Source organism: Corynebacterium sp. KPL4072, from assembly GCF_037908395.1.
Lineage (GTDB): Bacteria > Actinomycetota > Actinomycetes > Mycobacteriales > Mycobacteriaceae > Corynebacterium > Corynebacterium kefirresidentii.
Genome location: NZ_JBBMGE010000001.1, coordinates 287,873 through 344,744, shown reverse-complemented (window position 1 = coordinate 344,744; position 56,872 = coordinate 287,873). Strand labels below are relative to the sequence as shown.

At 58.7% G+C, this 56,872-nt stretch carries 56 protein-coding genes (2 of these 56 cut by a window edge); 18 read left to right on the top strand and 38 right to left on the bottom strand.

Going from position 1 to position 56,872, the window contains the following annotated elements:
- Together lexA and WMP97_RS01610 are read left to right on the top strand one after the other, a co-directional pair.
- Positions 1–239, top strand: the final stretch of a protein-coding gene (gene lexA / locus WMP97_RS01615) for a transcriptional repressor LexA (RefSeq protein WP_023021380.1). The gene continues 466 nt to the left of window position 1, outside the view; only the last 239 of its 705 coding nucleotides appear in the window; its start codon lies beyond the left edge, outside the window; the stop codon is at positions 237–239.
- 355 nt (positions 240–594) lie between these two features.
- The gene (locus WMP97_RS01610) at positions 595–1,377 is read left to right on the top strand and encodes a DeoR/GlpR family DNA-binding transcription regulator (RefSeq protein ID WP_023021379.1); all 783 of its coding nucleotides are present in this window, start codon (positions 595–597) and stop codon (positions 1,375–1,377) included.
- Positions 1,378–1,398: 21 nt separating this feature from the next.
- Here WMP97_RS01610 and ptsP read toward each other — a convergent pair whose 3' ends face one another.
- Positions 1,399–3,087 (bottom strand): phosphoenolpyruvate--protein phosphotransferase, encoded by a 1,689-nt coding sequence (gene ptsP / locus WMP97_RS01605; RefSeq protein ID WP_023021378.1) that lies wholly within the window; start codon positions 3,085–3,087, stop codon positions 1,399–1,401.
- A 194-nt stretch (positions 3,088–3,281) separates the two neighbouring features.
- Between ptsP and WMP97_RS01600 the strand changes: the two genes are divergently transcribed.
- From WMP97_RS01600 to WMP97_RS01590, 3 genes are read left to right on the top strand one after another with little or no spacing between them, the layout of a single operon-like run.
- A complete protein-coding gene (locus WMP97_RS01600; RefSeq protein WP_239207613.1) occupies positions 3,282–4,247 on the top strand; it encodes a 1-phosphofructokinase family hexose kinase in 966 nt (321 codons plus the stop codon).
- A gap of 13 nt (positions 4,248–4,260) precedes the next feature.
- Positions 4,261–6,366 carry a PTS fructose transporter subunit IIABC gene (locus WMP97_RS01595; RefSeq protein ID WP_239207612.1) on the top strand — a complete coding sequence of 702 codons (2,106 nt, stop codon included), beginning with the start codon at positions 4,261–4,263 and terminating at the stop codon, positions 6,364–6,366.
- Between the two features lie 54 nt (positions 6,367–6,420).
- On the top strand, positions 6,421–6,690 hold the full coding sequence (locus WMP97_RS01590) for an HPr family phosphocarrier protein (protein ID WP_023021375.1): 270 nt from the start codon (positions 6,421–6,423) through the stop codon (positions 6,688–6,690).
- 68 nt (positions 6,691–6,758) lie between these two features.
- Here the strand turns inward: WMP97_RS01590 and WMP97_RS01585 are convergent, their stop codons facing one another.
- The 3 genes from WMP97_RS01585 to hflX form a co-directional block, all read right to left on the bottom strand.
- Positions 6,759–7,748 carry an HNH endonuclease signature motif containing protein gene (locus WMP97_RS01585; RefSeq protein WP_316330682.1) on the bottom strand — a complete coding sequence of 330 codons (990 nt, stop codon included), beginning with the start codon at positions 7,746–7,748 and terminating at the stop codon, positions 6,759–6,761.
- 131 nt (positions 7,749–7,879) lie between these two features.
- On the bottom strand, positions 7,880–9,160 hold the full coding sequence (locus WMP97_RS01580) for a uracil-xanthine permease family protein (RefSeq protein WP_301715680.1): 1,281 nt from the start codon (positions 9,158–9,160) through the stop codon (positions 7,880–7,882).
- Between the two features lie 30 nt (positions 9,161–9,190).
- On the bottom strand, positions 9,191–10,684 hold the full coding sequence (gene hflX, locus WMP97_RS01575; protein ID WP_340439656.1) for a GTPase HflX: 1,494 nt from the start codon (positions 10,682–10,684) through the stop codon (positions 9,191–9,193).
- A 75-nt stretch (positions 10,685–10,759) separates the two neighbouring features.
- On the opposite strand from hflX, the gene WMP97_RS01570 reads away from it, so the two are divergent.
- Complete coding sequence (locus tag WMP97_RS01570) at positions 10,760–11,557, top strand: hypothetical protein (protein ID WP_340439655.1); 798 nt, start codon at positions 10,760–10,762, stop codon at positions 11,555–11,557.
- A 35-nt stretch (positions 11,558–11,592) separates the two neighbouring features.
- Positions 11,593–12,198: a hypothetical protein gene (locus WMP97_RS01565; protein WP_340439654.1), complete on the top strand. Its 606-nt coding sequence runs from the start codon at positions 11,593–11,595 to the stop codon at positions 12,196–12,198.
- Between the two features lie 23 nt (positions 12,199–12,221).
- Here the strand turns inward: WMP97_RS01565 and dapF are convergent, their stop codons facing one another.
- The 3 genes from dapF to WMP97_RS01550 are packed head-to-tail and all read right to left on the bottom strand — an operon-like array spanning position 12,222 to position 14,583.
- Positions 12,222–13,082, bottom strand: a complete 861-nt coding sequence (gene dapF / locus WMP97_RS01560) for a diaminopimelate epimerase (protein ID WP_239204174.1) — start codon at positions 13,080–13,082, stop codon at positions 12,222–12,224.
- 5 nt (positions 13,083–13,087) lie between these two features.
- Positions 13,088–13,996, bottom strand: a complete 909-nt coding sequence (gene miaA, locus WMP97_RS01555; protein WP_259824649.1) for a tRNA (adenosine(37)-N6)-dimethylallyltransferase MiaA — start codon at positions 13,994–13,996, stop codon at positions 13,088–13,090.
- A complete protein-coding gene (locus WMP97_RS01550) occupies positions 13,984–14,583 on the bottom strand; it encodes a hypothetical protein (RefSeq protein WP_340439652.1) in 600 nt (199 codons plus the stop codon). The genes miaA and WMP97_RS01550 overlap by 13 nt, the downstream gene beginning before the upstream one ends.
- Positions 14,584–14,719: 136 nt before the next feature.
- On the opposite strand from WMP97_RS01550, the gene WMP97_RS01545 reads away from it, so the two are divergent.
- Together WMP97_RS01545 and WMP97_RS01540 are read left to right on the top strand one after the other, a co-directional pair.
- Positions 14,720–16,024: a DUF349 domain-containing protein gene (locus WMP97_RS01545; protein WP_340439651.1), complete on the top strand. Its 1,305-nt coding sequence runs from the start codon at positions 14,720–14,722 to the stop codon at positions 16,022–16,024.
- Entirely contained in the window at positions 16,024–17,154 is a 1,131-nt protein-coding gene (locus tag WMP97_RS01540; RefSeq protein ID WP_301731978.1) for a GNAT family N-acetyltransferase, read from the top strand. Before WMP97_RS01545 ends, WMP97_RS01540 begins: the two co-directional genes overlap by 1 nt.
- A gap of 40 nt (positions 17,155–17,194) precedes the next feature.
- Here the strand turns inward: WMP97_RS01540 and WMP97_RS01535 are convergent, their stop codons facing one another.
- The 5 genes from WMP97_RS01535 to WMP97_RS01515 form a co-directional block, all read right to left on the bottom strand.
- On the bottom strand, positions 17,195–17,821 hold the full coding sequence (locus WMP97_RS01535) for an Rv2732c family membrane protein (protein ID WP_023021364.1): 627 nt from the start codon (positions 17,819–17,821) through the stop codon (positions 17,195–17,197).
- Between the two features lie 22 nt (positions 17,822–17,843).
- The gene (miaB, locus tag WMP97_RS01530) at positions 17,844–19,406 is read right to left on the bottom strand and encodes a tRNA (N6-isopentenyl adenosine(37)-C2)-methylthiotransferase MiaB (protein ID WP_200288945.1); all 1,563 of its coding nucleotides are present in this window, start codon (positions 19,404–19,406) and stop codon (positions 17,844–17,846) included.
- A 45-nt stretch (positions 19,407–19,451) separates the two neighbouring features.
- A complete protein-coding gene (recX, locus tag WMP97_RS01525; protein ID WP_023021362.1) occupies positions 19,452–20,054 on the bottom strand; it encodes a recombination regulator RecX in 603 nt (200 codons plus the stop codon).
- A 48-nt stretch (positions 20,055–20,102) separates the two neighbouring features.
- Positions 20,103–21,239 carry a recombinase RecA gene (gene recA / locus WMP97_RS01520; RefSeq protein WP_200288944.1) on the bottom strand — a complete coding sequence of 379 codons (1,137 nt, stop codon included), beginning with the start codon at positions 21,237–21,239 and terminating at the stop codon, positions 20,103–20,105.
- A gap of 182 nt (positions 21,240–21,421) precedes the next feature.
- A complete protein-coding gene (locus WMP97_RS01515; RefSeq protein WP_005325117.1) occupies positions 21,422–21,637 on the bottom strand; it encodes a DUF3046 domain-containing protein in 216 nt (71 codons plus the stop codon).
- A gap of 163 nt (positions 21,638–21,800) precedes the next feature.
- Here WMP97_RS01515 and WMP97_RS01510 point away from each other — a divergent pair, with 163 nt between their 5' ends.
- Genes WMP97_RS01510 through WMP97_RS01500 form a run of 3 tightly spaced genes read left to right on the top strand, consistent with a single transcriptional unit; the run spans position 21,801 to position 23,688 of the window.
- Positions 21,801–22,364, top strand: coding sequence for a biotin transporter BioY (locus WMP97_RS01510; RefSeq protein WP_023021360.1), 564 nt, complete (start codon positions 21,801–21,803; stop codon positions 22,362–22,364).
- A complete protein-coding gene (locus tag WMP97_RS01505) occupies positions 22,364–23,056 on the top strand; it encodes an energy-coupling factor ABC transporter ATP-binding protein (protein ID WP_023021359.1) in 693 nt (230 codons plus the stop codon). The genes WMP97_RS01510 and WMP97_RS01505 overlap by 1 nt, the downstream gene beginning before the upstream one ends.
- An 11-nt stretch (positions 23,057–23,067) precedes the next feature.
- Positions 23,068–23,688, top strand: coding sequence for an energy-coupling factor transporter transmembrane component T family protein (locus tag WMP97_RS01500; RefSeq protein ID WP_023021358.1), 621 nt, complete (start codon positions 23,068–23,070; stop codon positions 23,686–23,688).
- Between the two features lie 80 nt (positions 23,689–23,768).
- On the opposite strand, the gene WMP97_RS01495 is transcribed toward WMP97_RS01500, so the two are convergent.
- From WMP97_RS01495 to pgsA, 4 genes are all read right to left on the bottom strand, one after another.
- On the bottom strand, positions 23,769–24,629 hold the full coding sequence (locus tag WMP97_RS01495) for a PspA/IM30 family protein (protein WP_200288943.1): 861 nt from the start codon (positions 24,627–24,629) through the stop codon (positions 23,769–23,771).
- Positions 24,630–24,811: 182 nt separating this feature from the next.
- Complete coding sequence (locus WMP97_RS01490; protein ID WP_086587516.1) at positions 24,812–25,174, bottom strand: helix-turn-helix domain-containing protein; 363 nt, start codon at positions 25,172–25,174, stop codon at positions 24,812–24,814.
- Positions 25,175–25,200: 26 nt separating this feature from the next.
- Positions 25,201–25,698 carry a CinA family protein gene (locus WMP97_RS01485; protein ID WP_340439670.1) on the bottom strand — a complete coding sequence of 166 codons (498 nt, stop codon included), beginning with the start codon at positions 25,696–25,698 and terminating at the stop codon, positions 25,201–25,203.
- Between the two features lie 10 nt (positions 25,699–25,708).
- Positions 25,709–26,293 carry a CDP-diacylglycerol--glycerol-3-phosphate 3-phosphatidyltransferase gene (pgsA, locus tag WMP97_RS01480; RefSeq protein WP_023021354.1) on the bottom strand — a complete coding sequence of 195 codons (585 nt, stop codon included), beginning with the start codon at positions 26,291–26,293 and terminating at the stop codon, positions 25,709–25,711.
- A gap of 59 nt (positions 26,294–26,352) precedes the next feature.
- Between pgsA and WMP97_RS01475 the strand changes: the two genes are divergently transcribed.
- Positions 26,353–26,640 carry a YciI family protein gene (locus WMP97_RS01475; protein WP_204608652.1) on the top strand — a complete coding sequence of 96 codons (288 nt, stop codon included), beginning with the start codon at positions 26,353–26,355 and terminating at the stop codon, positions 26,638–26,640.
- Here the strand turns inward: WMP97_RS01475 and WMP97_RS01470 are convergent.
- From WMP97_RS01470 to dapB, 7 genes are all read right to left on the bottom strand, one after another.
- The gene (locus tag WMP97_RS01470; RefSeq protein WP_150851270.1) at positions 26,637–27,758 is read right to left on the bottom strand and encodes a TerC family protein; all 1,122 of its coding nucleotides are present in this window, start codon (positions 27,756–27,758) and stop codon (positions 26,637–26,639) included. The two genes, WMP97_RS01475 and WMP97_RS01470, sit on opposite strands and share 4 nt — an antisense overlap.
- A gap of 169 nt (positions 27,759–27,927) precedes the next feature.
- Positions 27,928–31,260, bottom strand: a complete 3,333-nt coding sequence (locus WMP97_RS01465; RefSeq protein ID WP_445293075.1) for a DNA translocase FtsK 4TM domain-containing protein — start codon at positions 31,258–31,260, stop codon at positions 27,928–27,930.
- 217 nt (positions 31,261–31,477) lie between these two features.
- Positions 31,478–32,113 (bottom strand): TIGR03085 family metal-binding protein, encoded by a 636-nt coding sequence (locus WMP97_RS01460; RefSeq protein WP_340439649.1) that lies wholly within the window; start codon positions 32,111–32,113, stop codon positions 31,478–31,480.
- A 57-nt stretch (positions 32,114–32,170) separates the two neighbouring features.
- A complete protein-coding gene (locus WMP97_RS01455) occupies positions 32,171–34,300 on the bottom strand; it encodes a ribonuclease J (protein WP_340439648.1) in 2,130 nt (709 codons plus the stop codon).
- Positions 34,301–34,302: 2 nt separating this feature from the next.
- On the bottom strand, positions 34,303–35,211 hold the full coding sequence (gene dapA / locus WMP97_RS01450; RefSeq protein WP_284835403.1) for a 4-hydroxy-tetrahydrodipicolinate synthase: 909 nt from the start codon (positions 35,209–35,211) through the stop codon (positions 34,303–34,305).
- Between the two features lie 56 nt (positions 35,212–35,267).
- Positions 35,268–36,014: an FAD-dependent thymidylate synthase gene (gene thyX, locus WMP97_RS01445; RefSeq protein WP_049361193.1), complete on the bottom strand. Its 747-nt coding sequence runs from the start codon at positions 36,012–36,014 to the stop codon at positions 35,268–35,270.
- A gap of 3 nt (positions 36,015–36,017) precedes the next feature.
- Positions 36,018–36,764 carry a 4-hydroxy-tetrahydrodipicolinate reductase gene (dapB, locus tag WMP97_RS01440; protein ID WP_049361192.1) on the bottom strand — a complete coding sequence of 249 codons (747 nt, stop codon included), beginning with the start codon at positions 36,762–36,764 and terminating at the stop codon, positions 36,018–36,020.
- A gap of 141 nt (positions 36,765–36,905) precedes the next feature.
- Between dapB and WMP97_RS01435 the strand changes: the two genes are divergently transcribed.
- A complete protein-coding gene (locus tag WMP97_RS01435; RefSeq protein ID WP_301731972.1) occupies positions 36,906–37,295 on the top strand; it encodes a VOC family protein in 390 nt (129 codons plus the stop codon).
- 126 nt (positions 37,296–37,421) lie between these two features.
- Positions 37,422–38,117 (top strand): AMIN-like domain-containing (lipo)protein, encoded by a 696-nt coding sequence (locus tag WMP97_RS01430; RefSeq protein ID WP_445293074.1) that lies wholly within the window; start codon positions 37,422–37,424, stop codon positions 38,115–38,117.
- A 94-nt stretch (positions 38,118–38,211) separates the two neighbouring features.
- Here the strand turns inward: WMP97_RS01430 and WMP97_RS01425 are convergent, their stop codons facing one another.
- The 4 genes from WMP97_RS01425 to WMP97_RS01410 form a co-directional block, all read right to left on the bottom strand.
- Positions 38,212–40,458: a polyribonucleotide nucleotidyltransferase gene (locus WMP97_RS01425; protein WP_023021343.1), complete on the bottom strand. Its 2,247-nt coding sequence runs from the start codon at positions 40,456–40,458 to the stop codon at positions 38,212–38,214.
- A 144-nt stretch (positions 40,459–40,602) separates the two neighbouring features.
- Entirely contained in the window at positions 40,603–40,872 is a 270-nt protein-coding gene (gene rpsO / locus WMP97_RS01420) for a 30S ribosomal protein S15 (RefSeq protein WP_005278802.1), read from the bottom strand.
- A 170-nt stretch (positions 40,873–41,042) separates the two neighbouring features.
- Positions 41,043–41,975 carry a nucleoside hydrolase gene (locus WMP97_RS01415; RefSeq protein ID WP_023021342.1) on the bottom strand — a complete coding sequence of 311 codons (933 nt, stop codon included), beginning with the start codon at positions 41,973–41,975 and terminating at the stop codon, positions 41,043–41,045.
- A complete protein-coding gene (locus tag WMP97_RS01410) occupies positions 41,976–42,998 on the bottom strand; it encodes a bifunctional riboflavin kinase/FAD synthetase (protein ID WP_023021341.1) in 1,023 nt (340 codons plus the stop codon).
- 23 nt (positions 42,999–43,021) lie between these two features.
- On the opposite strand from WMP97_RS01410, the gene truB reads away from it, so the two are divergent.
- Complete coding sequence (truB, locus tag WMP97_RS01405; protein ID WP_023021340.1) at positions 43,022–43,915, top strand: tRNA pseudouridine(55) synthase TruB; 894 nt, start codon at positions 43,022–43,024, stop codon at positions 43,913–43,915.
- Here truB and WMP97_RS01400 read toward each other — a convergent pair.
- The 9 genes from WMP97_RS01400 to rimP all read right to left on the bottom strand — a co-directional run bounded on the left by WMP97_RS01400 (position 43,912) and on the right by rimP (position 53,343).
- A complete protein-coding gene (locus WMP97_RS01400) occupies positions 43,912–44,586 on the bottom strand; it encodes a 4'-phosphopantetheinyl transferase family protein (RefSeq protein WP_023021339.1) in 675 nt (224 codons plus the stop codon). The two genes, truB and WMP97_RS01400, sit on opposite strands and share 4 nt — an antisense overlap.
- Positions 44,583–45,395, bottom strand: a complete 813-nt coding sequence (locus WMP97_RS01395; RefSeq protein ID WP_023021338.1) for a metallophosphoesterase family protein — start codon at positions 45,393–45,395, stop codon at positions 44,583–44,585. The genes WMP97_RS01400 and WMP97_RS01395 overlap by 4 nt, the downstream gene beginning before the upstream one ends.
- Positions 45,396–45,479: 84 nt before the next feature.
- Positions 45,480–46,820 carry an MATE family efflux transporter gene (locus WMP97_RS01390; RefSeq protein WP_340439645.1) on the bottom strand — a complete coding sequence of 447 codons (1,341 nt, stop codon included), beginning with the start codon at positions 46,818–46,820 and terminating at the stop codon, positions 45,480–45,482.
- Positions 46,817–47,779 carry a DHH family phosphoesterase gene (locus tag WMP97_RS01385; protein WP_023021336.1) on the bottom strand — a complete coding sequence of 321 codons (963 nt, stop codon included), beginning with the start codon at positions 47,777–47,779 and terminating at the stop codon, positions 46,817–46,819. Before WMP97_RS01385 ends, WMP97_RS01390 begins: the two co-directional genes overlap by 4 nt.
- Positions 47,780–48,223: a 30S ribosome-binding factor RbfA gene (gene rbfA / locus WMP97_RS01380; RefSeq protein ID WP_023021335.1), complete on the bottom strand. Its 444-nt coding sequence runs from the start codon at positions 48,221–48,223 to the stop codon at positions 47,780–47,782. It abuts the gene before it with no gap.
- A 263-nt stretch (positions 48,224–48,486) separates the two neighbouring features.
- Positions 48,487–51,225: a translation initiation factor IF-2 gene (infB, locus tag WMP97_RS01375; protein WP_301733154.1), complete on the bottom strand. Its 2,739-nt coding sequence runs from the start codon at positions 51,223–51,225 to the stop codon at positions 48,487–48,489.
- A gap of 106 nt (positions 51,226–51,331) precedes the next feature.
- Entirely contained in the window at positions 51,332–51,679 is a 348-nt protein-coding gene (locus tag WMP97_RS01370; protein WP_200288938.1) for a YlxR family protein, read from the bottom strand.
- Between the two features lie 84 nt (positions 51,680–51,763).
- Positions 51,764–52,780 carry a transcription termination factor NusA gene (nusA, locus tag WMP97_RS01365; protein WP_023021332.1) on the bottom strand — a complete coding sequence of 339 codons (1,017 nt, stop codon included), beginning with the start codon at positions 52,778–52,780 and terminating at the stop codon, positions 51,764–51,766.
- Positions 52,781–52,803: 23 nt separating this feature from the next.
- A complete protein-coding gene (gene rimP / locus WMP97_RS01360; protein ID WP_023021331.1) occupies positions 52,804–53,343 on the bottom strand; it encodes a ribosome maturation factor RimP in 540 nt (179 codons plus the stop codon).
- Between the two features lie 38 nt (positions 53,344–53,381).
- Between rimP and WMP97_RS01355 the strand changes: the two genes are divergently transcribed.
- Positions 53,382–54,233, top strand: a complete 852-nt coding sequence (locus WMP97_RS01355) for a DUF4439 domain-containing protein (RefSeq protein ID WP_200288937.1) — start codon at positions 53,382–53,384, stop codon at positions 54,231–54,233.
- A 169-nt stretch (positions 54,234–54,402) separates the two neighbouring features.
- Positions 54,403–54,732 (top strand): transglycosylase family protein, encoded by a 330-nt coding sequence (locus WMP97_RS01350; protein WP_023021329.1) that lies wholly within the window; start codon positions 54,403–54,405, stop codon positions 54,730–54,732.
- A gap of 130 nt (positions 54,733–54,862) precedes the next feature.
- Here the strand turns inward: WMP97_RS01350 and WMP97_RS01345 are convergent, their stop codons facing one another.
- Both WMP97_RS01345 and WMP97_RS01340 read right to left on the bottom strand, forming a co-directional pair.
- Positions 54,863–55,225 carry a DoxX family protein gene (locus WMP97_RS01345; protein ID WP_034655866.1) on the bottom strand — a complete coding sequence of 121 codons (363 nt, stop codon included), beginning with the start codon at positions 55,223–55,225 and terminating at the stop codon, positions 54,863–54,865.
- 40 nt (positions 55,226–55,265) lie between these two features.
- Positions 55,266–56,872, bottom strand: partial view of a proline--tRNA ligase gene (locus WMP97_RS01340; protein WP_023027868.1) — the 3' portion only. It continues 163 nt past the right edge of the window; 1,607 of the gene's 1,770 nt are visible here — the last part of the coding sequence; its start codon lies off the right edge, out of view — the gene reads right to left on this strand; the stop codon is at positions 55,266–55,268.

The following is a 56,872-nucleotide window of genomic DNA, read 5'->3' as shown; positions in this document are numbered from 1 at the left end:
ATTCAATGAAGGATGCAGGGATTCTCGACGGTGACTGGGTGATTATTCGCTCCCAGTCCGTTGCTGAGGAAGGCGAGTTTGTCGCAGCGCTGCTGGACGGTTCTGAGGCCACGGTTAAGGAATTCCACCGCGACTCGTCGGGCGTATGGCTACTTCCCCACAACGATGCTTACTCGCCCATTAATGGCGATGATGCAGAAATTATGGGCAAGGTTGTATCCGTGTTCCGCAAACTTTAAACACTCACCCAGCATCACTCCGCCCCGCAACGGCCGCCCCAGGCCGTGCGGGGCTTATTTGTGCGCATTTCTCATTAATATAGCTTCTCCGCCAGCCACCCCCATTTTGGCGCCATTTTGGACCCAGACAGCAAAGGAGAAGAAAATCCCACTTTCCCAATTTTTGCCCTGACCAGTTATTTTCGCACTTCGTAGCGCGGTGATAGCTGTGCAAATTTTTGCTTTAGTCCGGTTATTCCCGATTTTTGAGACAATGGACTAAGAAAAACAACATCGCGGGACTTTCCTATCCACAAAATCCGGGCATTTTTACCCCCGCTACTCCCCGCGGTGTGCTTAAGTCCAAGGAGGAATAATGTACGCAGAAGAGCGGCGCCGCCAGATAGCGTCTCTCACCGCCGTTGAAGGTCGCGTCAACGTCACTGAGCTATCCGAGCGCTTCGAAGTCACGGCCGAAACCATTCGACGCGATCTAGCGGTGTTGGATCGAGAGGGCGTCGTCCATCGCGTGCATGGCGGCGCAGTAGCATCCCAGTCCTTTCAAACTGCGGAACTTACCCTAGACACTCGGCAGCGTTCCGCTTCCGGCGCGAAAGCCGCCATCGCCCGAGCTGCGCTGGATTTTCTACCCCACGGCGGCGGCAGCATTTTCCTCGACGCGGGCACTACGATTAATGCATTTGCTGAGCTGATAGGACAGCAATACCCCCAAGGCCAGTTCAACATCGTCTCCAATAGTCTGCCCATCGCCTTGTCCTTAGCAGGCAGCGGAGTACCGGACGTCCAGCTGCTTGGCGGCACGGTTCGCGCGATCACCCAAGCTGTCGTCGGCGACACCGCCCTGCGCACGCTAGCGCTCATGCGCGCCGACGTCGCCTTCATCGGAACCAATGCCCTGACCCTGGATCACGGGCTTTCCACGGCCGATCCCCAAGAAGCAGCCATCAAGTCTGCCTTTGTCACCAACGCCCACAAGGTCGTAGTGATGTGCGATTCCAGCAAACTGGGCAATGACTACTTGGTAAGCTTCGCCCCCGCCGCTGATATCGATGTCGTCATCACTGACGCCGCAGCCCCCGATTCCTTCGTGGAGGCGCTGCGCGAGCACGAAATTGAAGTCGTGCTCGCCAGCGAATAATCCCCGCTCCTTTGCCCCAAGCTAGGCGAAGGACGCCATGGTTTCTACCACTGCAGTACGGGCAGCGTCAGGGCTTTCCGCATCCAATGCCACCTCAGCGAGCTGTTGACACTGTTCCAAGGTAATTTCTGCCAACTGTGCGCCTACGCCCGCTACTGCAGTAGACGCTGCGGACAGCGAATTCACGCCCAAGCCCGTAAGCACGCAGGCCAGCATGGGGTCAGCCGCTGCTTCTCCGCATACGCCTACCGCAACGTTATTGGCCTGGCCCACAATGCAGGTGTGCTGGATAAGTCGCAGCACGGCCGGCTGCCACGGGTCGGTCAGGTAGGCCAACTGCGGAGACAGACGGTCTGCAGCCATCGTGTACTGAGTCAGGTCATTGGTGCCGATGGATACGAAGTCGAGGTGCGGCATGATTTTATCCGCCATAAGCGCTGCGGCGGGAACCTCAATCATAGCGCCAGCAGTCAGGCCGCGTTCACGACACAAGTTGGCAAACCACTGCGCTTCGGTAGAAGTGGCAACCATGGGAGCCATCACCCACGTAGAGGCTTTATCATCACGGGCTTCGGCAGCCTGCGCAATTGCATCAAGCTGGCGGGTCAGCAAAGCTTCATTATCGCGGGCGATACGCAGACCGCGAACGCCCAATGCCGGGTTTTCCTCAGAGCTTAGCGTGGCATAAGAAATTGGCTTATCGGAGCCTGCGTCCAATGTGCGCACAACAACCTTGGATTCGGGGAAGGCCTTGAAAACCTTTCCGTAGATCTTTGCTTGTTCCTCCACGCTGGGCTCTTCGCTGGCCGAAAGGAAGGACAACTCCGTGCGATACAGGCCGATGCCTTCTGCCTGAGACTCCGAAGCGATGCGGGCGGCATTGCCATCAGCAACATTTGCCAGCAGCTGCACGCTGTGACCGTCCTTGGTCTTAGCTGGTCCGCGCCACTGAGCAACGCGTGCTGCACGCTCACGGTATTCAGCAACGGCCTTGGTGGAGGTCTCCGCATCAGCACCACAAGTCACGGTTCCTACTGCGCCATCGACAAATACCAGCGTGCCGCTTTCAATGTCGCCAAGCGAAGCGCCCACCGCCACGATGCACGGAATGTCCAATTGGCGCGCGATGATGGCCGTATGGCTAGTGGGGCCACCGAGCTCCGTAACAAGGGCTTTAATGTGTTTGGTATCTAGCGTTGCGGTATCGGCCGGGGCCAAATCATCTGCAAACAAGACGGCCTCGCCATCTACCAAAGGGAGGCCTGGCTCATCCTCACCACGTAGCTCAGCGATGACGCGGTCGCGTACGTCCTTCAAGTCGGTCGTGCGCTCGGCCATCACGCCACCAGCGGCTTCGAACATGGTGACAAACTTGTCAGTCGCGCCAACAGTGGCAAATTCCGCATTCCTACCGGTGCGGATATTCTTGCGCACTGTTTTGTGCCAGCCACGGTCCTTGACCATACCGGCGGTTGCAGTGAGAACCTCGGCCGCTTGGCCCTCTGCGGCTGCCGCGCGCTTCTCCAATCGATTAGCAACCGTATCTACGGCCGCAAGAAAGCGGTTGTACTCGGATTCACTCGCTTGCTCTGGGTCAATGCTTCCCTCGGTAGGCAGGGCCGGGCGAGGGCGGACCCACACGGCTTCGGCGTAGGCGACTCCGGCAACGACACCGGTGCCTTTGATTGTGGACTGAGACGCGTTTTCCATGAGCATACTTCCTTCGAAGATAGCGGTTATTGACTTCCAGAACACCACAAAACGGATAGAAAAGCAATGTATACCACAGTTTTCTGTTGACTTTCGGACACATTCGGACAAGAATCAACATTAAGGGCGGGCCATTCCCAAAGGTTCTCTCCAGCGGCGTTCGGCCCCAATATATAACCTGCGAAAGGGACAACTTGATTCTCACGCTGACCCCCAATCCCAGTATCGACGCCACCCTCGTACTCAGCGGGCCTTTAACTTCCGGTGGTGTCCACCGTGCCAGCGAGGTCACACAGGTTGCAGGCGGCAAGGGCGTAAACGTCACCCATGCCGTGCACCTAGCCGGCGAGCAAACCCTGGCACTTTTTCCGTCCCACGACTCCGATTCCTTCCTGAATCTCATCCACGCGGCCGGATTGCCTTCTTCGGCTACTGCTATGGATGGCTCCATTCGCGTCAACACCACCATCACCGAGCCCGACGGCACCACCACCAAGGTCAACGGCCCAGGCCCCGTGCTTTCCGACGCCGATGCCCAAGCCATTACCTCCACCCTCACCGCCCGCGCCCTCGCGGCCGACTGGGTGGTGCTGGCAGGTTCCTTACCGCGCGGCGTGGACACCGATTGGTATTGCGAGCTCATCTCCGCTGTCCGTGCGGCCGCACCACAGGCCCGCATCGCGGTAGATACCTCCGATGCTCCGATGCTGGCCATCGGGAAAAATCTCGAGTCTTCGGCACCCGATCTTATAAAGCCCAATGGTCTAGAGCTCGGCCAACTCACCGGCACCGACGGCCGCGAGCTGGAAACACAAGCCGCCCGCGGTGACTATTCGGGAGTGGTTAGCGCGGCACGCGACGTCGTCAAGCGAGGCATCGCAGAAGTGCTCGTCACCCTCGGTGGCGCCGGTGCCGTACTGGTTACGGCTGAAGGAGCATGGGCTGCCACTCCCCCTCCAGCCACCGTGAAATCCACCGTAGGTGCTGGAGACGCAGCGCTCGCCGGATACCTTCTCGGCCGCACCGCTGGTAAATCTCCGGCCGCAAGCCTTGCCCGATCCGTGGCCTACGGGACCGCGGCTGCATCCAAGCAAGGCACGCAATTTCCTCGTCCTGAAGAAATAGATATCGCTAATACCACCGTTAACTCGCTGGCCTAAGGAGCGCCCCAAAATGGCTTCCGAACTCATTACTACGGAACTTGTCGCCCTTGACGCCGACTTTGGCGACAGTGTTGACTCCGTCATTACCAACCTAGCCACGCTAGTCCACGACACCGGCCGAGCCACCGACGTCGCCGGATTGGCCCAACCCGCCATCGACCGCGAGACTAAAGCCGGCACCGGCGTACCCGGCGGTGTTGCCATCCCGCACTGCCGTTCCGAGGCTGTCACCGAACCAACCCTCGCATTCGCCCGCCTAGGCCGCGGTGTAGATTTCTCCGGCCCTGATGGAGACGCCCAGTTGGTCTTCCTCATCGCCGCTCCGGCCGGTGGCGGCAAGGCTCACCTAAAGATTTTGTCCAAGCTAGCCCGCGCCCTTGTCCGAAAAGACTTCCTCGAGGCACTGCGCAGCGCCCCCACCAAGGAAGAAATCGTTCGCCTTGTCTTGGATGTAGTCAACGCAGAAAAGCCAAAGAAGAAACCGGCCACCGAGTCGGCTGCCCCCGCCGCTGGTGCCGCCGGTACAGGCTCCTCCGCCGCCTCCAACGGCTCGTCCTCGGCCGCGACCCCAACTACCGCGGATTCTTCGGACAACGTCACCCGCATCGTGGCCATCACCGCCTGCCCTACCGGCATCGCCCACACCTACATGGCGGCCGACGCCCTCACACAGACCGCGGCCGAACGCGATGACGTAGCGCTGACCGTAGAAACGCAAGGTTCGTCGAATAATGAGTCCGTCTCCCAAGCCGCCATCGATGCGGCCGATGCGGTCATCTTCGCCACGGACGTTGGCGTACGCGACCGGGAGCGATTCGCTGGCAAGCCGGTAATTGAGTCTGGTGTCAAGCGCGCTATCAACGAGCCTGGCACCATGCTCGACGAGGCCGTCGCCGCCGCCCGAAACCCCCACGCGCACAAGGTATCCGGCACCGCTACCCGGGCCGATGCAGAAGAAGAGGGAAAGTCTCTCGGTTGGGGCAAGCGCATCCAGCAGGCCATCATGACCGGCGTATCCTATATGGTTCCATTCGTCGCGGCCGGTGGTCTTCTGCTTGCCCTTGGCTTCCTTTTTGGCGGCGCCGATATGGCAAACGGTTGGCAGGCATTGTCAACGGACTTTTCACTAGGCAATCTTCCTGGTCATGACGTAACCGTGGACGGCGAACTTATGCATTTCGAGCGCTCCGGGTTCTTGCTGTATCTCGGTGCTGTTCTTTTCGCCATTGGCCAAGCAGCGATGGGCTTTATCGTTGCTGCTCTTTCCGGTTATATCGCTTACGCGCTCGCCGGCCGTCCAGGCATCGCCCCAGGCTTCGCGGGCGGCGCGATCGCGGTTACCCTAGGTGCTGGTTTTATCGGTGGCCTGGTAACTGGTCTTCTGGCGGGCTTCGTCGCTTTGTGGATTGGCAATTGGAAGGTACCACGCTGGCTGGGCTCGCTTATGCCAGTTGTCATCATCCCACTACTGACCTCGCTCGTCGTCGGCCTTGCGATGTACCTACTGCTGGGCGCACCGCTGGCAGCCATCATGGATGGCCTGCAGAATTGGCTTTCGTCGATGTCCGGTTCCTCGGCCGTGCTCCTAGGAATCATCCTCGGCTTGATGATGTGCTTTGATTTGGGCGGCCCTGTCAATAAGGCGGCTTATCTCTTCGCTACGGCCGGACTTTCTACCGGCGACGAGTCCTCCATGCAGATCATGGCCGCGGTTATGGCCTCCGGCATGGTTGCACCGATTGCGCTCTCCCTGGCCACGTTCATCCGCAAGTCGCTGTTTACTCCGGCCGAGCAGGAAAACGGCAAGTCCGCTTGGTTGCTGGGCCTGTCCTTCGTCTCGGAGGGTGCCATCCCGTTCGCCGCGGCCGACCCCTTCCGCGTTATCCCTTCGATGATGGCCGGCGGCGCGGTGACAGGCGCGGTTTCGATGGCCTTGTCGGTCGGCTCCCGAGCTCCACACGGCGGTGTGTTCGTCCTCTTCGCCATCGACCCGTTCTGGGGCTATCTCGTCGCTATCGCGGCCGGTGTGGTTGTCTCGACCGCAGCGGTACTGGCAATGAAGCAGTTCTGGCCTAATAAAGCCGTCGAAGAAGCTGCTCAGAACGTGGCGGCATAAACCAAACACTCGTACACTGGATTGCAACAATCCCCATAAGAAAGGATCTTTTCCATGGCTTCCAAGACTGTAAAGGTAGGTTCCTCTGTAGGCCTACACGCACGTCCCGCCTCCATTATCGCGGACGCAGCTGGCGAGTTCGACGAAGACATCTTCCTCAACCTCGTTGGCGATGACGATGAAGATGAGACCGATGCGGCCTCTTCTTTGATGATTATGGCTCTTGGCGCAGAACAGGGCGATGAGGTTACTGTTACTTCCGACAACGAAGAAGCGGTAGAAAAGATTGCTGCCCTCATCGAAAAGGACCTAGACGCTTCCTAAGCCCTAAAACGGTTCGCTTTAAAGCTCCCCGCCTGTGTGGTGGGGAGCTTTTCGCTTGCCGACGCCACCTATCCCCACGGTGGCACCCAGCTCACCTGCCCGTTCACCCGGGCCAGCCGTCCTCGGCGAGGCGGGGCATTGGGGTCATCGTCATTGACTCCATTATGGTAGGGACAACAAGTCGCGAGGTTCGCAGCGTTAGTCTCTCCGCCGTGCTTCCACGCCTTCAGGTGGTGGACCTGGCATTCATCCGCGGGAAAATTACAGCTCTCCCACGGGCACACCGGGTTTAGCGCAGCCGCCATCAGCCGCTGCTTGTCGTTGGCTAGCCGCGAGGTTCGATAAAGGTTTACCGGCCCCTCGTGCGGGTGGACGAGTGTGACATAGCCGTGATCGCTTAGTGTCCGCGCCACGAGCTCCGCTCCCGTCATTTGAGCGCCATTGGTCAACTGCAGGGTAATTTCTTCGCCCCCACCGTCGACTATTCGGTCGAGCTCATCGAGGGTGAGCACTACCTGTGTCGTTACCGTCGTGCGTGCTGCATTCGCTTTCCCGAAAAAGAGGTCTTTGGCAGATTCCAGCGGCTTATTGGCATCCAATGCGGCGTGCATATCTGCTACATCGGCTGAATCCCCAGTAATGGTCAGCGACCACGGGCCGCCGGAACGACGGGTAATGCGCACGCCTTTTTCCGGTGTGCGGCGCGGGCGCAGCTCGCGGACCAAGGCCCGAGCACGCTTTTCTAGTGCTGTAGCGCTGCCGCGAAAGGCACACAGTTCGCAGCGTAGGGTCCAGGCATCTCGCTGCGTCGGCAAGCGCAGAGCGTATTTTTCAATGAGCAGCAGCACGTCGAGGGAATGAGTAGTCTGCCGCGCTGCTCGCTGTTTGGCAGAAAAGCCGCACTTGCCAAAGTAAGTATCGCACAGTCGTAGCAGGTCACGCGCGGCAATGTCGGAAGCACCCTGCGCGATGAGCTCGCGATCACTGAGCCCTTGAGCGGCGGCGACGATGTCCATTCCGGCGCTCATGGCGTCTAAGTATGCGTCCAATGCGGTCATGCCGCTGAGTTAAACAGCCTGCGCAAGCCCACGCGAGCCAGGCACAAGAGCGGTGTGGATAACCCGCGTTGCCCCGTCAACAAAATAGCCCGCCGCGGGCGCGCGGCGGGCAATTATCCACAGCAGAAAAATTAGTACTTGGCGGCGTAGCCTTCGCCGACGGAAGCGTATAGCTTCTTCATGATCGGATAGGCGACGATAATGCCCACTGAACCCCACGCGATGCCTTCCAGGGAAACCCCACCAACGCTGAGAGTCAGGTTGCCGATGCCCGCGATGAGCGCCACTGCGGCCGCGGTCAGGTTAACCGGGTTATTGAAATTGACCTTATTGTCCATCCAAATGCGCACACCCAACATGCCGATGAGCCCGTAAAGGACGATGCAGGCCCCACCGAGAACGCCGGTAGGAATGGTGAAAATCAGCGCGCCAAACTTCGGCACGAAAGCCAGAAGGATGGCGGTAAAGGCTGCTACCCAGTACGCGGCGGTGGAATAGACGCGGGTAGCGGCCATCACGCCAATATTTTCAGCATAGGTCGTGGTGCCAGAGCCGCCGAAGCCGCCAGCGAGGGTGGATGCGAGGCCATCGGCGATAAGGGCGTCACCGGCCAAGTCATCCAAGTCGCGCTTGGTCATCTCGGAAACGGCCTTGACATGGCCGACGTTTTCCGCGATGAGGACCACCAGCACGGGAAGCGCGACGGCAATGGCGGAGACGTTGAAGGAAGGTGCGTGGAATTGCGGCAGGCCCACCCACGGGGCGGCATCAATGGCCGCGACGGCGTCATCGCCGAGGTTGCCGGTGAGAGCGGCGAAAATCCAGCCCACGACCACGCCGAGGAGAATGGACAGGCGCGAAACCATGCCGCGGCCGGCGACGGTGGCCAGCAGGATTACCATCAGCGTCACCGCCGCCACGAGCGGCTGAGAGGCGAAGTTCTCGGCCGCATTCGGCGCCAAATTCAGGCCGATAAGTGCCACAATCGCACCGGTCACGGCCGGCGGCATGACGGCGTCCAACACGCGGCGGCCGGCGAACTTTACGGCGACGCCCACCGCGGCAAGGACAAGGCCAGTAACCAAAATGGAGCCGGCCTGCGCGGCGATGCCGTACTGCTGCGACGCCGAAAGAGGTGCGATGAACGCGAAGGAGGAACCGAGATAAGACGGCAATCGGTTGCGGGTAATAAGTAGGAACAAAATGGTTCCCAGGCCGGAGAAAAGTAGCGTCGTGTTGACTGGGAATCCGGTCAGGGTGGGAACTAGCAGCGTGGCGCCGAACATGGCCACCACGTGCTGCATACCGATGCCGATGGTGCGGCCCCAGCTGAGTCGTTCTTCCGGCGCCACCACCGCGCCTGGGGCAATCTTTTTACCGTCTCCGTGGACGGTCCAACCTTTTAAGCTCACGAGCCTTAATTATGGATCACCGGAGCTGGTTTAGGAAACTTCCTCCACGATGAATTCAGCGAGCTCACGGGCGGTGGGTGAGGGAAGGCGGACGTCGACAAGCGTGCCATCGGCCGTATACTCCTCGTGGCGCACCGTGCCCTCGGCATGCACGCGTGCCACCACATCCCCGCGCGTGAAGGGAACCTGCAGCTTAACGTGACTATCGCGGGAGTTGAGGAAGAGTTCCACACGCGCGGTAAGCTCGTCGATTCCCTCACCGGTACGGGCAGATACGTAGACGACGTCCTCATGGTCAAGAACGTGGCGCAGCTCAGCAAGCACCAGCGGATCGGCCTGGTCGATCTTATTGATCACGATAATTTCGGGCGGGGCCTGCTCCTCTGTCTCAGAGACGATGTCATAGATGACCTGATTGACCGCCTCAATCTGTTTTAGTGGGAACGGGTCTGAGCCATCGACCACGTGCAGCATAATATCGGCGGCTAGTACTTCTTCCAGGGTGGATTTAAAGGCCTCGACCAGCTGCGTGGGCAGGTGGCGGACGAAGCCGACGGTATCGGTGAAGACGACCTGGCGGCCGTCGGCAAGCGTGGCACGGCGAGTGGTGGGGTCCAATGTGGCAAAGAGCGCGTCTTCCACCAATACCCCGGCGCCGGTCATGGCGTTAATGAGGGAGGACTTTCCGGCATTGGTGTAGCCCGCAATAGCTATCTGTGCAATGGTTGAGCGTTGGCGCTTGGAACGCTTGACCTCACGTGCGGTCTTCATGGCGCGCAGTTCCTTGCGCAGGCGGGACATCTCCGTGCGGATGCGGCGACGGTCTGTCTCAATTTTGGTCTCACCGGGACCACGCAGGCCCACGCCGCCATTGGAACCGGCGCGGCCGCCTGCCTGGCGCGAGAGGTTGCCACCCCAACCACGGGTATGCGTATACAGGTATTCCAACTGCGCCAATGAGACTTGGGCCTTACCCTCTTTTGATTTCGCATGCTGGGCAAAGATGTCAAGGATGAGCATGGTGCGGTCAATGACCTTGGTGTTAAGCGCACGCTCGAGTGCGGTGAGCTGGCCGGGGTTAAGCTCACCATCGCAGACCACGGTATCGGCGCCGGTGGCCTCGACGATATCGCGCAATTCCTTCACCTTGCCGGAGCCGATGTAGGTGCCGGAGTCCGGCTTATCGCGCTTTTGGTAAATCATCTCCACTACTTCGGCGCCGGCGGTTTCGGTAAGCGCGGCCAGCTCGTCCATGGTGGCTTCCACTTCGGCCACGGTGCCTTCGGTCCACACGCCGACCAAAATGACTCGCTCGAGGCGCAGCTTTCGGTACTCCACCTCGTAGCCATCGGTAGTGTCCTCGGCGCGGATGGTGGTCTCACGGGTAACGCGGCGGAAGGCATTGCGCTCTGCCAGATCGAGGTCACCGGTGGTGGGCGTCGCCTCCGGCGTGGCCGGGGCGTCGTTATCGCGAAAGGCGCGGGCGAGGAGATCGTCGTTATTATGCTGGGAAAATTCGGTCATACTACCTTTCATTTTTGCATGTTGCGGCCGAAAGCGGGAATTTCGGATTCTTAGCTGGGTGGACAAGGCGATACAATGGCGGGCATGAACGTTAAGGACACTGGGGTGAAGCAGAATACCGAGATGCAGGCCATTGGCCTCAATTTCGAGCGCTGGCAGGATGCGGTCGAGGCGGCCATCGCCAGCGACCGCTTAGCCGTTACCGGTGAGGTGCGCGGTGGCCAGCTCATTCAGTTCACCGATCCGTCGGGCGCGCAGCTTAATATCCTCGCGGTAGAGCCTTTTGCCACCTTCATCGGCTTCGATGCCGTCACGCAAGGGTTTGCCCACGTGGAGATGGTCAACGATGTCCTGGCCCTGCTGGAAATCATCGATCCTTTCGGCACCACCATCGCCCAGGCCACCGCAAACCTGGCGCAGGGGCCTATGCTTGTCGACGAACCCTTGCAGCAGTGGCAGCAAATTTCCCTAACCGCCATGGGGCTGGATGTGCGCACCTACGATTCCGCCGCTGCCTATGAGGCGGCCGAGGGCGAGTTCCCCGCGCTCTTCGAATCCGCGGGGGCCAAGGTTATTTCCTCCGGCTCCGGTGCCAAGGTCCCGACCCCTGCCGCCTCCTTTGCCGCACGCGTCATGGAATCTGAGTGGCGCACCAACGAGCTGACCGGGGAGAAATTCGCTCACCTCGTCATGGATGGCCTATTCCCCTTCGACCTCTGCCTGCCAGTGGGAGCCGGCGAGCTGCCGGCGAAGGACTCTATCGTGGCCGGTACCGCGATGCTTACGGCGTCTATTGAGCTGCCCAGCGGCGGTTGCGGCGATGGCGCTGGCTGCGGTTGTGGCTCCGGTGGCTGCGGCTGCGGCAGCCATTAGAACGGATATAAAGGCCTGGTGAAATAGCTGTGTGGATGCCCTTCCCTGAAAATGCGAGGAACCGGCGGGTAATGGTTCTCGTGCTGATCCTGGTGGGATCAGTGGCGGTTGTGGCAACCCTGAAAGTCTCCGGGGTTTTCATTGCAGCGCTGCTCATCGCGGCGGCACTGCTTATGCTGCATACCCGGCCGGATGCCTCGGAGCAGGCAGCACTGCGCAGTTCTATTCGCCTTTCGGCGGAAGACATCGAAGACGTCCTGGCGGAATACGAGGACTTCCGCTCCTCCGCGGCCGCCGAAAAAATGGCGGACCGCACGCTCTACCGGCCGGCGCTTTTAGATTTGGATTGTTCCGACCCCACCATCCAAGCCTTCCATTACGAGCTTTCCGGCGCCCGGCGGTTCCTGCGTCGGTTGAACTTGCGCGTTAATGCGGAAGAAATTAGCACCAACGAGTTGGAATCTTTGCTCAGGGTCACCGATGAGCGCGCCCGCGAACTGAAAGAAACGTGGTTGTCTGCCCGCCGTGCTGCCTTCGCGCTCGGGCCGAAGTATGAAAAGAACGAAGTAGAAAATCGCGCGCTGCGCCGCCAAGAACTCGAAGAGCAAGCCTTCGAGGAAGGCGAAGGGCGCAGCGCCTAAACACTAGCCAGACACGAGGCGGTCTACAGCGAGGTCTCGCCGGTAGCGACGATCGCGGAAGGTCCGGTCAAGCGCGAGCCGCCCTCGTAAATATCGACGATAACTTCCCCGCCCGGTACGTGTACGTGCACGGTGCCGTGGGGGGTGCTGGTGTGGTCAACGGCGGCGTCGGCAAGCGCGGCGGTCGCTGCCGCCACAGTGCCGGTGCCGCAGGAGCGAGTCTCTCCTACTCCGCGCTCGAAGACACGCATGTGCACGTGGCCGTCGCACAGTGGAGTCACCAGCTCGACGTTTACGCCATCCGGGAAGAAAGCCGCATCGACAACGGGTTGCTCCAGCGTCTTTGCCGCGAGCTCCTTAGCCTCCAGCCCCGGCAACACGGCCGCCAGGTGGGGATTTCCCATGTCTACGCCCAAACCGGCATATTTTTCCCCCGCCATGGATGCGGTGGACACGCCAATTACTTCGGCCGGGCCCATCTCCACCGTGACCTCGGCCGCGTGTGCATCACACGAATGGACAGTAACGAGCTTGGCGCCCGCCCGAGTGCCGATGGTGAACTTATCTTCGTCCACTAGGCCTCGCGAGCGCAGCCAGTGGGCGAATACGCGGGTGCCGTTGCCGCACATTTCGGCCACGGAGCCATCGGCATTGCGGTAATCCATGAACCAATCATAGGGCGCAATGCCCTCGGCCAGTTCGGCGATTTCACCTGCTGCGAGCAAAGCATCGGCGCGCACGACGCGCAGCAAACCATCGCCTCCGATACCGGCGCGACGATCGCACAGCGCCGCTACGCGCTCGGGACTAAGCGGCGTGGCAGCCGCGTGGTCTTCCACGATGACGAAGTCATTTTCAGTTCCATGACCCTTGGCAAATTTCATGTTCCCTACCCTAGCGCGCGCAACGCCTGGGCGGCCGTATCGCCTGCAGCATCCAGCCATGTAATGCGCTTATCGCGGTTGAACCAGGAGCGCTGACGGCGCACATACCGCCGCGTCCCGGTAATGGTGCGCTCTACCGCCTCATCCCACGTGAGTTCGCCGCGCTGGGCTTGAAATACCTGGGCATAGCCGATGGCGCGGCCAGCGGTGGAATCAGCCACCAAGCCTTGTCCTTGGAGATTCTCCACTTCCTCGATAAGCCCACGCTCAAACATTTGGCGGGTGCGCAGCTCAATGCGCGGATTCAACCAGTCCGCGGTGGTGCGCAGCCCCAAGAGGCTGGTTCCCCACCGCGGCGGGGCGTCCTTCGGCGGCTGGCTGGCCTTATAAGGCTTGCCGGTTAGTTCAATGACCTCGAGCGCGCGGACAGTACGGCGTGGGTCCTTATCTTCAATAATGGCGGCCGCGGCCGGATCCACCTGCGCCAGCTCCTCATGCAACGCGTCCGTGCCGATTTCTACGCGCCGCGCCTCGTACTTGGCGCGCACGGCAGGGTCGGTGGGTGGGAACTGCCAGTCGTCGACAAGCGCTTGGGCATAGAGCATGGAGCCACCGACCAGAATAGGCGTTTTGCCGCGGTCCATGATACCTTCCACGTCCGCGATAGCATCGCGCTGGTAGCGCGCCACGGAAGCGGTCTCGGTCACCTCCCACACATCGAGCTGATGGTGCGGGATCCCCTCGCGCTCGGCCGGGGTGAGCTTGGCGGTGCCAATATCCATGCCGCGATATAACTGCATGGAATCGACGTTGACCACCTCTCCGTCTAGTTCATGCGCAAGCGCCAGACCTAAGGCAGATTTTCCGGAGGCGGTGGGACCAAAGACTGCAATCGGGTGCATTAGACCTCCCATCCTGCGACATAGCGGCCAACGCCCAAGGTGGCATCGGTGGCCAAAAGCTGTGCTTTCTTTGGCCGCAAGCCCGCCAATTCCTCCCACAGTGCGGGTTCTATGACGCCGCGCTGGGAAAGCCACTTACCTGCCCTGCTTGCCGACGCCCCCATCAGCACCTCCTCGCACCACTCGTGCGCCGCCTGGGCGTCTGGAACAAGCGACAAGGGGGCGCGATCGGTTAGGCCTGCACTGCCATCTGCCACGACGATGGTCAGCGCCGCTGGATCCGGCTGGCCGATAGCCTCCCGACTACCGCGGACGCTAAGCTGCGGCACGCTGTGTAGTACGTAGCGCGCCATTATCTCGGGCAAAAAATTGCCGCCGCCCAGGTCCGTGGCTGCTCCCCAGGCCTGTAAACTGCCGGTATGGGCGGTATACCAGCGCTGGTCTTGGCTGCCAACGATATCCACGGCTGTGATACCGGCCGCGGCAGCCTCCACCGCAAGGGAGCGAGCAGCGGCGAGCAGTGCGCGAGAGGTAGCGTCATGAGCGGAAAGCTCCACGGCCAGCGCTGGTGAGGCTGGCATTACCATGAGATTGAACATTATTTCTCCATACTATCTACCCAAGTGGAGGTAATTAAATAGAATCTGGGCGCGCGCGAGATATTCGCGGTAATGTATCCAATGATTTTATCCGGCAGCCGTGACGCGCGGCGATCTATGCATAGGAGGGCTTGTCATGTCTCCCATCCCTACCCCAGGTTCCATGCCCAAGAAGGGCCCTCGCCCCACTGCAAAGCCTGTTCCCGTGCAGGCACCAAGCAAGAATGACCCGGCCAAATGGGGCCGCGTCGACGCGGATGGTTCCGTCTTCGTTTCCGCTCCGGAGGGCGAACGCAAGATTGGCGAATGGCAGGCCGGCACTCCCGAGGCGGGTCTGCAGCACTATGGCGCGCGCTACGACGATCTCTCCACCGAAATTGAACTGCTCGAGGCTCGCCTGCGCGCCAACCCCAGTGAGGCCGCTGGCATCAAGAAGACCGCAGCGCAATTACGCGAAACCCTGCCTACCGCTGCGGTTATCGGTGATATCGCAGCACTTGACCGCCGCCTTGTTGCCGTCATTGAGCACTCGGTAGAAGCCGGCGAGCAGGCGCAGGCCGATAAGGAGCGTCGCCGCGAGGAAGCTATTGCTGCCAAGGAGAAGCTGGCGGCGGAAGCAGAAGAGATTGCCGAAAACTCCACCGAATGGAAGGCCGCCGGTGACCGCATCCGCGCCATCTTGGAAGAGTGGAAGCAGATTAAGGGCATTGATCGCAAGACCGACGATGCCCTGTGGAAGCGCTACTCCCGCGCCCGCGACTCCTTCAACCGTCGTCGGGGCTCCCACTTTGCCGAGCTGGACCGCGCCCGTGCGGTTGCCCGCAAGAAGAAGGAAGAACTCGTCGAGCGTGCCGAGGCCATCCAGGATTCCACCGAGTGGGGCCCCACCGCCCGCGCCTACCGCGATTTGATGACCGAGTGGAAGGCCGCCGGCCGCGCCCCGCGCGACGTGGACGATAAGCTTTGGGCCCGCTTCCGCGCCGCCCAGGACAAGTTCTTCAATGCCCGCAATGCCGTCAATGACGAGCGCGACCGCGAGTTTGCAGAAAATGCCAAGGCCAAGGACGCCTTGATTGCGGAATACGACGGCCAGATCGACCCGTCCAAGAGCATCGAGGGTGCGAAAGCCAAGCTGCGCGAGCTGCAGGAAAAGTGGGAAGAGGTAGGGTTCGTTCCCCGCAAGCAAGTACGCGAGTACGAGTCCAAGATTGAGGCGTTGGAGCAGCGCGTCACCGAGGCTGAAAAGTCCGAGTGGCGCCGCACCGACCCTGAGGCGCAAGCACGCGTGGCGCAGTTCCAGGCTAAGGTCGATGAGTTTAACTCTCAGGCCGAGGCAGCTGAGGCCAAGGGCAATGCGAAAAAGGCCGCTGATCTGCGCGCACAGGCCGAGCAGTGGCAGGCTTTTGCCGACGCCGCCGCTAACGCCGTCAACGATAAGTAGTGCACCTCGTCCACATTGCGCGTCCACCGCGGCCGCCGCACGCATCTCCCGTTGACGCACGGCCCAGCGAACCAGCGGATTGCATTCGCAGCTTCGTCTTTTGGGCCAATTTGGCGGCCCAAGAAGCAAGCGGCGATGCCGCGGCATCGACGTCACCGGGCCGCGTGGTCCAGCGCCTGCAGGGTTCTAGCGAATCACAGACCCATCTCTTTGCCGTAGTGGACGGCGACTCCACCCTGGGCGAGGTCTCTGAGCTTGGGCTGCCGCTAATACCTGCGGTGGAGCCCAGCCCAGAGCTGGACTACCTCGGATTCATCCACCTCAGCCTGCCGCTTTTAGAAGAGCGCGAAACCGCCGAGATCGAATGCGTGCTGTGCGATCTGCCTCTCCCTGGGCAAGAACTCGAGGAGGAAGGGCAGAAAGTAGCCGAGTGGATGGGCATAAAGGCGCTGGAGCTTGCCCGGAAGCTCGGCCGCACCATTGCGCACGTCGGTCTTCTGCATCCACCGGGGACGGACCCAGACTACGATGTCATGGGAAGCGTCTACCGCCAGCTGGGGTTTAAGCACCGGCATGCAGAACACCAACTCGTGATGGACATCCCCGAAAGCCCCGTGGCGGCACTCCTTCCAGCGGGAATCACCTCGCAAGCGTGGGCTGATTACGACATCCCAGAAAGCCACCTCGACGAGGTCATGCGGCTGCTTACCCTAGCCTCCCAAGACGCGGAGACCGGGGATTTGACGGTGGAGCCCATCGTCTGGACTCGCACGCGGTTGCGCGAAGCCCACAGCCGGCTGCGTTCTCGCCGCGGACATACGTTACTTATCGCACTCACCAGCGAAGAGGGGAAAATCCTCGCGCTGGCAGAAGTAGCCAGGCACGAGGATGCGAATCCTGAGGTAGCCGAGTGGACTTTGACCGTCACCGATCGTCCGCACCGGCGCCGCGGACTCGCGCAATTAGCCAAGCTCACAGCGCTTCACGCCGTTGCACGCCATTGGCCACAAGTACGTCGTTGCTACGGCTCCGTGGCGGACAAAGACGAAGCGATGAATGCCATCTACCGTAGATTGGGTGCCCGAGAGCTTTCCCGCTCTTGTGCATGGGAGTTGCGATTGCGAGACTAGAGCCGCAGGCGTCACAGATAAAGGCGCGGCGGCGCGCTTTTTACTCGCCGCGTTGGGCGCGGTGACGCTCAGCAGCTTGCTTGCGGCGATTATCCACAATTGGCACCTGCCGCGGCGCCGCGTTAATAGCAGGTTGGAATTCGCCCACCTCATCGAGCTGTCCCGCGGTGGCACGCACTTGAGCCTCGGCAGCCTTTTGCTCTGGGCTGCGGCGCAACGCCACTAAGCAATAGGCCAAAAATGCTAGGAAGGTAGCCAGCATTCCTACCCACATTCCCAGCGATGCCCCGTCAGCGGTAGACCCGCGGAACCAGAAACCCCACAGGTTGGCAAAGAAGGACACAGTCACCAGCATCCAAGCGACAAGTCCAGGCGTAGCTCGGCGGGTAAACAGTGTCACCGGGGTGAGAACGCCCAATCCAAGGAGAGCGAGCCACGCGGAGACGGTTTCCATGAGGGATATTCTGACTCCGCTGGACGTGGTACCGAAGGTCAACGCTTCCCAACCGTGTGAGGGGCCGGCGTAGGGCAAAACCAGGTAGAGGATATAAGCCACCACCGCGATGCACAGTGTGACTTTGTGGCCGCCGAGGTCCATTGTTTGTGCTGCGCGGCGCTCCGCGGTAGCTGCTTTCTGGGCGGCGGTGGTGGGCTTTTCCTCAGTCATGGGTCCCTAGCCTACTCCCCTCTTAGCAACCGCAAGAATCGCCGGATTCAGCGGCCGCTGGCTTTCCAATAGACGGCAATCCCAGACCCACGCCGATGGGCGCCGTCGTCGGGGTCTCACCGGCGGCCGACATGTCGCCGGCCTTGGTGCGGGTGTGGGAGGTAACGGCGGCGTCGGCAAGCAAGAAGAAAGAACCCGCACCGGTGACCTGAGTATGGACCACATCGCCCGGGCGAATCGCGGTGGAGATGTCCGCGCCGTCAGAATCAACCGGGGTGAAGTGCACCAAGCGCCCATCACGAGCGCGACCAGTCATGCGGTGGGTCTCATCGTTCTTGCGGCCGCCCTCTGCCTGGACCAAAAGTTCAACGTCTGTGCCGATGAGCTTCTTGTTCTCCTCGGCCTGGATGCTATCTTGCAAAGCAACGAGGCGCTCGAAGCGATCTTGGACGACGTCCTTGGGAATCTGGTCCTCCATTTCCGCGGCCGGGGTGCCTGGGCGCGGCGAATACTGGAAGGTAAAGGCAGAGGCAAAGCGGGCGCGGCGCACCAATTCCATCGTGTCTTGGAAGTCTTCCTCGGTCTCGCCTGGGAAGCCCACGATGATATCCGTGGTAATCGCGGCGTGCGGAATCTTCTCCCGTACCTCATCCAAAATCCGCAGGAATTTCTTCGTGCGGTAGGAACGGCGCATGTCCTTGAGAACCTTGTCGGAGCCGGACTGCAGCGGCATGTGCAACTGCGGGCACACGGACGGGGTCTCCGCCATGGCGTCGATAACGTCAGAAGTAAACTCCGCCGGGTGCGGGGAGGTAAACCGCAGGCGCTCAAGGCCTTCGATCTTGCCTACCTCGCGCAGCAGCTTAGAGAAAGCGAAGCGGTCGCGCGGCATCTCCGGATCGGCGAAATTAACGCCATAGGCATTAACGTTTTGTCCCAGCAAGGTGACCTCAGATACGCCCTGATCCACCAGCGCTTGGACTTCGGCCAAAATGTCGCCCGGCCGACGGTCCTCTTCTTTACCGCGCAGGGAAGGAACGATGCAGAAGGTACAGGTGTTATTGCAGCCTACTGAAACAGAAACCCAGCCGGCATAGGCAGACTCACGCTTGGCCGGCAAGACGGACGGAAACGCCTCGAGGGAATCGACAATCTCCACTTGGGCTTCATCGTTGTGGCGAGCGCGCTCTAGCAGGGTCGGAAGAGCCGCCATGTTGTGGGTGCCAAAGACGGCATCGACCCACGGTGCATTATCAAGGACAGTGTCCTTGTCCTTTTGCGCCAGGCAACCGCCCACGGCAATCTGCATGCCTGGGTGGTTTTCCTTGGTTTTCTTCAAAGCGCCCAAGGTGCCATAGAGCCGCTTATCGGCATTCTCACGCACGGCGCAGGTATTAAAGACGATAAGGTCTGGCTCTACACCTTCGCCGGCGGCCGAGTAGCCTGCCTCCTCCAAAAGGCCAGAGATGCGCTCGGAATCATGCACATTCATCTGGCATCCGAAGGTTCGGACTTCATAAGTACGGGTATCTGCGATTGTCTGCTCCACGTCGGCATAGTTTAGCCATGTAGTTAGGCATCTCATAACTGCCGGACTTGGCCATTCCGGCGCTACCCTTCCTTGGCCGTATCAGTCCTCTGCGCGCAGTTCCGCGCACCGCGCGTCAAGCGCTGCGATTGCGATCTGCAATGACATTCCTTCATTGAAGCCGCGGCGTGCCAGCACACCCACGATGCGGCGTAGGGCCTTGTCGCGCTCCTTGCGATCCGGCGGGACAGTCTTAATGGAGCGAGCCTTCTTTTCCGCAAGGGCCTGCGCCATGGCTTGTTCATCGGCAGGGTCAATTTGCTCGAGGGCCTCAGCACGGTCGGCCTCGCTCACGCCCTTTTCCCGCAATTCCCTGTTGAGAACCGAGCTGGACTTGCCGCGCCGCTTATGCCGTTGGCGCACCCACTCGTGTGCAAAGGCTGCGTCATTCACCAGCCCCGCGTGGGCTAAATCATCTAGCACGTCCTCAACGACATCTGGCTCAAACTCGGCCTTTACCAGACGATCATAGAGCTCTTTCCGGGACCTAGAACGCTGATCCAAAAGGCCCAGCGCCCGAGAGCGGACCTTGGCCTTGGCTTCCTCTGCCTCTCGATCAAAAAGCCCGCCCCCAGCTGCTCCATTCTCATAGGCCTCGAGGGCCTGACGGAGTTGGGCGAGCTTTTCGGGGGCGGGCTGATTCATGATGCAGATTCAAATGGTACGCGGTGTGCGGGTGCGGGTTAGACGATTCTAGTCGTCGTCAAAATCGACGTTTGGAACGAGATCAACGGACTCATCGGTCAATGGGTCATCGGCGCCAGGAACATCCATCGCGGCAGCCTCTTCACCCTCGGCCGCAGCCTCGCCGATGCCAAGCTTCTGGAAAATCTTCTGCTCGATTTCATTGGCAAGGTCCGGATTATCCTTCAGGAAATTACGCGCCTTCTCCTTACCCTGGCCCAGCTGGTCGCCTTCGTAGGTAAACCAGGACCCGGACTTGCGGATGAAGCCGTTTTCGACGCCAAGGTCGATGATGGACGACTCGCGAGAGATGCCTTCGCCATACATGATGTCGAACTCGGCAATCTTAAATGGTGGCGAGACCTTGTTTTTTACTACCTTGAGCTTGGTGCGGTTACCGATGGCATCCTGGCCATCTTTTAAGGTCTGGATGCGGCGGATATCGCAGCGCACGGAAGAGTAGAACTTGAGCGCCTTACCACCGGTGGTGGTCTCTGGCGAGCCGAACATCACGCCAATCTTTTCGCGCAGCTGGTTAATGAAGATAGCGGTGGTACCGGAGTTGTACAGGGCACCGGTCATCTTGCGCAGCGCCTGCGACATCAGGCGGGCCTGGAGGCCGACGTGGCTATCGCCCATTTCACCTTCAATTTCCGCCTTCGGGGTAAGTGCAGCAACGGAGTCAACGACAATGATGTCAATTGCGCCAGAGCGTACCAGCATATCGGCGATCTCCAAGGCCTGTTCGCCGGTATCTGGCTGGGAAACCAAAAGGTTATCGGTATCCACGCCAAGCAGGCGAGCATACTGCGGGTCGAGCGCGTGCTCGGCGTCAATAAACGCGGCAATGCCGCCGTCCTTTTGTGCAGATGCAATGGCGTGCAGCGCAACAGTGGTCTTACCAGAAGACTCCGGGCCATAAATTTCTACGATGCGCCCGCGCGGGAAACCACCAATACCCAGAGCAACATCGATTGCGGTATTACCGGAAGAAATGGCCTTAATCGGTGGGCGGTTGTCATCACCCAGGCGCATCACAGCGCCTTTGCCGTAATCCTTCTCAATCATGGCCATTGCGGCATCGAGGGCCTTTTGGCGGTCATCTCCCTTAGAGGCGGCAGAAGAAGACTTCTTTTTGGTTGCCATTAACTTTCATCCTTATCTTTAACGACGATGTACTAACGCATTATTAGACTGCCGTGGAACTCAAACGGTTCCCTCCGTCAACGCCATCCCACTGTAGACGACTGCATCGACACCTCCGCCATATTACATACATCTGTTCGAATTTTGAAAGTGAACACGCCAGTCCGCCAAATTCGACGGCGCTATAAAGTAGGGTAATCGACCCCCAACCTGCGCTCCTTCGGTACATCAAAGTCATCGCACAGGCTCAGCCAGACGCGACGCGGATCGACGCCGCGTTCGATAAGCTCATCGGGCGTTGCCCCGAGGTCGGGCAAGACATGGGAGTGACTAATCCACTTTCCCTTAGACTCGCCAAATTCGTCCACAATGAGCTGGTGATACTCAGTCAATCGCATGCGCGCCATCCTACTCAGCACTAAAGCACGGGCGCCAGCGGTCCAGAAAGTGTCGATTGGGAGCCCGCCGCAATGGCCCCACCTCACAATTATCAGCCTCAGATGAACACCGTTCAAAACCCTCAATTGTCTGCAGTTTTCATGCAGTGCTAACCTCTTGAACATGAAAAAGAACTCTCTGGCAACGACCATTGCCTATGTTGCCGTGTTTACCGCTCTCGTCATCGTCCTTGCCTTCGTGTCCATTCCCATCGGTTCGGCCGGCGTGCCCATCGTGTTGCAAAACGCAGCGCTGATCCTCGCCGGCCTTATTTTGGGTAGCAAGCGCGGCGGTTACGTGGGACTCCTCTTTTTGTTCCTGGGCCTTGCCCTCCCAGTTTTAGCAGGTGGCGGTACCACGCTGCGTGCCTTGGCAGGCCCAACCGCGGGCTACATCATCGGCTATGTTCTCTCGCCAGCGGTTGCAGGTGCAATTGCCTACCGCTCCCCTAAGAACAAGGGTGGCATGGCGGTCATACTTGCCATCGCTGCCATTGTCGGCCTTGCCGTCCAATACATCTGCGGCGCCTTTGGTCTCATGATCCGCTCTGGCTTGGAAATTGGGCCAGCCTTCGCAGCCCAATTGCCCTTCATCCCTGTCGATGCCGGAAAGCTTGTCGTTGCCGTCATCATCGCTCTCGGTGTTCACTCGGCCTTCCCCGATCTGATGGGACGAAAGGCCGCCTAGTGCCCACGATCGAATTTTCCTCGGTTTCGGTAGCTTTTGATGACACCGTGGTGCTCGAGGACATTAACCTCACCCTCACCGAACAACGCATTGGCATCATCGGCCAGAATGGTGGCGGAAAATCCACCTTGACCAGGCTCATTAATGGGTTGGGCGAGCCTAGTGCCGGTACGGTGACGGTGGACCAGATGGACGTCGCCAAGCAGGGCAAAAAGGTGCGCGAAAAGGTGGGCTTTGTCTTTTCGGATGCCGAAAACCAGATTGTCATGCCCAATGTGCGCGATGACGTCGCCTTTTCGCTCCGCCGTTTTAAGCTGCCCAAACACGAGCGCCTCGCCCGCGTGGATGCTGCCCTCGAGCGCTTCGGACTCGCCGAATTTGCTGAGCGCTCACCGCATACGCTCTCCGGCGGACAAAAGCAGCTCCTCGCGCTGGCAGCGGTCATGGTCATCGACCCGATTCTCATCATCGCTGATGAGCCCACTACCCTGCTGGATCTGCGTAACCGCGATCGAATCAAAAGAGAATTCGCGCGATTGGAACAGCAACTAATTGTGGTGACGCACGATCTGGAATTTCTGCGCGATTTTAATCGGGTCATTTGCATCGATGACCACCGCATCGCCGCGGATGGCCGACCGGCGGAGGTCATAGATTTTTACCAAGACCTCATGGCCCAGCGGCCGCTGTAGGGAGAATTGTCATGCAACGACGCACGAATCTCCCACTTTCCGTCTATGTTGATGGCACCAGTTTTGTTCATCGCATCAAACCCAGTTGGAAGATCGCATTCCTCTTAGTCTTTATCCTTGTTACCAGCATCTTTTTCAAGTCCATTCCGTGGGCAGCAGGCGGGGTCATCTTCGTTGTCATCCTTTATGCTTGCGCTCGGATCCCACTGGGCATTGCGTGGAGTCAAATCTGGCCGCCTCTCTTTTTCCTAGTCCCGTTGGCAGGCTTTCAATGGTGGGCAAAGGACTTCGACTATGCGGCGGTGATGTTCCTCAATGTCTTCGCCGCTATGATGGCTGCCTTCTTGCTCACGCTGACCTCCACGGTAGATGAAATCATGGAGTCGCTGGAAGAGTCGCTGCAGCCCCTAAAGCGACTAGGAATACCGGTAGAAAACATCAGCTTGGCTATGTCACTGACTATTCGGCTCATCCCGCTGATGTTTGAAACCGTCTATGAAGTCCTAGATGCCCGCAAAGCGCGCGGTGCCGGGATGTCCCCGCTGGCGTTTGGCACCCCCGTTATTATTCGCTCCATCCGGCGAGCGCGCGCGATGGGGGAAGCGTTGCAGGCCCGCGGCGTCGGTGACTAGCAGCGTAAGTTATCGCCTCCCTTGCACCACCAAATGATGGCCAAGGGAGGCGATAACTTTTTAAAAGACAGTCGAGGGTTTTACTCCCCACGCAACTCACGCAGACGGGCCTGTACAGCATCGTTGTTGGCACTGCCTGGCTGGGCAGCGCTGTCGGCAGCAGAGCCAGAAGCTTTATTGCCCTCAATGGCCTGAGCCTTATTGGCTTCCACGGACTTAGAGGAGTTCATTTCACTGCGAATCTGCTCCAAGCGGGAATGACCGGCCATCTGTATGCCCGCCTGCTGAACCTCGGCCATGCGGTTTTCCACGGAGTTCTCAGCAAGCTCGGCCTGGCCTAGCGCCTTGGAGTAACGGCGCTCAATCTTATCGCGCACAGCATCCAGAGACGGCGTATTGCCATTGGCAGTTAGCTCGTTCATGGAGTTCAAAGACTCAGAGACCTTTTCCTGCATTTTTGCCTGCTCCAGCTGGGAAAGCAGCTTGGAGCGCTCATTGACCTTTTCGCGCAGCGCGGCGTTATTACGCTGAACCGCATTCTTGGCCTTTTCTGCCTGCTGTAGTGCCTGGTCGTGCAGCTTCTTGGTATCCTCCACGGACTCCTCAGCCGTAACCAGCTGGGCGGCGAAGGCCTCTGCCGCGTTCTCGTATTCCACGGCCTTATTTTCATCGCCCTTAGCACGGGCCTGATCAGCCAATTCCAGAGCCTGGCGAGCATTGCCCTGCAGCTTTTCTACCTCTGCCAAGCGGCGGTTAAGCTGCATTTCCAGCTGACGCTGGTTACCAATCACGGCGGCCGCCTGCTGAGACAGCTCCTGGTGCTGGCGCTGAGCATCCTCAATAGCCTGCTCGATCTGCACCTTCGGATCGGCGTTTTCCTCGATCTTATTATCGAAGAGTGCCATCAGGTACTTCCAGCCCTTAACAAATGGGTTCGCCATGGTGTGCTTCAACCTTTCTAGGTTAAAAATGTGCGTAATGTTCTGCTGTTTATACTAGCGAAGCGCTGTTTCCACCGCTTGCACTCCCCGCGGTCGCGGGCGCTTGCCGACGCCCCCTTAACCACCACAGCCAACCCTCCTCGCGAGAGAATAGGCCGGCTGTTGACATAGACCGCTGTGTGCTAGAGCTCTGATGCGGCAGGTGCCGTATGGGCTAGCTCCTCATCCATAGAGGGCAGGGCCATGTAACCGGCTGCTTCAATCAATACGTCAGAGACCGAGCAATCTAGCGCGTGGCACACAGACGCAAGGAGCTCAGAGGAGACCTCCTTGCGACCGCGTTCGAGCTCTGAAAGGTAACCCGGCGACACGCGGGCCACCCCGGCCAATTCGCGCAGGGTCACTCCCTTGTCCGCGCGGAAGGCTCGCAGAGTCAATCCAAGTGCTTCACGCAAGAGCGGCTCGGGAGTACGCGCAGTGGTGGGCGCTGCTGATGCGGAGGCGCCAGTTACCGAGTGTTCGAGGACTGCAGTTGAAGTGTTCATCACTATGGTCAACGCCCCTTATCTCATTATTGTTCCCGCGGTAGCGGGTTTTCTTCCAAAATTGTGTCGAGGAGCCGCAAAGAGGCTGCAACCGTGGCTTCCCTGATTCCATTTCGCCCTGTACCCAACCCGGATAGTAATTGGGAGAAAGCAACCCTACCGGGCGAGTAGATTCCGATATAGACCGTGCCCGCCGGTTTGCCTTCCTGTAGGTCTGGTCCGGCCACTCCAGTAAGGCCTATCCCCCAGTCCGCTGCAGTTTCTGCCACCGCAGCGCGCGCCATAGCAATGGCAGTCTCCTCAGAAACGACACCGGCAGCCTCAATTTCGGCCACAGGTTGGTGCAAGAAGTGGGATTTAACCTCGGTGGCATAGGTAACCAACCCGCCACGCAACACAGCCGATGCCCCAGGAACTGACGCCACCGTAGCACTGGCCAACCCAGCCGTTAAAGACTCACAGAAGGACAAGGTTTCACCGCGCTCGGTGAGACCGGATACAAGCCTGGCCGCAGTAGTATTAATGGAAGACCACCTAGCTATTCTGCTTCTTGCCGTCAATGAGGTACTGGACGCCGGTAACTAAGGTCACCACTGCAGCCAACAGCATCACTAGGAAGGTAGGAACGTTCATCCACTCCGGCAACGGCCACAGATACAGCCCGACTGCCAAGGATTGCAATACAGTCTTCAGTTTGCCGCCCTTCGAAGCAGGTACCACCTTGCCGCGGCGCAACAACACCATACGCCAGATGGTGATACCGAACTCACGGATGAGAATGACCACGGTAATCCACACTGGCAGCACCCCGATGATGTTGAGGCATACCAGTGCGGTAGTCATAAGCGCTTTGTCCGCGATGGGATCAGCAATCTTGCCAAAATTGGTGATAAGGCCACGGGCACGTGCGATGTCCCCGTCGAGCTTATCTGTGAGCATTAAGGCCGTGAATAGGCCAAAAGCCCACCATTCATGGCCGGCAATGACCAGCCATGCGAAAACCGGAATGAAAAGAATGCGCAGGCTGGTGAGAATATTTGGCAGGTTCCAATTGGACACCTGCGGATTCACATCCGAGGATTGCGCTGACTGTGTTCCGGGTTGATTCACGTTATACATACTACCTGTTAGCACCAAGCACCTGCGCTTGGATGCCCCTGCATTTTAAAATGCGAAGCATGAAGTATTTTGCTGTTAGCTACGACTACAACCCCAATAATCCTGAGATTGCTAAGGCTCGCCCCGCGCACCGCGAGTTTACCGCGCAACTTTTTGAGGAGGGCACCATCATTGCCACCGGCCCCTTGACGGACTCCAAGGGCGGCGCACTCATCATTGTGGGGCTGGCCGACGACGCCGTGGTCGCCGACGCCATCGCCCTCATGGACAAAGACCCCTTCTACCAAGCCGGCTGCATCACCGGCCGCAGCTTCCGCGAATGGAATCCCGTAAACGCCCGCTTCTAGTGTGGTAGCTCTTCCTTGGGCAGGTCTTCGGCCTTGCCCAAGAATTCGCCCTTCTTGTTCCGGACGATCTTATTGCCCTCCTCGTCCCAGTCGAAGTGATTGTGCGATACCGGTACTCCGCCTTGGTTCTCATCGCGTTTGTTTTTAATAATCGAGGCGATAACCGTAATAACCAGGACGCCCACGATCACGATAAGTGAGGTGATGGTGGAAAATTCTGGGATCGACTCCACGTTCTCGCCGCCGTTGACAAACGGCAAGTTATTCTCATGCAGCGCATGGAACATGAGCTTTACACCGATGAAGCCCAAAATGATGCCCAAACCATAGGGCAGGTACACCAAGCGGTCCAGTAGGCCATCCAGCAGGAAATACATCTGGCGCAATCCCATGAGGGAGAAAGCATTCGTGGTAAAGACCAAGAACGCTTCCGAGGTAATACCGTAAATGGCCGGAATGGAGTCGAAGGCAAACATCACGTCGATAAGGCCGATGGACACCAACGCAATAAAAAGCGGGGTGAACGCGAATTTACGCTTGCCCGAAGAATCTTCCACGCGGTGCGTAAGCTTATCGCCGTGGTAGCGCGGGGTGACGTGGACTACCTTGCGGATCAGCTTGATGATGCCCATGTCATTGGGATCGGTTTCGGGGGCGTCCCGAATCTCGTCGACGATGAGCTTGATCGCTGTGTAGATGAGAAATATCGCGAATAGGTAGAAGATATCGGACCATGCCGCGATGACCGCAGCACCCAAAAGGATAAACACCAGGCGGCATGCCAAGGCAATAACGATACCGATGAGCAATACCTTTTGCTGGTACTTACGCGGGATCTTGAAGGCGCCCATGATAAGCGCGAAAACAAAGAGGTTATCTACGGATAGCGCCTTCTCTGTCACGTAACCCGTGAGGTATTGGATGCCGTGCTCGTGGTCCCATACGGCCCACACACCGGCACCAAAAAGTAAAGCGATACCGACATAGAATAGGGTCCAGAACCCGGATTCCTTCAGCGTCGGCTCGTGCGGGGTGCGCACGTGGGAGTAGAAATCAAAAACAAAGAATCCAAGAATGACGACGATGGAAATCGCCCAGATCCACAATGGCACATGCATTGGTACATCCCTCCGGTCGAAGATACAACAAAGTGACCGGAGGTCTCCCCCGCCCGGCTAGATAGCTGCAGCCGGGCCGGCACGACCGGGAGCATAACGCTTCCGTGCTGACGATCGGTGCCGAAGGATGGGGTACTCCCCTCCAAGACCCGTCCAACTTTACACGATCTTAGAAGGCACCTGTCGAAGGGTTATACGTTGCCTGGACGGTACGAGTGTCGCCAGCATCGCCCTGCGGGGAGGAATCGGAGCCTGCGGAGGAGGCGTCGGAAGTAGCGGCAGCTTCGTCCTCCTCTTGCTGTTGCATCTCCTCCTGAATTTCCTTTGGCGCCTCGGCAGGGTCGGCGCCCTTGATCATCCAAATGATGGTATCGAGCTCTTCCGGCTTCACTAGGACCTCGCGGGCCTTGGAGCCCTCGGACGGTCCGACGACGCCACGAGATTCCATCAGGTCCATCAGACGACCGGCCTTGGCAAAACCGATGCGCAGCTTGCGCTGCAGCATCGAGGTCGAGCCCAACTGGGCGGTGACCACCAGCTCGACGGCTTCGAGGAGGTCGTCCATGTCCTTGCCAATTTCCTCATCGATTTCCTGCTTGGCCTCGGATTGCTTCTCTTCAGTCACGCCCTCGGTGTAGTTCGGCGCGGCCTGCGACTTGGCGGCATCGACAACCGCCATAACCTCATCATCTGAGACGAATGCGCCCTGCATACGCACAGGACGCTTGCCCTGCGGGATAAAGAGGCCATCGCCCATACCAATAAGCTTTTCAGCGCCACCTTGGTCCAAGATGACGCGCGAGTCCGTCAGCGAGGACGTTGCGAAGGCCAAGCGCGATGGAACGTTGGTCTTAATCAGACCGGTGACCACATCCACGGACGGGCGCTGGGTTGCCAGTACTAAGTGAATACCAGCGGCACGCGCCTTCTGGGTGATGCGGACAATGGAGTCTTCAATCTCCTTCGGTGCGGTCATCATCAGGTCTGCCAGCTCATCGACGACGCAGACGATGTACGGGTACGGGCGAACCTCGCGTTCGGACCCTGCGGGAGCTTGGTATTCACCGGCGACAACCTTGCGGTTGTAGTCCTCGATCTTGCGCACGCGAGCGGACTTCATATCCATGTAGCGCTGTTCCATCTCTTCCACCAACCACTGCAGAGCGGCGGCCGCCTTCTTTGGTTGAGTAATGATGGGCGTAATCAGGTGCGGAATGCCCTCGTAAGGGGTAAGTTCCACCATCTTCGGGTCCACCAGAATTAGGCGTACCTGCTCTGGAGTAGCGCGGGTAAGCAACGAGACCAACATGGAGTTCACGAAGGCGGACTTACCGGAACCGGTAGCGCCGGCAACTAGCAAGTGCGGCATCTTCTGTACCGAGAAGGAGGTGTATTCGCCTTCGATATCCTTACCCAATCCAATAAGCATCGGGTCAGGAGAGCTGGTCATGCTAGGCGCATCAAGCACCTCACGCAGGTGTACCATCTCGCGGTCTGGGTTGGGAACCTCAATGCCAACAGCTGACTTGCCGGGGATAGGCGTCAGCAAGCGCAGGTTATCCGTGGCTACGGCGTAAGCGAGGTTGGACTGCAAATTCGTAATCTTGGATACCTTGACGCCTGGCCCCAGCTCGATTTCATAACGGGTCACTGTTGGACCACGGCTGAAACCGGTGACTTGCGCATCCACCTTGAACTCTTCAAAGACATCGGTAATGGCCTCGATAATGCGGTCATTAATCTCGGTGCGCTCCTTGGCTGGGGTGCCTGGAGTCAACAAATCCGTAGAAGGAACCGCGTAATTCTCGTTGCCAAACTGTGCGGCGGGCGCGGCAGCGGGCGCCCCAGCTGGCGCGGGCGCACCGGCAGTACCCGTTCCCGCTCCTGATTCGGCCGCCGGTTCAGAGCTATCCACCTGCGCGCCGGTCGTTGCATCGCGTCCAGAACGTTCACGGAAGAGCTGGCGGGCCTTCTCGTGCGCGGACGATACTGCATCCGCGCCTCCTTGTGTAGCGGCCCCAGCGGCCCCAGCGGCAGCACCTGCCACCGCGGCTCCAGCGGCTCCGGCAGCACCGGCACCTGCAGCCTTAGCTGCGCCACGTGCCGCCCCTGCAGCTCCCGCAGCGCCAGCGGCTGCCCCCGCAGCCGATCCCACAGCGGAACCGGCGGCGGTACCCGCTGCTGAAGCAGAGCGAGCAGAGTCAAATGCGGAGCGCTGGCCAGCGGTGCCCAGAACGCGGGTCGGCTCCGAGTCTACGGAGTCTGGCTGGGCCGGCGAAGACGCAGCAGGACCTTCTACGACTGGAATCTCATCGGTATCCTCAATATCGCGCGAAACTGGCTTCTCCGCCGGAGTGGACACGGACTGAAAGCCGCCACGCGTTGGCGCGCTAAAGGTACGGGTTGCTTCGTCCCCCTCCGCCGCAGCGGGGGACTCTATGGGATAAGAGGAACCACGCGGAGCGGAGCCTTCAGTGCGGTCTCGGAAAGCGCGCAGGCTTCCACCGCGTTCAGAGGTTCGGCGCTTGGCAGCAGGTCGAGCTGGGCGGGTGCTGCGCTCACACCCTTCCGCAATATCATCGATATCGCCGGTGACGTGTCCATAGAGGTCATCGCCTTCGTCTTCGTAATAATCTTCATCCGCACCGCCAAAGCGAGAGAAAGCTGCAGCGATGGCATCAGCCACCAACTCATAAGCCTCGCGGATGGTGATTCCGGTGACCAAAAGGGCGCCGTAGATAATGACGAGGAAAAGCAACGGCACTGCAACGAAGGAGGTAAAAGCAGTCTCCAACAGGCCACCAATGGCATAGCCGATTACTCCGCCCGCGCCACCGGCACTTTCCGGGGTAAAGCCAAGTTCAGGGGTGCCAGCAAAGATATGGATCAAGCTGAGCATGGCCAATACAATGACGCTAATTCCGCCCACAATGCGCGGCTTAAAATGCCCCGCCGGGCCGGAGATATCCATCATCAAGGCAATGGCCAAAGCCACTAAGGCCACTGGCAGCACCCATGCGCCCGCACCAATGACATAGCGCACGATATTGCCCACCCAGGCACCTACTTGGCCAGCGACGCCGAACCAGACCGTAGCCGCGAGCACGATGGAAATACCTATGAGTACGAGTGCCACCGCATCGGGATTTTTCACCTGAATGCCGCGCGACTCCGACTCACCCAATTCCATGGTCGAAGGGTGTTCTTCCGCTGCTTCATTGGCACGAGTAACCTTGCTTTTCTTTTTATTCTCCCCGCGTGCAGAAATTTCTTCCGGCTCCCTTGTCGTCTCGTACTCCTCGGTGTCATATACGTCTTCGCTCGGCTTCAGCCCGGCCATTCCATGGCTTACACCTCGCGCCATGTTTCCCATGCCGCGCGCCGTGGCACCAAACACTGCGCCCAAGCCCTTGCCGACGGCCCGGAACGCACTACCAGTGCGCTCCTGTGAGGTCGCTGCAGCACGCCGATGCGAGGACGTCATAGCCAAGGTTTCCGGCATGCCAGCACCGGACCGGCTGCGGCCAGATGGCCGTGAACGATTCGTCTTTCGGCGCGTCCCGCGCGAAGAGGCATTTTTGACAGACATGCCTATACCTTAACCGTGACACCCCATAAATCACATTAGCCACACGCGTTTCCCCCGAGGCCTAGGGTCATAATCTAAAGTCACACCCCCAACGGCGCACGACGATTGCGATAATAGTACTAATTCAAGGCTAGAGAGTTGACCGTACGGCGGCTTTGGCATCTCCCTCGAGCGTGACTTCGGCAGCGTCACGACCGAAGGACCACAGAATCAGTTCGCCTACCTCCCCCGATACTCGGACTACGGCATCTCCCTTATCTGCTACGCCGTGCTTATCTGCGGCGACAATGCGCGGTAATCCTTCGGGCTGCATAATGACCGGGCGAGTCGAGTTTCGCAGGGCCACCTTAGCTAAGAGCTTCAGGTAGCTATGCATCTGCTGTTTGATTCGTGCCGAGAAATCTCGCGGACCCATGCCATTAGCCCGGCGAATGTCCTCGTGGTGAACAAAATGCTCTACAAAGTTTTGCTGTGCATCCACGAAACGAACGGGGTTATAGGTAGCCGGTCCCCTCCCCCAGTCATCAACGAGCTCATCAAAGTCGCGTTCGGCAACCTTCCGCGATTCCTTTTCAAGGTGGCCGGACAATGCCTTGACAAAAATTCCAGCGGCTGCATCGGGGCGATTTTCCCGCACCCACAGATGTACGGCTAGGTCACGGGTAGTCCAACCCTCGCACAAAGTAGGGGCATCAGGACCAAGCTTATGAAATAGCGCGACCATTTTGGCGCGCTCAGCAGAACAAAACGACATAGGCCCCAGCATACCGAGCTAGCTGGCATGCTGGGGCTGCGTCTGCCTTTATACGAAGAACCCTGCTATTTACAGGGACTCACGAGAAGCATCTACGTCTTCATCATCGGTAACCAATGGGCCGGAGTTGGTCGGCACGATGGTCGGCAGAATGACCGGCTCGCGCTTGTACTTCGAATCCATAAGTTTAGATACCTTGCGGCGCAGTTTCTGCACCATGCGGTAGGTATCGTTCTCGCCCTCGGCGGCGAGATCATTCATGGTGTTTTCTACCATTTCTGCGACCTCCGGCACGATGCCGCGGTCATCATCGGAAAAGCCTGTGGTAGATACCGTTGGGTGCTCCAATAGGCGCGAGGTGCGGTTATCAATCACGCACGTGATAGATACCACGCCACCAGTTCCCAGGTTGGTGCGGTCGGCCAAGGTATCGGCATCCACATCGCCCATGGACACACCATCGACGTAGAGGTTGCCCACCTGCATCTGGCCTACGACCTCGGCGCGGCCCTTGCGCAAATCCACGACGACGCCGTTTTGCGCCAGCACCGTACGATCGCGGTCCACACCGGTGGAAATGGCCAGCTCCTTATTGGCACGAAGGTGGCGCCACTCGCCGTGCACCGGCATAGCGTTGCGCGGGCGCGCTGCGTTGTACAGGAATAGCAGCTCACCGGCATAACCGTGGCCCGAGGCGTGCACCTTGACGTCTTGGTTAGTAATGACGTTGGCGCCAATCTGAGACAGCATATTAATCACGCCGTAGACCGCTTCCTCATTGCCCGGGATAAGCGAGGAGGAGAAGATGATGGCATCGCCATCACGTACGGTAATTTGGCGGTGCTCGCGACGAGCCATGCGCGATAGAGCGGCCATTGGCTCACCCTGCGTACCGGTGGTAATGAGCATGGTCTTGTGCGGAGCCATCTTGGCAGCCTCATCAATGGGGATAATGGTGCCGCGAGGGACCTTCAAAAAGCCCATCTTTTCCGCGATTTCCATGTTGCGCATCATCGAACGGCCGTTGAAAGCCACCTTGCGGCCATTTGCCACGGCAGCGTCGATGGCAGCCTGCACGCGGTAGACGTTGGATGCAAAGGAAGCCAAGATAACGCGCTGCTTCGCGCCGGCAACGAGACGCTTAAAGTTGGCGGGGATATCTCCCTCAGATGCAGATACACCAGGCACGGTGGCATTGGTGGAATCACACAGCATGAGGTCGACGCCCTCATCACCGTAACGAGACAGGGCTGGCAGATCGGTTGGACGATTATCCAGTGGGGTCTGATCCAGCTTGATATCACCGGTATGGATGATATTGCCCGCTGGGGTTCCCAACATGATGCCCAAGGCGTCCGGTACGGAGTGGTTAACTGCCCAGAAGCGAACCCGGAATGGTCCATAAGTCACGTCGGATTTTTCATTAACCTCGACGAACTTCGGCTTCTGACGATGTTCCTTACACTTCGCGGCAATGAGCGCGATGGTAAAGCGGGAAGCAACAATAGGGATATCTGGGCGCAGCTTCAGCAGCCACGGAATAGCTCCGATGTGATCCTCGTGCGCGTGAGTAACGACGAGGGCCTTGACCTTGTGGATCTTCTTCTCGATGGGGCCAAAGTCAGGCAGGATAAGGTCCACGCCCGGCTCACCGGAAGACGGGAAGAGCACACCACAGTCAATGATGAGGAGGTCATCACCGTACTCGAAGACGGTCATATTGCGACCGATCTCCGAGATTCCGCCCAAAGCATAAATGCGGAGTGCATCCTTCGGCTGCTTTGGCGGCTCTGGCAAACGCTTGGTTAGATCCGCACCTTGCATCGACTTGGGCACGTTGCGGCGACCACGGTTATTGCGGCCGCGGCCCTTACCGTTGCCATTTTTGTTGTTGCCGCCATGGTTATTATTTCCACCATGGTTATTGCCGTTGCCGTTGCCACCACGGCCACGGCCGCGACTACCACGGGAACGGGAGCGGCGGTTGTTACCGCCGCCATCATGGTGGTTATCGGAAGAATTCTTTTTGCCAGAGTTGTCCTTATCGCCCTTAGCCGGCTTATCCTGTGCGGAATTGCCAGCATCAGTAGCTGGGGCTTGGAAAACTGGCGAAGCCGCCTCGTTGGAGGCGGTTTCGTTTTCCGCCGGTGGGCCCGCCTTGCGGGTCACCTTGCGGGAACGGTTACGGGGTTCATTCATTCTTAAAGGGCTCCAGATTGTTCCAGATCACGGCGAAGTACCTCGCGTTCCTCCTCGCTCGCAGCGGTAACAGGAAGACGGGTATCGCCAACTTCGATGCCCTGCAGGCGCAGGGCTTCCTTTGCAAACGTCGCTCCGCCCAACCGTGCTTGTGCCCGGGTAAGCGGAAGGAGCGTTGTGGTATTGATTTCTCGGGCGCGGGCCATATCGCCCGCGTCGAAAGCTTCATAAAGCTCTGCCAAGGCACGCGGCACAACATGGCCGATGACGGAGATGAATCCAGAAGCGCCGAGGGAAAGCCACGGCAGGTTAATCGGATCATCACCGGAATACCAGGCCAGACCGGTTTCTTGGATCAGTTCTGCGGCCGCAGGAAGGTCGCCCTTGGCGTCCTTCACGGCTTGGATATTCGGCAAATCCGCAAGGCGGCGGAGGGTATCCGGCGCCACTGGGATGCCCGAGCGGCCAGGAATGTCATAGACACAGATTGGTAGATCCGTGGCTTGCGCGACTGCGGCGAAGTGCTCATAAACACCCTTTTGGGAGGGCTTCGAGTAGTACGGAGTCACCACCAATAGGCTATCTGCCCCCGCATCCGCGGTGGCTTTGGCCAACTTGATGGAAGCTGCGGTGTCATTCGTTCCGGCACCGGCGCATAGCTTTGCGCGATCTCCGACTTCTTCCTTTACGGCTTTGAGCAGCTCCAGCTTCTCTTCAACCGACGTGGTCGGTGATTCGCCCGTGGTTCCACCTAGGATGAGCGAATCAACGCCATTGTCTACGAGATGAGCCGCTAGGCGACGACCTGCTGCAACGTCCAGCGCACCGTCACGGTCAAACGGGGTAACCATGGCGACGCCGATGCGTCCAAAGGTGTCGACGCCAGTCTTTGCTGTCATACCTGTGCTCATAGGCGTCAAGATTACCCTTTTGGCTAACAATTAGCCGCATCGGGGTCTCGCGCGTGTTAGGCGTAGGGGCTTGCTGCCATCTGGGTGCCATCAGCCAACGTGGTGATATTGAAGTCATTAAAGAGCACCGGCGCCTTGCTCTGCAGCAACTTCAAGCACTCTACCGCGACGTGGCGCAGCTCTTCATCGGCCTGTTCCGCGGCACGTGCACCGATAAAATGCCGCCACGCGCGATAATTGCCGGTGACGACGATGCGGGTTTCTGTTGCGTTGGGAAGCACGGCACGGGCCGCCTGGCGAGCCTGCTTTTTACGCAGGAGTGCATTAGGCTCATCCAGTTTCTCTTCGAGCGCGCTGAGCAGCTCGTCATAGACAAAGCGAGTTTCATCTACAGCCTGCATGACCAACCGGCTAAGCTGCTCGTCTTCGGCCACCAATTTAGGCAAAACCACTTCAGTTTCATCTGGGTGGACAAAGCGCTGGGAAAGCTGCGAGAAGGAAAAGTGCCGGTGGCGTACAAGCTCATGGCTCGCCGAACGCGACAGCCCCGTGATGTACATCGTTGCTGTGGCATGCTCAAGCAATGCGGTATGACCTACCTCCATGATGTGGTGCAGATAGGCTTCATTCGTTGCCGTGCGGGGATTTGGTTTGTCAAAAGACTCGTAGCACGCTCTTCCAGCAAACTCGACTAGTGCTTCCCCATCTGAGGCCGAATCATCCGCGGTCCAGTCCACAGTACGCGGGGCGTGAAATTGCGTTGCGGCAATGAGCTGAATGTCTAGCTCACTTGCTTTAGCCATAGCTTAAAGCCCCAAGTACTTATCTAGGCCGACGACCAAACCTGGGTGTTGCGCAATCTGGCGCACGCCCACCAGTACGCCTGGGGTAAATGACGCACGGTCATAAGAATCTTGGCGAATAGTCAGAGACTGACCTTGGGCACCGAAAATAACCTCTTCGTGTGCGACCATGCCGCGAGTGCGTACCGCGTGTACCGGGATGCCGTCGACATTGGCTCCGCGTGCACCGTCCAGTTGCTTTTCCGTGGCATCCGGCATCTCGCCTAGGCCTGCCTCCTTGCGAGCGGCTGCAATCCCTTCAGCGGTATGGATGGCGGTACCGGACGGCGCATCCAGCTTTGTCGGGTGGTGGAATTCAATGACCTCTGCAGTTTCAAAGAACTTAGCGGCCTGCTTTGCCAACACCATGGTGAGCACAGCGGAGATGGCAAAATTCGGCGCAATCAGGACATTGCCAGCACCGTCTTGCTTAGTCCACTCCTCTACCTGCGCCAAGCGTTCCTTATCAAAGCCAGTGGTCCCCACCACACAGTGAATGCCTTGGGCAATGCAGAATTCCAGATTTCCCATGACGGAGTCCGGCTGAGTAAAGTCCACGATAACCTCCGCGTGGGCGTCGACAAGCTGCTGCAAATCATCACCGCGGTCGATTTCTGCCACCAGCTCTAGATCATCTTCTGCGTTTACACCTTCGACGATTGCTTGACCCACGCGCCCGTGAGCACCTAGTACGCCAACCTTGATAGCCATGGTGTGTTCTCCTTATTTCAGCCACATCGTTAATACTTTTCTCCCCATCCTAACGCGCATGATAGCTGCGCAATTCCTCGCCTGCTTCAAAGCATATGTTCTCCTAAACGGTGCCCGAGCTTCATCACTAGGATGGCCTGCATGCAGATATATATCGCTTCCGTTCCCGTAGATGACGTTGCACGCGCTCACGATTTCTATGTCAACACGCTAGGATTCCGCGTTAAGGATGACGTTACCCACGGCGATTTCCGCTGGCTTACCGTCACCAATGCTGATGGCGAGGGAGACACCGAGCTACTTCTCGAGCCGAAAGGCCACCCCGCAGCAAAAGACTATGCCGCGGCGCTAAAGGCCGATGGAATTCCGGTAACCCAATTTCTCTCCACGGACATTGAAAGCGAATACAAGGAGCTCAGCAACAAGGGCGTGCACTTTACCATGGAGCCCACCGATGTTGGCCCCTCCATCATTGCCGCTTTTGATGACACCGTGGGAAACCTTATTCAGCTCGTACAGTTAAAGAAGTAGGCCTACTTCCCGCTTCCGCAACGTGCCTCTTAGGACGTTTAACAATTGCATCACTTTCTAACCCCTGCCCCATCAGCCTCAGTAGGATGGGCTTATAGCACGGTAAGCACCAAGGAAGTGATGAACTTGTCTCGTTCAATTTTCTCTCGCACTCTCGCCCTAGCCACCAGCGCAGGATGCGCATTAGCGCTTGCCGCTTGTTCCGCAGAGGACTCCACGCAGCAAAGCTCACCGGCACTTAGCGAGGTTCAGTCAACTGTCGACACGGCTGAGGCCGCAGCCAGCACCACCCCACCTACTACTTCCGCCCCGCAAAGCACCTCAGCGGCGGATGCTGGCCAGCAATCAATCCCACAAGTCGCGTCCCCAGTTGCGTTTGCGGGCATGGGCACAGCCTCGCTCGAGGACCAACAACATATGCCGGAAGGACTTGGAAACCTCATCCCCACGGGTGTGCGAGTGGGAGCTCATGATGGGTTTACGCGCGTTGTTATCGACTTGGAGGGCGAAGGTGAACCGGGGTGGTTTACCTCCTATACCGATGCCCCCGCCCAACAGGCATCCGGCAAGCCAGTTGAGGTTCAGGGCACTACCTTTCTAAACCTAGGCATTGAGGGAACGCCATGGCCTTCAACCCCTGGGCTCAAGGAAAAATACATGTCCCCAGGCACTACTCTGGGTGCCGGGGTGGTGAGCGAAATCAACTACACCACCACATTTGAGGCACAAACCCAGCTCATTATCGGCCTTAAGAAAAAGACTCCCTACTCGGTGACTTTTCTGCAAGAACCATCGCGCGTGGTGATTGATTTCCAGAATTAAAGTTCTGACATCACCGCTCGGGGTACGCAAACATCAAGAAAGGCCCTGACTTCCAGTGGGTGAACTGGAGCTCAGGGCCTTTTAGGCTTGAGGATTAATCCTCAACCGGAACCAGGGAAATCTTGCCGCGGTTATCGATGTCAGCGATTTCTACCTGAACCTTATCGCCAACGTTGATGACATCTTCTACCTTTTCGATGCGCTCATCGCCACCCAGGTTGGAAATGTGAATCAGGCCGTCGCGACCCGGGGTCAGGGAAACGAATGCGCCGAACGGAACGGTCTTTACCACGGTGCCTAGGAAGCGCTCTCCTACCTTCGGCAGCTGCGGGTTAGCAATGGAATTGACCTTTTCGATGGCAGCATCTGCAGCTTCACCGGTAGCAGCGGAAACATAGACGGTTCCGTCATCTTCGATGGAGACATCTGCGCCGGTCTCCTCGGTGATCTGGTTGATGGTCTTGCCCTTTGGCCCAATGAGCTCACCAATCTTATTGACCGGGATCTTCACAGAGGTGATCTTCGGGGCGAGGCCAGACATCTCATCCGGCGTATCGATGACCTCAGCCATGGTTTCCAGGATGGTAGAGCGGGCATCACGAGCTTGCTCCAATGCCTGAGCCAAGACCTTAGACGGGATACCATCCAGTTTGGTGTCTAGCTGCAGGGCGGTGATGTACTCGGAAGTACCTGCGACCTTGAAGTCCATATCGCCAAAGGCGTCCTCGGCACCGAGGATATCGGTCAGGGCGACGAACTTCTCCTTACCGTTGACCTCACCGGAAACCAAGCCCATTGCGATGCCGGCTACGGGTGCCTTCAGCGGAACACCGGCGTTGTAGAGGGACAAGGTAGAGGCGCATACGGAACCCATGGAGGTAGAGCCGTTGGAGCCCAAGGCCTCAGAGACCTGACGGATGGCGTATGGGAAGTCCTCGCGGGAGGGGATGACCGGAAGCAGGGCGCGCTCGGCTAGTGCACCGTGACCAATCTCGCGGCGCTTCGGGGAACCTACACGGCCGGTTTCACCTGTGGAGTATGGCGGGAAATTGTAGTGGTGCATATAACGCTTGGATTCCACTGGGGTCAGGGAATCGATCTGCTGCTCCATCTTGAGCATGTCTAGCGTGGTAACGCCCAAAATCTGAGTTTCTCCGCGCTCAAACAAGGACGAACCGTGAGCGCGTGGCACCAAATCCACCTCAACGGAAAGGTCACGGATATCGGTAACGCCGCGGCCATCAATGCGGAAGCCCTCAGAGAGGATCTTCTGGCGCACGATCTGCTTCATCAGGGCGTTATACGCGCCACGGATCTGCTTCGAGGCGTTGTCCTCATCCAAATCTTCGAACTGGTCCAAGAGCTTTTCTTCGACCTGCTCCATGTATTCATTGGTAGCATCGTCGCGTTCCTGCTTGCCCGGAATAGTCAGCAGCTTCTCTAGCTTCTTGGTAGCAGCGCTTTCCACAGCTTCGAAGACGTCATCACTATAGGCTGGGAAGAGGGGGAATTCCTGAGTTTCCTTGGCGGTACGCTCCGCCAGACCGTTCTGGGCCTCACACAGGGTCTTAATGAATGGCTTGGCTGCTTCCAGGCCTGCAGCGACGGTTGCTTCCTGCGGCGCAGGGGCGCCTTCAGCAATGCGCTCTGCAACGTTGGTGCCGGCACCGGCCTCGACCATCATGATGGCCACGTCGTCCTTGCGGCCCTTCTTTACCATGCGGCCGGCAACAACCATCTCAAAGAGCGCGCGCTCGTGCTGCTCGTGGTTCGGGAAAGCCACCCACTGGCCTTCCGGGTGCTTATCGTCGGCGATAAGAGCCATGCGGACGCCGCCTACAGCACCAGAGACGGGCAAGCCAGACAGCTGGGTAGCGGCGGAAGCGCCGTTGATGGCAACGACGTCGTAGTACTCTTCCGGATCCTGGGACATGACGGTGACGACAACCTGGACCTCATTGCGCAGGCCCTTGACAAAGGTCGGGCGCAGCGGGCGGTCGATGAGGCGGCAGGCCAGGATAGCCTCAGAGGAAGGGCGTCCCTCTCGGCGGAAGAAGGAGCCCGGAATCTTGCCAGCGGCGTACATTCGTTCTTCTACGTCAACGGTCAAGGGGAAGAAGTCGAATCCCTCGCGCGGCTGGTTAGAAGCGGTGGTGGTGGCCAACAACATGGTGTCATCGTCCAAGTAGGTGGTCACGGAGCCGTCTGCCTGGCGGGCTAGCTGGCCGGTTTCAAAGCGCAACGTGCGGGTACCAAAGTCACCATTGTCTAGCGTGGCAATGGCTTCGGTAATGCCAAAGTCCTCGTCAATGTTGAACTCGACGGAGTTCTGAACGCTCATTAAAAAATGTCTCCTTGAGTGGTTTAGGCGATCGTCGGTGCCGCCTGGTCAATTTTGTCTACGACAACGCTGTCAAATTCTAACAGAAAAACCACAAAAAGCCCCGCCTAAGGGCGGGGCGAGAGGGCCAAAGCTGAGCCGAAATTAACGACGCAGGCCCAGGCGAGAGATCAGATCACGGTAGCGATCGACATTGTTCTCAGCCAGGTACTTCAGCAGGCCACGACGGCGACCAACCATCAGCAACAGACCACGACGGGAGTGGTGATCGTGCTTGTGGAACTTCAGGTGCTCGGTCAAGGTATTGATGCGGGAGGTCAGCAGGGCAACCTGTGCCTCGGGGGAACCGGTATCGGTTTCGTGCAGGCCGTACTCCTTGAGGATTTCAGCCTTCTTCTCAGTGGTCAAAGCCATGAGTATTTCTCCTTTATTTCAGTCCACATTATCGTGACGCATAAGCCTGCGCGGTGCGCGGGACTTGTACGTGCCGCAACTGCTGTGAACCGCAGTCGCTAAGCCAAAGAAACACCTTACAGCGTTCGGACACAGAAAATCAAAACCACCTGCCCCTTAAGTCTGGCTTGCTAGAGCTCGCTAAAGAGGGTTTCCAGTAGTTCTACAAACTCCCGCACAAAGCGCTCGCTATCTACACCCACAGCTACTTTCGCGGTTGCCGGTGTCGAAAGCCGGGTTTCGTCTGCGATTGTCCGACCGCGGGTAGGGCCGGTGGTATCGGTCTTGAGGTTTATCGAAAGGACGTCGACAAGCGAGGCATCTGCCGCCACCGCCACGGCCAGTGGATCGTGCAGGCCGCAACCGCCCAAATACGGCGACGTAGTGGCATAGGCACCAATATAATAATCGACCATATCCGCGAAGATGCGGCCGGCACGGGTACCCGAAGCGCGCCAACGAGCGGATTCCTCCGCAGTCAACAACGTGCGCAAAGTGACATCCAGGCCCACCATGGTGATATCGCCGGCATGGCGGAATAGGTAATCGGTAGCCTCCGGATCCTGGGAAATATTAGCCTCAGACCACGGGGTGACATTTCCAGGTACTGTGAGCGCCCCGCCCATCATCACCAGGTGCGCGTTCGCGGCAAAACTGGGGTCTTGGCGCATTGCGGCCGCAATCGTGGTGGAAGGACCGGTAGGAATAATGACCAAATCAGCGCCATGCTCATGGACGGCTTGGATGAGGAATTCTGCCGCGGGTTGAGACTGGACCTGCCCGGTTGCCGGCGGCAGGAGGACCTCGCCTACGCCGTTGCGGCCATGGATAAAAGAAGAAATCTCGCTCGGCCGAAAGCCATCCGGGCTGGGGCCGGCAAAAACCGGAATATCGCCTTTACCCAGCAGCTCCAGGAGGGCAAGTGTATTGCGCACGGCCAAGGGCACAGTCACGTTGCCGTACGTACAGGTCACACCGATTAGCTCCAAGTCTGGATGGGCTATGGCATACGCCAGCGCCAAGGCATCATCAATGCCGGTATCGAGATCGAGAATGGCCTTCATTTATTTCTCCCGTAGGAAATAGTCTTTGGCAGTCCAGCCTTGTGCCTTAGCATCGGCGGCAAGCACCTGGCGCGCCTTGGCTACGTCATTGGCCATGGCCTCTAGCAGCTCATCCACGGAATTAAATTTCACCATATCGCGAAGGTGACCGACGAAATGCACCGTGGCCTCATATCCATACAGATCCGCATCGCGGTCGAGCACGAAGGACTCGATGGAGCGCTCCTCGTCACCAAAAGTGGGGTTGGTGCCCACGGAAATAGCAGCCGCGTAGGCCACGCCAGGGCGCATGTCGCCGTCTATGGAAGCGTCAGAGTGAACAATAAACCACCCTGCATAAACACCATCGGCCGGGATGGCCACCGTATCCGGGAAGTACTGATTGGCCGTAGGAAATCCCAGTTCCTTTCCTCCCCGACCCGCGCCGCGTACCACGGGCCCAGTCACGGTGAAATGGCGGCCGAGCGCCCAATTAGCGGATTCAATGTCCCCGTTCGCAAGACACTCGCGAATATGGGTAGAACAAATCCGCACGCCGGCATCATCCAGCAACGGGACGATATCTACGCTAAAGCCAAACTCGGCACCAAAATCTTGCATGGCCCGGGCGGTTCCGGTGGCGCCAGCGCCAAAGGTGAAGTTCTCCCCCACCACTATGTGCTGCGCATTGAGCTTTCCCACCAACAGTTCTTCCACGTAGGGCCGCGGCTCCACGCCGGCTAGGTCTTTGGTGAAGTCGATGACAAGCACGGCATCAATGCCTAGCTCTTCGGCCAATTCCAGCCGGCGCTCAAAGCTGAGTACTGCCAGTGGGGCACGCTCCGGCAAGAATACCGACACCGGGTGCGGGTCAAAGGTCACCATGACAGGGCGCTCGCCATTGGCGCGAGCGTGCTCCACACAGGCGGAGATAAGCTGCTGATGGCCGCGGTGTAGGCCGTCAAAAACGCCGATTGTTACTGACGTTGGGCCTAATTCCGCAGGGATGTCATCGATTCCATACCAAATATCCACGCAGACCATCGTAGAGCATAGACTTAGAGGCTATGACTGATGCGCTCGCAAACTCCGGACTCGTCATCGTAGACAAACCCGCCGGTATGACCTCCCACGATGTTGTCGGCCGCCTACGCAGGTATTTTCACACCAAAAAGGTGGGCCATGCCGGCACCTTGGATCCCATGGCCACCGGCGTGCTTGTCCTTGGCCTGGAGCGGGGCACCAAGTTCTTGGCCCACATGGTTGCCTCCACTAAGTCCTACGACGCCACTATCCGGCTCGGCGCCGCCACCACCACCGATGACGCCGAGGGGGAATACTCCTGGGGCGCTAGCGCTGCAGGCGTTGACCGCCCTGCAATTGACGCTGAAATTACCAAGCTCACTGGCGATATCATGCAAAAGCCCGCGGCCGTATCAGCCATTAAGATTAATGGCCGCCGCGCCCATGAGCTCGTACGCGAGGGCCACGAGGTAGACATTCCCGCGCGTCCGGTAACGGTGGATACATTCGACGTTCTCGCACAGCGCCGCGAGGGCGACTATATCGACTTAGATGTCACGGTAGATTGCTCCTCTGGCACCTATATCCGCTCCCTGGCCCGTGATTTGGGCGAGGCGCTTCAGGTAGGCGGGCACCTTACTGCTTTGCGCCGCACAAAGGTGGGCCCTTTTACGCTTGCCGACGCCCTCTCGCTCGACGACCTTGCCGATTCCCCGCGCCTTTCCTTGAGCTTGGACGAAGCCTTGGCTCGCTGCTTCCCGGTTCTATCCGTCACCGAGGATGAGGCGGCGGCTCTAGCTATGGGCAAATGGCTCGAACCCCGCGGGCTTAAAGGCGTGCATGCTGCCGTGGCTCCCAATGGTCAGGCGGTCGCGCTCATCAAGGAAAAGGGCAAGCGCCTAGCCACCGTGTTTGTCGCACGGCCTTCTACCCTTTAATGGCTAAAGTCTAGGGCCGGAACCGATGTGGACACGATGACGTAGCCATCTCGAATCACCCAGCGCCCAGTGATAAACGGCACCGGAGTGGGCCGGGCCAAAATATAGGAAATGAGCGTGCCATCCTCGCGCAGATCAATTTCAGCTTGATCAAAGTCGAGCCAGCGGAAGGTCATGGGAAACCACGATTTATACGTGGCTTCCTTGGCGCAAAAGAGCAATCGGTCTGCGCAGTTAATCCCCGCCTTACTTAGCCGCAAGAGCTGCGGCATCTCCCCGGCTCGGGCAATCATGGCAAGAACATGATCCGGCAGCGGCTCGGCGGGTTCTGCGTCCAAGCCCACAGATTTTAGGGCGGAGGTTGGAGCAACCACCGCGGCCCGCATTCCCTCAGTATGCGTCATCGATCCGATAAAGCCTTCTGGCCATAGCGGCATGCCCCGCTCGCCGCGCAAAATCGGCGTCGCCGGGTTAGCACCCAATTCCTGCAAGGCTCGGTGCGCGCACCACCTAGCATCGCCGAACTCGGCCTTGCGCGCATCAACTGCCTGAGAAACGAGAGACTTTTCTTCAGCCTCAAGGTCTTCAAAGTTCGCCAAATCCGCGTAACTCGAATCCGTGCGCACATAGCAATATCGCGCACTGTCAGGAAATAGCTCTGGATACATCATGGTGTCCCCTCCTCCGCAAAGGAACGCAGTACCGGATAGGGCCACGCCTGGGCGGTCTCGCGGCCCTGCCACTCTCGGGGATACCCCAACGATGTCTCTATGTGGTCCACGCCGTCCACATTGATGCGGGAGGACATGTGCAAGTGTCCATAGATTACGGATTCGGCGTTATAGCGGCGCGGCCACGACCGTGTATGCCGCGTTCCGCACCATAAGGCAATCTCGGGAAAGCGCAACAGCATCGTCGGCTCTTGCACCAACGGCCAATGGTTGACCAGCACCGTAGGACCATTCACGCGGGAAAGACGTTTAATGGAATAGGCCAATCTATCCCAGCACCACGCCCGAATGTCTACATAGGGGGCAATGGCGAACTCATCCGTCATCATCAGTTGCTTTGCACGTGCCGCTGCAATAGCTTGGTCCACGCTAAGACCATGTGGACGGAAGCTATAGTCATACAACGTAAAAAGCGGCACGATAGTAGTCCCGTGGAATACCGGATACGGGTCTTCGGGAGTGATAACTCCGATTTCCCTACACCTATCTACCAGGTGCGTGTATTTGTCTCGGCCTTGATATTGCTCTTGTGAGCGCGAGAAAAGTTCATGATTGCCAGGCACCCAGATGACTCTGGCATAGCGGTCTTTGAGCTGCCGCAGAATTCGAATGATGAGATCGGTGCGCTCTGCTACGTCTCCAGCCACGATGAGCCAATCCGCGGGATCTGGCGGCGTGAGCTGAGCAATGCGCTCACTATTGGCGCTTACCGCACCATGCAGGTCAGAAACCGCCCACACTGTTGGCATAGGTTCTACCTGCCTTCCAAACAACTGCGCACTGCACGGAGACGTGCATCACCCGCGAATATCAATACGCCCACTTTAGCGCAGCTAGTTCTCTTGTACTAAGGCCCATTTCATGGATCGGAACCGGTAGACCACGCCCACCATACGGAAAGCAATGAATGCAGCAAGGCCGCACCACACGCCAGTCAACCCTGTGCCCATAAAATGCGCCAAGATGACGCCTGGCAAAAATCCCACCAAGACCGAAGAAATGGTCAAAGTGCGCAAGAACGCAGCATCGCCGGCGCCCAGCAGGACACCATCGAGCGCGAAGACTACGCCACCGCCAATGACCATGGCTACCAAGATCCACCACGGCTGGCCAATGGCATCGAGTACCTCCGGAGCGGAGGTAAAGATGCGTGGAATAATTCCCGCGCCGGCAGCGAAAACGGCGGCCAGCAGTCCCGAAAAAATCGTAGAGTACAACACGACCTTGCTGCCTACACCGCGTGCATGCTTAGCAGAGCCAGCGCCTAGGGCCGCTCCCGTCAAAGATTGTGCGGCAATGGCCAAAGAATCCAAGATGAGGGACATAAAGTTCCACAACTGCATCATGATCTGGTGACCGGCCAGAGAAGCGGTACCCACCCGGGAGACCACGGCCGTGGCGGTGAGGAAGGCCACCTGGAAGCTAGCCGAGCGCAGAATAAGATCGCGGCCCAAAATCAACTGCTCCCGTATTACATGCCATTGAATGTGCCAGGAGCCGGTATGTTCCTTGTGTAATTCGCGGACAAATAGCGCAGCAATAATGCTCATCCCCAGTACCGTGGCTATAGCGGAGCCGGCCAGCCCCCAGAAATGGACAAAGATGGGCACTGCAATCGCGCCGGGAATCATGCCAGCCAAGGTGAAATACAGCGGTTTCTTTGTATCTTGGACTCCGCGCATCCACCCGTTGCCAGCCATTTCCACCAATGTAACGGGAATGGCAAGTGCCGCGATGCGCAGCCACAACGCCGTTCCGGCAGCCGTGGCGGGATCACCAGTTAAAGCACGAGCAAATACGCCGCCGAAAATCCACATGATAACCGCGAGAAGCCCGCCTACTCCCAAGGCCACATAGGTAGCTTGTACGCCCTCAGCAACCGCAGCCTCGCGTTTTCCGGAGCCAAAGAGGCGAGCAGAGCGAGCGGTCGTGCCGTAGGACAAAAATGTCAACTGCGTAGTCACCACGGAGTGAATCGTGGTCGCTGCGGCCAGAGAAGCTAGCTCTTGCGCGCCAAGGCGGCCGACCACCGCGGTATCCAACAGAAGATAGAGTGGCATCGCCGCTAGCACGCCAAGCGCAGGAAACGCGAGGCCAAAGACCTCGCGTGCGGTTACTGTGCCGGCGGTGGAGCGATCCTGGGTGTTCAATCCATCCGTCTGCCCTGTACTCATTGAATAGCGGCCACCAATTCCTTAATGATTTCTTCTGGAGCTCCGTGAGCGGTATACCCTGCGGCTGGAACATGCCCGCCGCCGCCAAAGTTAAGCGCAACGGAGGAGCAATCAATCCTAGAGGAACGCAGGGATACCGCCCATACCTCCGGAGCTTGCTCTTTAAACACCACGCCTATGGTGGTTCCTTCTAGCGCACGGACGAATTCCACCAGTGACTCCACGGCCGAATCTGAGTGGCCGTGGATATCATCCCTTCGCGCGACAAGGATGCCTAGGGTGTGCTCCCCTGCTTCCTCAATACGCAGACCAGCCAGTACCCTACCAATCATCTGTAGATCGTCCGGTGTGTTGGAATCCAAGAGGTCAGCGGCGATCTGCTTGGTATCGAGATCATAATGCATAAGGCGGGTGGCAATATCGTGCATTGCCGGCCTACCCCAGCGGAAGCTGCCGGTATCAGTCATCAAACCAGCATAAAGGCAGTGCGCGATATGACGGTCAACTTGAATTTCTAGAGAATCCAGGATGCTCAGCAAGACCACGGTGGTGGATTCACATTCGGTATCCACCACATTGATGGCACCGAATCCTGGATTAGAAGAATGGTGGTCAATGCACAGAACCCGGCCTTGCTGGGCTAGCTGCTCAATGTGGTCTGCAAAAAATCCCGTCCGGTCCAAGGAACCACAATCAACGGTGACATAAAGGTCGTAGCCTTCGGGCAGTTCGCGGCTGACGATGACGTCCTCGGCACCGGGAATGGTGTATAAGTTCCGGGAGATTTCCCGATCTTGGCCCACGACGGCGCACACGTCTTTGCCCTGTTGCCGCAACGCGAGCAGCAACGCCGCAGCAGAACCGATAGCATCGGCGTCCGGCCGCAGATGCGTGACAATGCAGATGCTGTGGGCATCCTGCAGGGCAGCAACGGCCGGCTGGTATTGCTTTTTAGTCACTTAAGCCTCGTCTTCATCGGAGGTCTTATATGGGTTTGCGTCCCCTGCGGGCTGGGCGTTTTCCTTCAGCTTCGCCAACTCCTCGTCGCGGGCACGGGCACGAGCTAATAGTTCTTCCATATGAGCTGAAGCTTCTGGGACGGTATCGACCTCGAAGGTCAGCGTCGGGGTAAAGCGCACGGAGAGTTGATCTCCTACAATCTTGCGCAGCTGCCCCTTAGCGCGCTTGAGAGCTTCTTCTGCTTGCTGGAAATCCGGCTCGGAGTCAATGTCTTTTCCGCGCACGGTATAAAAAACGGTGGCATCGTGCAGGTCGCCTGTGACTCGAGTATCCGTGATGGTCACCAGCTCAAGGCGGCGATCCTTAATCTGGCGTTCGATGGCGCTTGCCACGATTTCCTGAATGCGCTTGGCCATACGCGCTGCGCGTGCGTGATCAACCATGTGAACCTCCCAGCTCAAAAAGAATCCATCTTTAAAATTACCGCCAACCGGTATAGAAACCACCAGTTTAGTGCGCAATACCGGACAATGAAAACCCGTACCGCTTGCACAGGTACGAAGTGGGCCATGCAAAATCATCGCTATAAACAAGCTGCTAAAGCAAAAGGCCTACTTCCACTCTCCCCAATCCTCCCACCTGTGTGCTGGAAGCACATTCAGTGGAGAGACGGTGAGTGTAGAAGTGGGCCTTGCGGCGGCGTCATTTAGTCGCGCGGAACCTCGACCTCTTCGTAGGCCTGGATGATGTCGCCTACCTGGATATCCGGGTAAGAGAGCACCATACCGCACTCATAGCCGGCCTTGATCTCGGTTGCGTCGTCCTTCTCGTGACGCAGGGACTCAATCTTGGCGTCGGCAGTGATGACGTTGTTATCGCGCAGCAAGCGAACCTTGCCGTTGCGGACAACCTTGCCCTCGGTGACCATGCAGCCGGCGATGGTACCCACTGCGGAGGACTTAAACAGGGCACGGATCTCGGCCGCGCCGGTGTCGCGTTCCTCGTAAATCGGCTTGAGCATGCCCTTAAGCGCAGCCTCGACCTCTTCGATGGCCTTGTAGATGATCGTGTAGTAACGAATATCCACGCCCTCTTGGGTGGCCATCTCCGTCGCCTTGCCTTCCGCACGAGTGTTGAAGGCAATGATAACGGCGTCGGAAGCCGCAGCCAGGGAGACGTTGGTCTCGGTCACAGCGCCCACACCACGGTCGATGATGTTGAGCTCGACTTCGTCCTCGGTCTTGATATCCAGCAAGGCGTCTTCCAGTGCCTCGACGGAACCGGCATTGTCGCCCTTGAGGATGAGGTTGAGGGTCGAAGTCTCCTGCAATACCTTGTCCAGATCCTCCAAGGAGACGCGCTTGCGCTGCTTGGCCTGCAGGGCAGAGCGCTTGCGGGCGTCACGCTGATTGGCAATCTGGCGGGCAACGCGGTCGTCTTCCACCACGAGCAGGTTATCGCCAGCGCCAGGCACACCAGACAGGCCTTGGACCTGAACCGGGCGGGATGGACCGGCCTCTTCGACGTCGCCGCCGAATTCATCGAGCATGCGGCGCACACGGCCGTGTGCATCGCCCACGACGATGGAATCGCCCACGTGCAAGGTACCGCGCTGGACAATGACGGTAGCAACCGGACCACGGCCGCGGTCGAGGTGTGCCTCAATTGCCACACCCTGTGCGTCCATATCTGGGTTAGCGGTCAGCTCCAAGGCCGCATCCGCGGTCAGGATGACGGACTCGAGCAGCTGATCGATGTTCTTACCCTGCTTCGCGGAGATGTCCACGAACATGGTGTCGCCACCGTATTCCTCCGGAACCAAGCCGTATTCGGTGAGCTGGCCACGGATCTTGTCCGGCTGCGCTTCCGGCTTATCCACCTTGTTGACCGCCACGACTACCGGAATATCCGCAGCCTTGGCGTGGTTGATGGCCTCCACGGTCTGTGGCATGACGCCGTCATCGGCAGCAACCACGAGGATAGCCAAATCGGTGGACTTAGCACCACGAGCACGCATGGCGGTAAAGGCCTCGTGACCCGGGGTATCCAGGAAGGTAATGGTGCGTTCGCCGTCCACGTCTACCGTGGTCTGGTATGCACCAATGCCCTGGGTGATGCCGCCTTCCTCGCGGGCGCCCTCGTTGGTCTTGCGGATGGCGTCCAGCAGGCGGGTCTTACCGTGGTCAACGTGACCCATGACGGAGACGACTGGAGGACGATTCTCCAGCGCTTCCTCGCCGCCTTCGTCCTCACCGAACTGCAGGTCGAAGGACTCGAGGAGCTCGCGGTCCTCATCCTCAGGGGAGACGACCTCGACGTTGTAGTTAATCTCAGAGCCGAGCAGCTGCAGCGTATCTTCCGATACCGAAGCGGTCGCCGTCACCATTTCGCCAAGGTTAAACAGCGCCTGCACCAGTGCTGCTGGATCCGCACCGATCTTCTCAGCGAAGTCCGAAAGGGAAGCGCCACGACGCAGGCGGACGGTCTTGCCCTTGCCATCTGGCAAGCGCACGCCGCCTACGACATGCTTCTGCTGCTCTTCGTACTCATGACGCTTCTGACGCTTAGACTTCTTGCCCTTGCGTGGAGCGCCACCTGGACGGCCGAATGCACCTGCGGTGCCACCGCGACGTCCGCCGCGTCCGCCGCCACGGAAACCGCCTGGACGGCCGCCACCTGGCCGACCGCCGCCTGGTCCTCCGTGACCACCACGGCCACGGCCACCGCGTCCACCACCGCTCGGTGCCTTAGACGGCATCGATGCAGGATTCGGATGGGAAGGCATCATCGCTGGGGATGGACGACGACCGCCGCCACCCTGGCTATTGCCGCCCTGGCGGTTATTTCCGCCCTCGTTTTGGCCGCCGCGCTTGCCGCGGTTATCAGGCTTGTTACCGCCACGCGGGCCCTTAGAGCCGCCTGGACGTGGGCCCGGCCGGTTATCGCCGCCGCCCGTGGAGAACGGGTTATTGGCTACGCGGCGGGTACCGCCTGGCTTCGGCATCGGGCGAGGCATGGAATTGCCTGGGGTCGGGCGCTCGCCCGACTTCTTGCCACCAGCCTGGCCGGGCTTAGGTGCGCCCTGACCTGGCTTTGGTGCGGCAGGCTTGGCCCCCGGCTTCGGAGCCTGTGCGCCCGGCTTCGGTGCGGCAGCCTTTGCCCCGGGCTTGGCCGCAGCGGACTGCGCCCCTGGCTTAGGAGCATTTGCCTTGGCAGTGCTCTTAGCAGCACCCTTGGCAGGCTTTTTGTCTTGCTTCTTCTCGGCGGACTCATCGCCACCGGACTGTGCTTCATAATGAGCTCGCATCTTCTTAACCACCGGCGGTTCGATGGTGGAAGAAGCAGTCTTTACAAACTCACCCTGTTCTTTCAGGGTGGCGAGCAGTTCCTTGCTGGTTACTCCGAGCTGCTTTGCTAGCTCGTGAACACGTAGCTTTCCGGGCACTTGTCTCCTCTTGGTATCGACTAGGAGCCAAGGCCACGGAAACTGGCCTGACCCCTAGTTAGGTTTGTTGGACGTTCATCGCTGATGCTTCATCGTTGTGCGCTCATCAGTGTTCGGTCTTCCTTTGTAACTCTGGTTTGTACGAATCTAACGCGGTGTCTTCCGCCTTAGCTACTTGTCCGCGCTGCGCTTCCAAGTATTGACGTACCTGACCTGTGTCCACGGGTGCGGACGTGCGAAGCGCGCGCTTGAAAGCACGTTTGCGCTCCGCCAGCTCGAGTGCAGAAAGGGTGGGGCTAATCCACGCCCCACGACCGGGAAGCCGGCGGTGGGGATCTGCTACCAGACGGCGGCCATGCGGATCATCTCGGTCGATAACCACTCGTAGCAAGTCCGTATCTGGCAGGCGGCGGCGAGTAGCGATGCAGGTCCGGAGTCTTAGCCTCTCAGACATTCAACTCCTTACTTTTCGCGTCGCCACTATGCCCCATTCTGCAACTGGGCCATTTACTAGACTACGCTACAACCGCGCAGATCCTTAATTAGCGTCAGCGTCCGAGTGAATATCAATCTTCCAACCGGTCAAACGAGCAGCTAGTCGGGCATTTTGCCCCTCTTTACCAATGGCCAGGGAGAGCTGGTAATCCGGCACTACCACACGGGCGACCTGCGCCTCGTTGTCCACGACGGTGACCTTTACCACCTTTGAGGGGGCTAGCGCATTGCCTACATAGACCGTGGGGTCCTCACTGAAGTCAATGATGTCAATCTTCTCACCGCCGAGCTGACGCATGATGTTGTTGACGCGCTGGCCGCGGGGCCCGATGCAAGCGCCCTTCGCGTTCAGACCCTTCGCGTGGCCCACAACCGCTACCTTGGAGCGGTGACCCGCCTCGCGGGCGATGGCAATCATTTCTACGGTTTCATCGGCAACCTCTGGAACTTCCAGCTCGAAAAGGCCACGCACCAATTCAGGGTGGGTACGCGAGAGGTTGATCTGCACCTGGGCACCATTGCGATTCACGCCGACAACGTAGGCCTTAATGCGGTCACCGTGCTCCAGCTTTTCACCGGGAATCTGCTCGGCAGGCAGTAGAATGCCGTCCTGGGATTCCAGCTCAGAGCCCAACTGGACCACGACGATGCCGCGGGCATTAGCGCGGGCATCGCGCTGGACGATGCCACTGACCACGCGGCCGGTAAGCCCCGAGTAGGAATCATAGGTGCGCTCTGCCTCCGCCTCGCGCAGCTTGCGCAAGATGGCCTCGCGCACGGCCTGTGCGCCTACGCGGCCAAAGTTCTCTGGGGTGTCATCGTATTCGGTGGTTACTTCCCCAGTTTCCGGGTCGCGCTCCGAGACGATGACGCTGACTGCACCAGTGGTGGTATCGATATCGACGCGGGACTTGGCGCCTTCCACCTTGCCGCCAGCATTAGACTCGCGGTAATCCAGGTAGGAATACAACAAGGCACCCGCAATCGCTTCCAGCAAGTCCTTTACCGGGACGTTGCGTTCGGATTCGATGGTGCGAAGTGCCTGCAGATCAATATTCACTTGTCATTCCTCTCGGTTGCCGGTTAATTCTCGGCTTCTTCAAACGTCTTGTGCACCGCCGCTATTTCCTGTTCGGACGGCTGCGCAAATTCAATTTCTACCACTGCCCGGGCAATGTTTTCCAATCGCTCTGCGCGCGTCTGCACGTCCTTTTTATTTGCCGTGATGAGGATTACGGCATCGGCGGCGTCGTTAAGCGCGCCAATGCGAGCTGTCTGAGACTTGCCATCGCCAAGGTCGAAGGAAACCTTGCGCCCCCGATTGCGGCGCCAGTGGCGTGGAGCGGTCAACGGCAAATCCACTCCAGGGGTGGAAACCTCCAGGGTGTAGCCGGCACCAAAATTGAGCTCCCCTGCTTCTTCCTTGGCGTCAAAGAAAGCAGAAATCTCATTAGATACTTCCTCCAGCACGTCCGAGCTAGGGCGCTTATCACCATCAATACGGATAACCACCTGGGATTTCTTCCCCGCCTTGGTGGTCTTAATGTCTTCTACATCCAATCCCCGCTCAGCTAGCTTTGGCTGCAAGAGTTCGGTCAATTGTTGTGCATCTGGGAAAGCCATGCCCACTAGCCTACGTGCTACCGGGTACAGTCTTTTGCGTGAACCGCCGACGTATAGCTTTGATCCTCGTAGCCACAACCGCCACCCTGCCCGCCTTAACCGGGTGCCAGGCAGTTGATTCCGTCGTCGACTATTTCGGCCCCCGGCCGGAAAATAGGCTGCTCGCGCTTGCCGACGCCGCCGCAACCGACGCCCTTACTTTAAACGGCGTCGACGATCACGCCGCGGGGATCCGCAGTTCCCAGGCCGATGCCCTCTATGCCGAAATTACGCGCCTCTGCGGTACCGACGATGCCGGCAATCCCCCACGCTCGTGTGAGGTAGAGCGCCCCACTAAAGCTAACCGCGCCGCGGATTCTTCCGAAGTCATGGAAAATGCCGCCTCTGCTACGACAGCGGCAGCCGATGAAGTCACCGTTGAATCGCGCATCCTAGTGACCGAGCAAGCCATCGCACTCAATGCTTGGCTGCCAGGCGATGCTCCCGCTATCCCAGAGCTTTCCCAACCAGAGCAAAAAAGTGCTGCCGATCTCCTTGCCTGGGAGTATGAACAGGTTTATGCGCTGGATTTCGCGCGAGCCTACGTCGGCGCAGAGCACGAGGACAACGTGGACCACCGCTTAGAAGTCCACCACCGCCGCATCGATGCCCTGCAGGAGGCCTTAGGCCGGTATGGCACCGTGCCGCAACCCGAGCCGGCTTATTCTTCCGGCGACCAAGAACTTCCCCATGATTCCGCATCTGCGCTGGACTTTTTAGGCGGCCTCGCCGAACAGGACGGCCGGAAATGGTCCGCCGCCGCTGCGCAGGCGGCGCAAGAAGAATCACCAGATCAAGACTGGATCACCTGGCTCATCGGCATCGCGGCCGAATCCCACGGCATGCGCTAGAACGCGACGCCTGCCTGTCAATCCCCTGAACGCCGGACAGTGAAAATATAGCGAGCTCTACGACGCTATGCATTGCTTCTGCTCTACAAGCGTGCGTAGGTTGGTGCACCATGAGCTTGCAGGAGATACCGCGAGCCTAAAAGACACAAAGAGAAGGAGTTTCCTCTCAATGCGTTCTAAGAAGACCATTTTGACTGTATCCGCCGCCGCACTGGGCCTTGCTGGCCTTGCCGCCCCTGCCGCTACTGCCGCACCGGCTAGCGCTTGGGATCAGGTTGCCGCCTGCGAGTCCGGCGGTGACTGGCATATCAATACCGGAAACGGTTACCAGGGTGGCCTGCAGTTCAACGCGCAAACCTGGGCTGCCAATGGCGGCACCCAGTACGCTGCAACCGCTGACCAGGCAACGCGAGAGCAGCAGATTGCCGTGGCCGAAAACGTTCTGGCCACCCAGGGCGCTGGCGCATGGCCTAACTGCAGCGGCCCAGTTGCCGGCTAAGTCCTAGGCTCCGGCACGAAAGCGAAAACCGGCCCCTCCTCCCCACCCTGCGGCGTTTCCGCGGGGTTGAGGACGGGGCCGGCTTTTCTGCTGCGTCTTCCTGGCTAGCGCACAGCAATGCCAATTCCTTTTAAGCCTCGTGCTTGGCGATATTCCAGGCATACATCATAAGCAGCACCTGCAGCGGCTGACGGATGATGTGGTAGATCTTTTTCGGCCATCCTGCCTTGCGCTCAATCCAGGCGTGGTACATATTGGCTGGCCATACAGCGGCAAAGAGCGCAAGCGCAGAAGCACCGCCGAACCCACGGGTAGCGCGGCGCCGCAGCAACGCGCCAGTGACTATCTCCCAGAGACCAGAAGCAAAGTTATAAAACCGTGCGGGGCCGGGCAGCTGCGGCGGAACGATGGATTCGAAAGTTTGCGCCTTCACAAAGTGCAATACGCCCATGGCGGAAAGCACCGTGGAAAGTCCATTCTTTTGGAAATTCATGCCTTCCACGGTACCCCGACGCGAATCATTGCGCGCTTTTCTAACCGCGAACCAGCTCAAGAATCTTGTCCACGATTTCCTCCGCCGGGACCTCTAGGGTCTCTCCGCCGCGGATGCGCAGCTCTATCTTGCCTTCCTTGAAGGCACGGCCCAAGACTGCCACAAATGGCATGCCTAGCAGCTCTGCATCCTTGAACTTCACGCCTGGGGAGACCTTCGGGCGGTCATCAAAAAGCACCTCGATCCCCTTGGCGGACAGCTCTTCCACCAATGTGTCGCCGGCCTCCATGGCTGCGGCGTCCTTATTAGCCACTGCCACATGGACCTGGTACGGCGCGACAGCTACCGGCCAGTTAAGGCCCTTGTCATCATGGCGCTGCTCGGCTAGCACAGCCAGCATACGAGTGATGCCGATGCCATAAGACCCCATGGTGGGAACCGCACGCTTGCCGTTTTCATCCAAAATCTGGACGTCGAAGGCCTCGGTGTATTTGCGGCCCAGCTGGAAGATGTGGCCCAGCTCGATGCCGCGCTCCAAGGTCAACGTGCCCTGGTTATCCGGGGCAAGATCGCCTTCCTTGACCTCTGCGGCCTCAATGAACTCATCCACGGTGAAATCGCGGCCAGCCACGCAACCAACCACGTGGCGCTCGCTTGCGTCAGCGCCGGTAATCCACGCTGTGCCCTTGACCACGCGCGGATCGGCCAAGATTTTAATGTCATTGGCGTTCAATACGCGCGGTCCAACATAGCCCTTGACTAGGAAGTCATTGTCAGCAAAGTCCTTGTCCCCGGCCAATTCAAACTCCACCGGCTCGAGTGCAGCCTCGAGGCGCTTTTCATCCAGTTCACGATCGCCCGGGATGAGCACGGCGGCCAACTCGGACTCGCGCTTTTCGCTCTCAGCAGCTGGGTGGAAGAGCTTTACCATCATGCATTTGAGGGTATCTGCGGCCGTTGCCTCGCGGCCGTCGATAGTAATGCCTGCTTGCTTTGCCCAGGAAACGAGTGAATCAATGCTCTCTGCATTCGGGGTGTCGTATTCCTGCGCCTCTGGCTGGCCCTCGATGTCCTTCTCCGCAGGTGCTGGGGTAACTACGGCTTCCACGTTGGCAGCATAATCGCCTTCAGTAGAGCGCACGAAGGTATCTTCACCGACTTCAGAGACGGCGAGGAACTCCTCCGAGGCAGAACCACCCATCGCGCCAGAGGTGGCCTTACAAATGGCGTAATCAATCTCTAGACGGTTGAAAATATTTTGATACGCCTTCCGGTGGCGGCCATAGGACTCATCCAATCCTTCATCGGTCATGTCGAAGGAGTATGAGTCCTTCATGGTGAACTCGCGGCCGCGCAGCACACCGGCGCGGGGGCGTTCCTCATCGCGATACTTGGTCTGAATCTGATACAGCGTAACCGGAAAATCCTTATAAGAGGAGTACATGTCCTTTACTGCGCTGGCAAACATCTCCTCGTGGGTAGGGCCGAGTAGCATGTCTGCGTTCTTGCGGTCCTTCAGGCGGAAGAGATTATCGCCGTATTCAACCCAACGGTTGGTCTTTTCATAAGGCTCGCGCGGCAACAAAGCAGGAAAAAGCATTTCCTGACCGCCAATAGCATCCATTTCCTGACGGACTACGTCTTCAA

Coding starts and splice junctions, on each gene's coding strand:
- WMP97_RS01570 (WP_340439655.1), top strand. CDS start 10,760: ATGGCGGGCATGAACGTTAAGGACACTGGGGTGAAGCAGAATACCGAG.
- hflX (WP_340439656.1), bottom strand. CDS start 10,684: ATGACCGAATTTTCCCAGCATAATAACGACGATCTCCTCGCCCGCGCC.
- WMP97_RS01545 (WP_340439651.1), top strand. CDS start 14,720: ATGTCTCCCATCCCTACCCCAGGTTCCATGCCCAAGAAGGGCCCTCGC.
- WMP97_RS01460 (WP_340439649.1), bottom strand. CDS start 32,113: ATGCTGGGGCCTATGTCGTTTTGTTCTGCTGAGCGCGCCAAAATGGTC.
- truB (WP_023021340.1), top strand. CDS start 43,022: ATGACTGATGCGCTCGCAAACTCCGGACTCGTCATCGTAGACAAACCC.
- WMP97_RS01370 (WP_200288938.1), bottom strand. CDS start 51,679: ATGTCTGAGAGGCTAAGACTCCGGACCTGCATCGCTACTCGCCGCCGC.
- WMP97_RS01490 (WP_086587516.1), bottom strand. CDS start 25,174: ATGAACACTTCAACTGCAGTCCTCGAACACTCGGTAACTGGCGCCTCC.
- dapF (WP_239204174.1), bottom strand. CDS start 13,082: ATGAAATTTGCCAAGGGTCATGGAACTGAAAATGACTTCGTCATCGTG.
- WMP97_RS01495 (WP_200288943.1), bottom strand. CDS start 24,629: ATGGCGAACCCATTTGTTAAGGGCTGGAAGTACCTGATGGCACTCTTC.
- WMP97_RS01595 (WP_239207612.1), top strand. CDS start 4,261: ATGGCTTCCGAACTCATTACTACGGAACTTGTCGCCCTTGACGCCGAC.
- ptsP (WP_023021378.1), bottom strand. CDS start 3,087: ATGGAAAACGCGTCTCAGTCCACAATCAAAGGCACCGGTGTCGTTGCC.
- WMP97_RS01470 (WP_150851270.1), bottom strand. CDS start 27,758: ATGCATGTGCCATTGTGGATCTGGGCGATTTCCATCGTCGTCATTCTT.
- rbfA (WP_023021335.1), bottom strand. CDS start 48,223: ATGGTTGATCACGCACGCGCAGCGCGTATGGCCAAGCGCATTCAGGAA.
- WMP97_RS01500 (WP_023021358.1), top strand. CDS start 23,068: ATGCAACGACGCACGAATCTCCCACTTTCCGTCTATGTTGATGGCACC.
- WMP97_RS01550 (WP_340439652.1), bottom strand. CDS start 14,583: ATGTTCAATCTCATGGTAATGCCAGCCTCACCAGCGCTGGCCGTGGAG.
- WMP97_RS01585 (WP_316330682.1), bottom strand. CDS start 7,748: ATGACCGCATTGGACGCATACTTAGACGCCATGAGCGCCGGAATGGAC.
- dapA (WP_284835403.1), bottom strand. CDS start 35,211: ATGAGCACAGGTATGACAGCAAAGACTGGCGTCGACACCTTTGGACGC.
- WMP97_RS01465 (WP_445293075.1), bottom strand. CDS start 31,260: ATGCCGGAAACCTTGGCTATGACGTCCTCGCATCGGCGTGCTGCAGCG.
- WMP97_RS01510 (WP_023021360.1), top strand. CDS start 21,801: ATGAAAAAGAACTCTCTGGCAACGACCATTGCCTATGTTGCCGTGTTT.
- WMP97_RS01590 (WP_023021375.1), top strand. CDS start 6,421: ATGGCTTCCAAGACTGTAAAGGTAGGTTCCTCTGTAGGCCTACACGCA.
- WMP97_RS01345 (WP_034655866.1), bottom strand. CDS start 55,225: ATGAATTTCCAAAAGAATGGACTTTCCACGGTGCTTTCCGCCATGGGC.
- miaB (WP_200288945.1), bottom strand. CDS start 19,406: ATGAGATGCCTAACTACATGGCTAAACTATGCCGACGTGGAGCAGACA.
- WMP97_RS01455 (WP_340439648.1), bottom strand. CDS start 34,300: ATGAATGAACCCCGTAACCGTTCCCGCAAGGTGACCCGCAAGGCGGGC.
- miaA (WP_259824649.1), bottom strand. CDS start 13,996: ATGGGAGGTCTAATGCACCCGATTGCAGTCTTTGGTCCCACCGCCTCC.
- WMP97_RS01400 (WP_023021339.1), bottom strand. CDS start 44,586: ATGATGTATCCAGAGCTATTTCCTGACAGTGCGCGATATTGCTATGTG.
- rimP (WP_023021331.1), bottom strand. CDS start 53,343: ATGGCTTTCCCAGATGCACAACAATTGACCGAACTCTTGCAGCCAAAG.
- WMP97_RS01410 (WP_023021341.1), bottom strand. CDS start 42,998: ATGGTCTGCGTGGATATTTGGTATGGAATCGATGACATCCCTGCGGAA.
- WMP97_RS01425 (WP_023021343.1), bottom strand. CDS start 40,458: ATGAGCGTTCAGAACTCCGTCGAGTTCAACATTGACGAGGACTTTGGC.
- WMP97_RS01475 (WP_204608652.1), top strand. CDS start 26,353: ATGAAGTATTTTGCTGTTAGCTACGACTACAACCCCAATAATCCTGAG.
- recX (WP_023021362.1), bottom strand. CDS start 20,054: ATGAATCAGCCCGCCCCCGAAAAGCTCGCCCAACTCCGTCAGGCCCTC.
- WMP97_RS01390 (WP_340439645.1), bottom strand. CDS start 46,820: ATGAGTACAGGGCAGACGGATGGATTGAACACCCAGGATCGCTCCACC.
- thyX (WP_049361193.1), bottom strand. CDS start 36,014: ATGGCTAAAGCAAGTGAGCTAGACATTCAGCTCATTGCCGCAACGCAA.
- WMP97_RS01610 (WP_023021379.1), top strand. CDS start 595: ATGTACGCAGAAGAGCGGCGCCGCCAGATAGCGTCTCTCACCGCCGTT.
- WMP97_RS01515 (WP_005325117.1), bottom strand. CDS start 21,637: ATGCGATTGACTGAGTATCACCAGCTCATTGTGGACGAATTTGGCGAG.
- dapB (WP_049361192.1), bottom strand. CDS start 36,764: ATGGCTATCAAGGTTGGCGTACTAGGTGCTCACGGGCGCGTGGGTCAA.
- rpsO (WP_005278802.1), bottom strand. CDS start 40,872: ATGGCTTTGACCACTGAGAAGAAGGCTGAAATCCTCAAGGAGTACGGC.
- WMP97_RS01395 (WP_023021338.1), bottom strand. CDS start 45,395: ATGCCAACAGTGTGGGCGGTTTCTGACCTGCATGGTGCGGTAAGCGCC.
- recA (WP_200288944.1), bottom strand. CDS start 21,239: ATGGCAACCAAAAAGAAGTCTTCTTCTGCCGCCTCTAAGGGAGATGAC.
- WMP97_RS01535 (WP_023021364.1), bottom strand. CDS start 17,821: ATGACTGAGGAAAAGCCCACCACCGCCGCCCAGAAAGCAGCTACCGCG.
- WMP97_RS01350 (WP_023021329.1), top strand. CDS start 54,403: ATGCGTTCTAAGAAGACCATTTTGACTGTATCCGCCGCCGCACTGGGC.
- WMP97_RS01565 (WP_340439654.1), top strand. CDS start 11,593: ATGCCCTTCCCTGAAAATGCGAGGAACCGGCGGGTAATGGTTCTCGTG.
- WMP97_RS01415 (WP_023021342.1), bottom strand. CDS start 41,975: ATGAAGGCCATTCTCGATCTCGATACCGGCATTGATGATGCCTTGGCG.
- WMP97_RS01435 (WP_301731972.1), top strand. CDS start 36,906: ATGCAGATATATATCGCTTCCGTTCCCGTAGATGACGTTGCACGCGCT.
- pgsA (WP_023021354.1), bottom strand. CDS start 26,293: ATGTATAACGTGAATCAACCCGGAACACAGTCAGCGCAATCCTCGGAT.